This is a genomic window from Streptomyces sp. NPDC001093 (genome assembly GCF_040298985.1).
GTDB lineage: Bacteria > Actinomycetota > Actinomycetes > Streptomycetales > Streptomycetaceae > Streptomyces.
This window is the reverse complement of sequence record NZ_JBEPBF010000004.1, coordinates 110625-151942: the sequence shown is the minus strand read 5'-3', so window position 1 is coordinate 151942 and position 41318 is coordinate 110625. Positions and strand designations below refer to the sequence as shown.

The window sequence follows — 41318 nt, the reverse complement described above, 5'->3', positions numbered from 1 at the left end:
GGTACCGTCGGTGTGGGGGCGCCCCCGGGCGGCGGCCGCCCGGGGCCCGCCGGGGGGGGCGCCCCCCCCCGCCGCCGTACATATCGCCCCGTGGAGCCCAGGACATATCTGCCCGTAGTGGCCCCGGGGTGCCCCGGGACATGTCCGCCCTTGGCGCCCGGGGCACATCTGCACGTGGCGCCCGGGGTCGGGTCAGCCCTGGAGCAGCTTCTTCACCGCCGCGGCCACGCGGCCGCCCTCTGCCTGGCCGGCCACCTTGGGGTTCACGATCTTCATGACGGCGCCCATGGCCCGCGGTCCCTCGGCGCCGGCCGCCCTGGCCTCTTCCACGGCCTGGGCGACGATCGCGTTCAGTTCGTCGTCGGACAGCTGCTTGGGCAGGTACTCGGCGAGCACGTCGCCCTCCGCCTTCTCCCGCTCGGCCTGCTCGGCGCGTCCGCCCTGCGCGAACGCCTCCGCGGCCTCCCGGCGCTTCTTCGCCTCGCGGGTGATCACCTTGAGAACCTCGTCGTCGGAGAGCTCCCGCTTCTCCTTGCCCGCGACCTCCTCCTTGGTGATCGCGGCCAGCGTCAGCCGGAGCGTCGAGGAGCGGAGCTCGTCGCGCCCCTTGATCGCGGCGTTGAGGTCGTCGTGCAGCTTCGACTTGAGCGTGGTGGTCATGGGACCGATTGTCGCAGGTGTGCTGCGGTAAACGCCCGTTGATTTAAGGGGAACGCCCGTCGACCGACAGGCATCGGGTCTCGTCGGTGTCTGCGCGTCTGACACGATGGACGTATGCGCGCGCGATACGGAGTACCCCTGGGAATCATGGCGGCAGGCGCCGCCGGTCTGGCGTACGCGGCGGGCTTCGAGGCCCGCTCCTTCCGCCTGCGACGGGTGACGGTCCCCGTCCTCCCGCCGGGTATGCGTCCGCTGCGCGTACTCCAGGTCTCCGACATCCACATGGTGAGCGGCCAGCGCAAGAAGCAGCGGTGGCTGCGGTCGCTGGCGGGCCTGCGCCCGGACTTCGTGATCAACACGGGCGACAACCTGTCGGACCCGGAAGGGGTCCCCGAGGTCATGGACGCCCTGGGCCCCCTGATGGAGTTCCCGGGCGCGTACGTCTTCGGCTCCAACGACTACTACGGCCCCCGACTCCGCAACCCCGCCCGCTACTTGCTGGAGAAGACGAGCGGTCGGCACGGCCTGAACGGCAACCCGCCGGCGGTCGGCGTCGTCCACAACCCGTGGGAGGACCTGCGCGACGGCTTCGACGGGGCGGGCTGGCTGAACCTGACGAACACCCGGGGTGTCCTGAAGGTCGAGGGCGTGTCGATCGAGCTGACGGGCCTCGACGACCCGCACATCAAGCGCGACCGCTACGCACGGGTGGCCGGCGGCCCCTCGGCGACGTACGACTTCTCGATGGGCGTGGTGCACGCGCCGTACCTGCGAGTGCTGGACGCGTACGCGGCGGACGGCTACCCGCTGGTCCTGGCCGGCCACACGCACGGCGGCCAGCTGTGCATCCCCTTCTACGGCGCGCTGGTCACCAACTGCGACCTGGACACGGACCGGGTGAAGGGCCTGTCCACCCACACGGCGGACGGCCACACCTCCTACCTCCACGTCTCGGCGGGCTGCGGCACCAACCGCTACACCCCGGTCCGCTTCGCGTGCCCGCCGGAGGCGACGCTGCTGACGCTGGTGGAGCGATAGAGGAGCCGGGCCGGTCGCACACCACTCGGGCACCCGGAGATGCCTCGGTACCACTCGGGTGTACTGCACTCGGGGGTGTACCCGACCGCGGTCGTATCCCCATCGGGTCGTAACCCACCGGGCTCGTAACCCACCGGGCTCGTAACCCACCGGGCTCGTAACCCGCCTGCGGTCGTAACCCACCGCGGTCGTATCCCCATCGGGTCGTAACCCACCCGGACTACGCCACATGGCCCCGCCCCTCCCCCGCTCCTAGCGTGAGGGCATGACCGCCCCGATACCCAGGGAGATCCCGGACCTGCCCGCGGTCCCGGCCACGCCCCTGCTGCTGCCCTCCCCGGTCCCGGCCACGGCCGTGGTGGCGCCGGTCCGCCGCCCCATGGTCGCGCTCTTCCGCCTCCTGACCGCCCTGGCGGCGGCAGGGGGCGTGGCCCTGGAGCTCCTGCTCGGTACCCCGGCCCGCATCCTGAGCTACTTCGGCGTCCAGGCCGGCCTCCTGCTGGCCGTCGTCATGCTCCTGTCGGCATCACGGGCCCTGCGCGCCCGCCGCCCCCTCCCCTCCTCTGTGACAGGCGCCATACTCCTCTACGCCGTGATCTCGGCCCTCGTCTACCACCTGCTGCTGGCCCACACGACGCCCCCGTTCTCCATGACCGGCGCGACGACGGCCCCGGTGCGCTGGCACGGCCAGTGGGCGACCCTCCAGATCCTCCACACGCTGGTACCGGCGGCGGCCGTGCTGGACTGGCTGCTGCTGACGCCCTCGGCCCGCCTGCACCTCCGCCAGGCGGCCACCTGGCTCCTGTACCCCCTGGCCTACCTGGCCTTCTACCTGATCCGAGGGGCCTTCCTCGCCCCCACGAACCCCTCCCGCTACCTCTACCCCTTCCTGGACGCGGCCACCCACGGCTACCGCAGCACCCTGGCGAACGCCCTCCTGCTGGGCCTCGCGATGTACGCCCTGGCCGTCCTCCTCGTGGCCCTGGACCACACCCGCCCGACCCCGGTCCGCCGCCGCGTCTAAACCGGATTTCGTCTACAGCCACCGGTGGGCTAAAGTAAACGTCGTCGCCGCGAGAGCAGCGACATCGGGGTGTAGCGCAGCTTGGCAGCGCGCTTCGTTCGGGACGAAGAGGTCGTGGGTTCAAATCCCGCCACCCCGACGCTGGTCAGAGGCCGCATACCAAGATTGGTATGCGGCCTCTGACGTGCTCGGGGGGCCAAACAGGGGGCCAAAGACTTCCGATCAAGCCTCGTAGGCGGTCGCCTGGCGCCGCTGGGCAAAGATCACGTCCATGGCTTCCGCGCCCTCGGTGATGACCGGCCGGAGCTGCTTCCGGTAGACCGCCTCCATGGTCGCCTGACTGCTGTGCCCGACAAGCTGCGCGATGCGACCTTGGACCCACTGCTCGGAGGCGCTTACGCACGCCCGGGTACGCGGCGCGCCACCTCGAGCGAAGAACCGCACGCCTGCCCTCAGTGCGCTGGTCGGCTCGTGGGGGCGGAGGCGCAGGTGCGCGGTGCGAGCCGGGGAGCGGGCTCGGCGCTCGCCGGTGGGAGGCCGGTGAGGGCCATGTGTCCCCCGTGCGCTACGGTGACTCGTTTTTGTCGCGCACCTAGGGGGGTTCGATGCGGCGAATCACAGCAGCCGCGAGTGTCGTCACCGTACTCGCGTCACTTCTCCTGGCCGGCGCCTCGACGGCGTCGGCGGCCACCGGGTCACTCACCGTCACGACGCTGGACCGGAGCGGCAAACCGGTCTACGCCCAAGTGGAGGTCTTCAACCCGAAAACGTTCGACTTCCGCATCATCGAAAGCAACAAGGCGACGTCGCTGCCCGACGGCAGCTACGAGCTCGTCACGTCTTTCGGTGATGCCGGAGACGAGCGTGCCACCGTCGGCGGTCACAGTGTGACGGTCTCCGGGTCCACGAAGACCACGTTCGACGCCCGGCAGGGCCGCCCGGTCAATGTCTCGCTCAGCCCGAACCCGGGCACCGGATACGACCACACGGTCAGCGCGTACGTCTGCACCTCCGACAACGGCCCGGCGAACATGGGCACGTCGGCGCCGGCGGGTGACCTGTACGTCATCCCGACGAGCAGCAGGGCGTACGAGCTGTCCTACGGCACCACGTACCAGCCGCAGTCGGCGACCGGCGGGGACTTCTGGCTGGCGTCCGCCACGCACACGGGCGGCGTGCCGTCCGGGATGTCGGCGACGCTCAAGCAGTCCGGGCTGACGGCCCTGAAGGTGTCCGCCCGTTCGGGCCCCGACAGCGGACAGGCGCGGTTCTCGTTCGACTACCAGGCGACGACGAGCACCGACAGCTGCTCGATGTCCACGAACTCACTCCAGTTCCAGCGGGAGCTGCCCAACTACTTCACCGCTCACCTCCCGCCCGGCCAATGGGAGGTGGGCCAGCAGAGCCACGACTTCGTCTTCGACGGGTTCCACAACTACGTGGCCGGCAGGACGACCTCGCTGACCCTCGGCCACGCGGTCTGGGGCCCCGGCGGACGGCTGCCCAACACCTGGTACCACCAGCTGTACTTCGGGTCCATCAACCCGTTCGCAGACCCGACCCTCCCGGATGGCGGAACGCTGGGCACCGGCACCGTGACGCTGACCCACGCGGGCAGGACGCTCTACTCGCACACCTACGCCCACTCGGACGGCATCGACGCGCATCCGCGGATCCCCGAGGCGGGCTGGTACACCGTCAGTGAAGTCGGCCGACGCACCCTGCCGTCCGGTTCGCTGTCGACCACGTCCAGCCTCACCCTGCACTTCTACGCGGACCCCAGCAAGAACGACCAGATCCGGGACTACATCACCCGGTTCTGGCCCGACGCCCTGAACACCAGGAACCAGGCGGCCCCTGGGTCAATCACGACCGTCGTCCTCGGCATGCAGCGCAACGGCACCGACGACGGCACAGTGAGCCAGCTGTCGGACAGCGTGAAGTCCGTGCACGCCTGGTACACCACCGACAACGGCACCACCTGGCACGCCACCACCGCGAAGCCGTCCGGCGGCAACTGGACCATCGCCGTCCACAACCCGGCCTCCGGCCGCGTCGGCCTGCGCTCGACGGTCACCGACACCCACGGCGACAGCTCGACGACCACGGTGTACAACGCGTACGCCGTGAGCTGAAGGCCACCACCTCCCGCTGCCACACCGGCGGCCCGCCCGAGGGATTTCCCCGGACGGGCCGCCGCCCGGCGATCGGGGCAGGAGCAGGAGCAGGAGCAGGAGCAGGAGCAGGCCAGGATCGAACTCCTCGAGCGGGTGTCGAGGACCGACGTCATTCCTCGCTGTGCTGGGCGAACACCTGCTGCTGTTCGTCCCGCCAGTTCCAGTTGGCCGGCCGGGAGAAGGGCAGGCTTCGGGCAAGGCCGGAGAACTGGTCGGATGGCTCCCGGCTGGCCTTGTTCACCACGATCGCGGAGAGCATCGGTGCTCGTCCGTCCTCGTTGCGGTGGAGGCAGACATCCTTGAGCAGGTAGGTCATGACTCCGCGGTGAGGCGGGACGGAGTCGAAGCCCTGTGCCGCCAACTCGGCGCTCAGCTCCCCGTACGTGATGGTCTGCCCCTGCCGGGCCCGCTTCCGCAGGATCTCCACGGCCGCTTCGACCGCAGCCGGGTACTCCGGGTCCTTGATCTTCATTGCCCCTCCCCCATCGCCTGGACACTGCCCCGCCTGCGCAGCGTACCGGCGCGTGCCGGCCATGCTGCCCGGCGCAGCTCAGGCCGCGCCGACAGCGTCCCCGTCTGCGGACCATCGGCGCAGGTGAGCGGTACGGCGGCCCGGTCATCCGACCGGCGCGGCCTGCGCGCTTGCGGCTCGACGAGGCCGTTGCGGATCAGGGCCCGGTGGACCGTGCCGGGATAGCGTTGAGGTCATGGCCGTCGATGTCCTCACCGAGACCGTGATCGCCCGTCCCTGTGCGGAGGTCGCCGCCTACGCCGGGGATCCGACCAACGCGCCCAACTGGTACGCCAACATCGTCTCGGTTCGCTGGCGGACGTCACCGCCGCTCGCCGTGGGCTCGAAGCTCGACTTCGTCGCCCGCTTCCTGGGGCGCACCCTGACCTACACGTACGAGGTCGTCGAGCACTCCTCCGAACGACTCGTGATGCGCACCGCGCAGGGGCCGTTTCCCATGGAGACGACCTACACCTGGCAGCCGGTGGACGCTGACCACACCCGGATGACGCTGCGCAACCGCGGCGAGCCGTCCGGCCTTGCCAAAGTGAGCGCACCGATGATGGCTGCGGCTGTGCGGCGGGCCAACGTCAAGGATCTGGCCGCATTGAAAGGGCTGCTGGAAGGCGCCCACGCCTGACGACTGCAACCGACGCTCACCGGCTGGCTGCACTCCGCCCCCGAATCACTGTCGCCGGAACTCCTGATCGCCACGGTGCGGGACAGCGGGATGCGGGCCTCGTGGGCGTAGCGCCGCAGCAGACGTGCCTTGGCCGCACGGTCGACGATGTCACCGACCAGCCGCCCGGTGAACCTCCCGTCCGCGACCTCAAGGGTGTTGGCGGCGGCGAAGTCGAGGTCCAGGAGTTCCGTGAGGTGATCGGTCACCTGCGTGAAGCCGCCGGACACCACACCGACCCGGTGGCCGAGCCGCCGCAGGCTGCGCACCAGGGTGCGGGCGCCGGGCGTCAGCCGTACCTCGGAGCGCACCTGGTCCACCACCGAGGCGTCGAGACCGGCGAGGAGGGCCACTCGCGCACGCAGTGACTGGGCGAAGTCGAGCTCTCCGCGCATGGCCGCCTCGGTCACCTCCGCGACCTGCGGGCCGCATCCCGCGTGGCGGGCGAAGAGATCGACGACCTCGTCCTGGATGAGTGTCGAGTCGACGTCCAGTACGACGAGACGGCGGTCGTGGGGGGAGCGCGGACCGGCCGTCGTGTGCTCCATGCGCTCGACGGACAGACCCGTGCCCTCCTGACCGGCGAAGGGGGACAGTGCGGCGCGCAGCGTGCCCGTGTCCGTGCCGGACACGACGAACTCGACCGCGGACACGGGTGCGGTGGCGGCCCCGGTCAGCGGGGTGATGCGGTCGAGACGGCCGCCCGCGTCGGTGATCCGGCGGCAGATCGCGGCCGCGGTGCTCGCGCTGAGCCGCTGGGCCACTACGGTGGCGCGGCACCGTGACGTCCGCAGCGATGGCGGACTCCCGTGGCCGGAGGACACTTCGGCGTACAGCTCACGTGCCGCCGCCCAGTCCCGTACGGCGGTGCGCAGCAGGCCCTCGGCGTCCGTCCGTACGGTCAGGACGCGGGCGGACAGGGCGACGTGCTCGCGGGTACGCACCTTCTCGAGGTCCATGACGGTGGTCCCGAACGCGGCCAGACTGCTGAACAGGCTTGCCGCCATGTCGGCCTGGTCCCGGCCGAAGACACTCACGAGCAGGGTGGAGCCGGGCGGGGCACCGTTCGGGGACAGGGGCCCGGCGATGAGGTCTGACATGGGCTTGTCGTCCTCGCGATCGAGTCAGGCCGCCGCGGCCGGGCGCGCGGCGAGACGGCGGGCGGGGAGACGGGAGGACGGGGGACGGTGGTGGTCGGCGAAGGCGCGGCCGGCCACGTCGACGAACCGCCGCGCGAGCGGATCGGCTCCCTGCACGGGGTGGACGAGCGACAAGGGCACCGTCGGCGCGCCGTAGAGCGGGATGAACCGCACGGCGGGGTGCAGCCGGCGGCGCAGCACCAGCTCGGGGGCCACCCCGATGCCCCGGCCCGCCGCGACGAGTTCGAGCCACTCGTCGAAATTGCTGCAGGAGACCGTCGCCGACGGACGGTTGTCCTCCGGCCAGTCCTCCGTGGTGATGATGCCGCTCACCGTGTTCATCACCAGCGGCTGCTCGGCGAGTTCGGCCCAGGCCAGCCGCTTCCGCCGGGCCAGGAGCGAACCGACCGGCACCGCCGCGACCTGGCCCTCCTCCCCGAGCCGCACCACCCGCATGCCCGGCGTGCCGGCGTCGCCCCGCAGCAGTGCCACGTCGACGACACCGTGGCCGACCCCGGCCAGCCGCTCGTCGTTGCGCACCAGCGAGACGGGAACGCCGGTCTCCGACTCGAACCGCGCCATGGCCTCCTGCACCCAGCCGTCGGGCAGCAGCCAGGTGAATCCCAGCCGCAGCACGGCGTCGTCGGTGTGGCGGGACAGCGCGAGTTCGAGACGAGGGATGAGTTCGTGCAGCTCGGCGCGCAGTTCCTGGCCGGCGGGGCTGAGCCGTACCATCCTGGTCGTGCGGTCCAGCAGGCGGACGTTCATCGCCTGTTCGAGGCGGACGATGCTCCGCGTGAGACTGGGTTGAGTGGTCCCGAGCGTCGCGGCAGCCTGGGTGAAGCTGAGCGATTCGGAGACCGCGAGGAAGGCTCGCAGATGGCGGATCCCCACATCCGTCCAGGCCAACGCCAACTCCTTGTCCTTGTGGGTGCGATGAGTTCCGTGATGGCGCAGATGACCCAAGGAGACTAGGAGCCGGGCACGGACGCGGGACGGTTTCCGCTTCCAAGGATTCCCGTCGTACTTCCCTGTGGGCGTGCGCGGTGTCCACGTCCACCACCCTCGCCGCCGTCCTGCTGCTCGGCGGGCTGACCTTCGCCGCCGGCTGGACGACCGCGGGCGGCCGGACGGACGCCCTCCCCGTGATCGTCTTCGGCGGCGCGCTGACCCTGTGGATGGGGGCGGTCGGAGCCCTGGTCAAGGACCTGTCCGACGTGCGCGGAGACGCCGCGGCCGGGCGGCGCACGGCGCTGATCCGCTGGGGCGAGCGGCGGGCGAGGGTCGTCTGCGCGCTCAACCCCGTGGCGCTCGGGCTCGCCTACCTGACGACCGCCGCCGCCGTCGTACCGTCGCTGCTCGTCTCCGCCGTGATCCTGTCGGCCGGGGCGCTGGTGACGGCCCACCTGGTGCGCACCACCTCCTCGGACGCCCCCCGTAGCCGCAGCCGGCTGCCCTACCGCGCGTTCATGCTGACGCAGTACGCCACCTGCCTGGTCCAGCTCACCACCGAACTGAGCTGAACCCCGGCCGTCGTCGAGTGCGGCCGCAGGGGCGGCCGCCGCTCCGACCGCCGACCGGCTGCCAGGTGTACGTGGCCGCGCACGGCCGCGGCATCCGGAGGCGGACCGGTCGTCCCCGCCGTCCGCCGTCCCGCCTGTCCCCGGGGCAGGGGCGCATGGCACACTCGGGCGACGGCGGCATTTACACGGCCGTAGAAGTTCTGCGCGACCGCAGAAGATGAGCGGGAGAACGACAGACCGATGAGCGCCCACACACGGGGACGCGGCCCCAGGCGGGCCAACGGAGTGCGCGAGGCCGAGTTCCTCTGCCTGCTGCAGCGGGCCGAGGACGCGCTGACCCCCGGGGAGGTCGCCGAGCGGCTCGGGGGCGAGCTGACCTACAGCAGCGTGGTGACGATCCTCACCCGCATGCACGGCAAGGGCCTGCTCAGCCGCGCCCCCCGCGGCAGGGCCTACGCCTACGCCCCCGTCACCGACGACGCCGGCTTCGCCGCCCGCCGGATGCGCACCGTGCTGGAGGAGCGCCCCGACCGCGAGGCCGTCCTCGCCCGCTTCGCCGACGAACTGTCCCACACCGACGCCGAGTTGCTGCGCCAGCTGCTCGGCCCCGACCAGCACCCCGGCCAGTAGGTCCGGCAGGCACAGGAAGGGTCCGCCCGGAATGCACGTCGCCGTCTATCTGCCGCTGCTGCTCTCGCTCGTCGCCCCGTTCGGCGCCCGCCCGCTGGCCGAACGCTGCGAACCCCGGCTCGCCACCTGGCTGCTCACCGCCTCGGCCCTGGTCCTGGGCGCGGCGAGCACGATCTCCCTGGGCCTGCTGGCCGTGGCCGGCCTGATCCGCGTACCGCAACTCGCCGCCCTGGGCCACTGGTCCGCCGGCACCGCACAGCACGAAGACCCCGCCGCGCTGTCCGTCTCGCTGATCGCCGGCCTGCTGCTCGGCGGCGCCGTGCTCATGGCGGCGCGCATGCTGTGGCGGCGGGCCCGCTCACTGGCCGCCGCCGCGTGGGAGGCCGCCTGCATGCCCGCCCGGGACGGCCTGGTCGTCGTCCCCGACGACGCCCCCGACGCCTTCGCGATCCCGGGGCTGCCCGGCCGGGTCGTCGTCTCCACCGGCATGCTGCACCGCCTGGACGCGTCCGAGCACGACATCCTGCTCGCCCACGAGCGCGCGCATCTGACCGCCCACCACTACGCCTTCGTCGCCCTCGCCCAACTCGGCGCCGCCGCCAACCCCTTCCTGCGCCCCCTGGCCACCGCCGTCACCTACACCATCGAGCGCTGGGCCGACGAGACCGCGGCCGCCTCGACCGGTGACCGCAGGCGGGTCGCCCGCACGGTCGGCAAGGCTGCCCTCGCCGCGCACCGCACGCCCGCGCTCGCCCGCGTCGCCGGTGCGGCCCTCGGCATCCTCGGCCGCCGCGGCCCCCTCGCCAAGGCCGGCCCGGTCCCCCGCCGCGTCGCCGCCCTCCTGGCTCCGCCGCTGGGCCGCCACCCGGCGCTCACCGCGGCGACCGCGGCCGTCCTGACCGTGGCGACGCTCGCCACCGTGGAGGCCGCCCACGACTTCCACCTCCTGCTGAGGACGGTCGGCGTCTCCTGACGGCCGACCGAGCACCTCGATTGTGTACCCCGTGGTGGTATGCCGACGTGCCCACGGAGCCCTCTCCCACCTCCCTCCCCCGTTCGGCCCGCTCCCCGCGTTCCCGCTCCTGCGCTCCCGTAAGGTGAAGCCGTGACCCTCGCGCAGCCCGCCGCCGGCACGGCCGGGGCCCGCATCCGTCAGTCGGTGCGGGCCTCCCTTCTGGTCGCCGTCCTGCTCGGGCTGTTCCTCATGCACGGCGGCCCGGCCGCGGCCGCGGGCGGCTGCCACGGGACCATGCCGGACACGGACACCGCCGTCCCGCACATGGCACCTGCCCGGGCGGCCACGCACATGGACGCGATACGACCGGCGACCGCGATGACGGGCGCACCCCCGGACAAGGGCCGAACGGCAGCCGCGATGACGGCCGCGCACCCCGCCAGCCACGCCACGGCCGCGGTCGCCAAGGACGCTCCGCGTACGGACGAGGCCATGCGGGGCGCGTTGTGTCTGGCCACGACGCCCCGGTCCGGGATGCCGTCGCCCCCGATCGCCGCGAGCGCCCTCGCGATCCCGGCCGCCGTCCTGCTGCCGTGGGCCCGGCGGGGTTCCCACGGCACCCGTCGCCGGGGTCCACCGGCCGGCGGGCGTCCCCTTCTGCTCCAGGTCTGCATCGCGCGGACGTGAGGAGACCTCCGGGACACGGCGGCCCCCGTCGCCACGGTCCCGCACGGCTCCTCCACGTTCACCCGCGCCGGCTCACGGCGCCCACCTGGAAAGACACCCCATGTCCCAGCGTTTCCGCACGTCCCGCCGCGCCCTCGCGGCGGCCGCCGCCACCGCGGCGCTCACCCTGACCCTCGCCGCCTGCGGCTCCGGCTCCGACTCCGGAAAGGGCCACGGCTCCGCCATGGCCGGCATGGACCACAGCGCCTCCCCCTCCCCCTCGGGCTCGTCCGACGACATGGCGTCGATGCCCGGCATGGGCGCCGCGTCCACCGGCAACGGTCTGGCCGCCGCCAAGGACGGCTACAAGATGACCTCCACGACCGCCACCCTCCCCGCCGGCAAGGCGGCCGACTACCGCTTCGCCATCACCGGCCCGGACGGCAGGCCGGTCACCGGCTTCGCCGTCGACCAGACCAGGCGGATGCACTTCTACGCCATCCGCTCCGACCTCAGCGGCTTCCAGCACCTGCACCCCACCATGGCCGCGGACGGCACCTGGACCGCACCGCTGGCCGCGCTGCAGCCGGGCACCTGGCGGCTGTACGCCTCCTTCACCCCGGACCACGGCACCGGCAAGGGCAAGGGCTTCGTGCTCAGCCGCACCGTCAAGGTGCCCGGCATGGAGATGACCTCGTCCCTGCCGAAGGCGTCCGGCACCGCCACCGTCGACGGCTACACCGTCACGGTGAAGGGCGACCCGATGGCGGGCATGGCCCACCAGCTGACCGCCACCGTCACCAAGGACGGCAAGCCGGTCACCGACCTCCAGCCGTACCTCGACACCTACGCCCACCTGACCGCCTTCCACCAGGGCGACCAGGCCTTCGCCCACCTCCACCCGGAGACGAAGGCCGACGGCGACCACGGCGGGCCGTCCCTGACCTTCCACGCCGAGTTCGCCCGGTCCGGGAACTGGCGGCTGTTCCTGCAGTTCCAGACCGGCGGCAGGCTGCACACCGCGGCCCTCACCCTGCACGTCGGCTGAACCGACGGTGCGCCCTGGCCGCGACCGCGGCCAGGGCGCACCACCCCGCTGCCCGCGGGTCAGTGCCCGCTGATCGCGAGTTCGTAGTCACCGATCAGGTCGCCGAGCAGGGTTCCGGCCATCAGGTCACTGGTGACGTGAACTCGGGGGGGCGGGGCGAGGGTCACGGTCGATGTGCCGTGCTGAGGAGCGAGCGGCCCGCCCGGCACCGGCAGGGCTGCTCCCGTGCGCGGCGGCAGCGGACTACAGGCCCACATCCCGGCCCCGGATGTCCTCCAGGGACTCACGGCGGACCAGGAGGCGGGCGAAGCCGTCGCGTACGGCGACCACGGGCGGGCGGCCGACCAGGTTGTAGCCGGAGGCCATGGACAGGTGGTAGGCGCCGGCCACGGGGACGGCGAGCAGGTCACCGGGGCGGGTGTCGGCGGGCAGTTCCGCGTCGGCGGCCAGGACGTCCCCCGCCTCGCAGTGCCGGCCCACCACGGTGACCCGGGCGCGCTCCGCCGAGCCGGGCCGGCCGATCAGGCGCGGTGCGTACCGGACGCCGTACAGGGCCGGGCGCGGGTTGTCGCTCATGCCGCCGTCCACGGCCACGAAGACCTGGCCGCCCGTGTGCTTCACGGACAGCACGCGGTACAGCGCGATCCCGGCGGGGCCCGCGATCGCCCGGCCGGGCTCGATGATCAGGCGCGGCACGGGAAGTCCGGCCGTGGCGCAGGAGTCGGCGAGTTCGGTGCGGACCTTGCGGGCCAGTGCGGTGAGGTCGAGCGCCGCCTCGCCGGGGCGGTAGGCGATGCCGTGGCCGCCGCCGAGGTCGAGTTCGGGCAGCACCAGGCCGTGCTGCTCGTACAGGCGGGCCATCAGCCCGACCATGCGGCGTACGGCGACGAGGTAGGGCTTGACGCTGGTGATCTGCGAGCCCAGGTGGCAGTGCAGACCGGTGAGTTCGAGCTGTGGCTGGTCGAGTATGCGGGCGATGGCGTGCTGGGCGTGGCCGTCGGCGATGGACAGGCCGAACTTCTGGTCGTCGGTGCCGGTGCGGATCTTCTCGTGGCCGCCCGCACTGATCCCGGGCACGACCCGGACCATGACCCTCTGGTGGCCGTCCGGCCCCACGGCGGCGGCGAGCCGCGCGATCTCGGCGGGGCTGTCGATGACGATCCGGCCCACGCCGAGGCGCAGGGCGGTGTCCAGGTCGCGCGGGGACTTGGCGTTGCCGTGCAGCACGATCCGCTCGGGCGGAAAGCCGGTGGTGACGGCGAGCTCGAGTTCACCGGCGGAGCAGACGTCCAGGCCGAGGCCCTCCTCGTCCGTCCAGTGGGCCATGGCCCGGCACAGGAACGCCTTGGCCGCGTACAGGACTTCGGCGTCCGGGAAGGCGTCCCGGTAGGTACGGCAGCGGTCGCGGACCTCGGCCTCGTCCAGGACGTAGACGGGGGTGCCGAAGCGGGCGGCGACCTCGGCGAGCGCTACGCCGCCCACGGTGAGGTCGCCGTGAACCGGTTCGGCGGTGGAGGCGGGCCACACCAACAGGTCGGCGGCGGTGGCGGGTTCGTGGACCGTGGTCATCGTCGTCCTCCCCTCTCAGGCTGCGAAAGCGGGTGCCGGGGCGGACACCGGCCCGGGAGCGGGCGCGGTGAACTGGGGGTCCACCGTGAGGTGGGTGACGCCCAGCGGGGCGGTCAGGGCGCGCAGGGCCGGCTCGGCGAGGCGGATCCAGGCCTGGCCGGCGCCCAGGGTGGCGGCCAGCCGGCGCGCGGAGGTGAAGCCGACGGCCGTACGGTCGCCGAGCGGCGTGCGGAAGAGCCGGGCCGCACACCCGGCGGGCCCCGGCCGGACCGGAACGTACAGGGGTCCGGCCGGGAACGGATCGGAGGGCTCGGGGTCTTCGCCGTAGCGGAGTTCTGCCATGGGGTGCCTCCCGGAAGGCAGTGAGCGAGGTTCTGGAATGCCCCGGACGCGGGGAGGCGGACCGGGGCGCGGTGTCGACGGTATGCCCGGTTCCGGGGCTCCCGGGACGAGCCCTGACGTGACGCTGACGGCGATCCGGCGGGCCTTGACGGCACGCTGACGCCGCAGGTCACGGGCGGCGGAGGGGCCGTCAGAACGGCGTCAGGAACAGGCATGCGCCCTGTTCGGGAGCTCCGGGGCGAGGTGTGATGGAAGGGATTTCCAAGGAGGAGCCGATGTCCGAGTACCGCCCGCCTTCGGCCACCCGGGTCGTGGTGGGAGTCAGCGGCTCACTGGGCGGAGCGACCGCCCTGGGCCGGGCCGCGTACGAGGCCAGGAGCCGGGGCGCCGAGCTCTGGCCGGTGCTGGCGTGGGAGCCGCCGGAGGGGGACGCTCTCTCCCGCAGGTTCCCGTCCACGACCCCCCTGGCCGAAGAATGGGAACGGCTGGCGTGCGAGCGGCTCGTCAGGGCGCTGCGCGAGGTGTTCGGCAGCACGGACACCGGGCTGCCCGGGCAGGCGCTCGTGGTACGGGGCGCCCCCGGACCGGCGCTGGTGCGGACCGCCGACCGCCACGACGACCTGCTCGTGGTCGGCGCCGGACAGCGGGGCCGGCTGCGCCGGGCACTGTGGCCGTCGGTCAGCCGCCACTGCCTCGCCCACGCCACGTGCCCCGTCCTCGCGGTCCCGCCGTCGCCGCTGCAGGCGGAACTGACGGCGGTACACCGGCGGAACGCCTGGGGGCTGCGGCTGAACACGCGGCACCTGGAGCGGGAGTTGCACAGGGTGCCGCCGGAGTCCTGAGGCCGTCGGGGGGAACTGTGCAGCCGACGGCACCGCACCTCCCCGGGGGCGCGGGGCTGTGCCGATGTGCGGCCCCGCCGCGTGGGCGCGACCAGCCCACCACTACCGGCGGCCGTCCGACAGGACAAGCCCCCCGGACCGTCCGCGCTGCGGAGCAGTCGGCACCGCGAGCACCATGGTGAGCCCGCCCCCCGGCGTGTCCTCGGCGACCAGCGTCCCGCCGACCGCCTCCGCGAACCCCCGGGCGACGGCGAGGCCGAGCCCGACACCGACCCCCCGCGGAGCGTCCCCGTACCGCTGGAAAGGCTCGAAGATGCTCGACCAGCCCACCACTACCGGCGGCCGTCCGACAGGACAAGCCCCCCGGACCGTCCGCGCTGCGGAGCAGTCGGCACCGCGAGCACCATGGTGAGCCCGCCCCCCGGCGTGTCCTCGGCGACCAGCGTCCCGCCGACCGCCTCCGCGAACCCCCGGGCGACGGCGAGGCCGAGCCCGACACCGACCCCCCGCGGAGCGTCCCCGTACCGCTGGAAAGGCTCGAAGATGCGGTCCTTGGCCTCGTCCGGAACACCCGGCCCGCGGTCCACGACCCGCACCTCGACCCGGTCGGCGAGGGCACTCGCCGAGACCAGGACCCGCTCCCCCGGCGGGCTGTACTTGACCGCGTTCTCCACGACGTTCGCGACCGCCCGCTCCAGCAGGCCCCGGTCGACGTACACCATCGGCAGGGTCTCGGGGATGTCCAGTTCCACGCTGTCCTCGGGTACGCCGCCCAGCGCCATGGGCACGACCTCGTCCAGGTCGCTCTCGCGGATGATCGGGGTCACCGTGCCGGTCTGCAGGCGGGACATGTCCAGGAGGTTGCCGACCAGGTGGTCGAGCCTGTCCGCGCCCTCCTCGATGGCCTGCAGCAGCTCCGCCTGGTCCTGCGCGGACCACTCGACGTCGTCCGACCTGAGCGAGGTCACCGCGGCCTTGATGCCGGCCAGCGGGGTGCGCAGGTCGTGGCTGACGGCGGCCAGCAGGGCGGTGCGGATGCGGTTTCCCTCGGCCAGTTCCTTCGCCCGGTCGGCCTCGCTCTGCAGCCGCTGCCGGTCCAGGACCACGGCGGCCTGCGCGGCGAACGCGGCCAGCACCCGGCGGTCGGCGGCGGGCAGCACCCGGCCGCGCAGGGAGAGGGCCATGTGGTCGCCGACGGGGACGTCGACGTCGGCGTCCACGGGGATCTCGGCCGGCCGGGGTCCCACACTGCCGGCGCAGGTCCAGGGAGCGGTCTCGCCGCTGCGCTCCAGCAGGGCCACCGACTCCATGCCGAAGGTCTCGCGGACCCTCTCCAGCAGTGCCTCCAGAGTGGTCTCGCCGCGCAGGACGTTGCCCGCGAGGAAGGACAGGATCTCCGACTCGGCGCGCAGCCGGGCCGCCTGGTGGGTGCGCCGGGCGGCGAGGTCCACCACCGAGGCCACGGACACGGCGACCCCGACGAAGATCGCGATGGCGACGATGTTCTTCGGGTCGGCGATCGTGAGGGTGTGGACGGGCGGGGTGAAGTACCAGTTGAGCAGCAGGGAGCCGACCACCGCGGAGGCCAGCGCGGGGAAGAGCCCGCCGAGCAGGGCGGCGGCCACCGTCAGCGTCAGGTACAGCAGCATGTCGTTGGCGAGGCCGACATCCGGGGTGGCGCTGGTGAGGAGCCAGGTGAGGAGGGCCGGGCCGATGACTCCCACGGCCCAGCCCCAGATGACCCGGGAGCGGCCGAGGCGGGCGCCGCGCGCCACCGGCAGTCCGCGGCCCTTGCCCGCCTCGTCGTGCGTGATGAGGTGCACGTCGAGGTCGGGACCGGACTCGCGGGCGACCGTGGCGCCGACGCCGGGCCCGAAGACGTACTGCCAGCTGCGGCGACGGGAGACGCCCAGCACGATCTGGGTGGCGTTCACGCCCCGCGCGAAGTCGAGCAGGGCGGCCGGTATGTCGTCGCCGACGACCTGGTGGAAGGTGCCGCCCAGGTCCTCCACGAGGGTGCGCTGGTCGGCGAGTTCCTTCGGGGAGGCCGAGGACAGGCCGTCGCTGCGGGAGATGTAGACGGCCAGCACCTCGCCGCCGGCGCCCTTCTCCGCCAGCCGCGCGGCACGCCGTATCAGGGTGCGCCCCTCGGGGCCGCCGGTCAGACCGACCACGATCCGCTCCCGCGAGCCCCAGATGGTGGACACCCGGTGCTCGCGCCGGTACTCGTTGAGGTACTCGTCGACCCGGTCGGCCACCCACAGCAGCGCCAGCTCGCGCAGGGCGGTCAGGTTCCCGGGGCGGAAGTAGTTGGACAGGGCCGCGTCGACCTTGTCGGGTTTGTAGATGTTGCCGTGCGCCATCCGGCGGCGCAGGGCCTGCGGGGACATGTCGACCAGCTCGATCTGGTCCGCGCGGCGTACGACCTCGTCCGGGACGGTCTCCTGCTGCCGCACCCCGGTGATCGACTCGACCACGTCACCGAGTGACTCCAGGTGCTGGATGTTGACGGTCGAGATCACGTCGATCCCGGCGGCCAGCAGCTCCTCCACGTCCTGCCAGCGCTTGGCGTTGCGCGAGCCGGGGATGTTGGTGTGGGGCAGCTCGTCCACGAGCGCCACCTGCGGGCGGCGGGCGAGGACGGCGTCCACGTCCATCTCGGTGAAGACGCTGCCCCGGTAGGTGAGTTCCCGGCGCGGCACCTGTTCCAGCCCGTGCAGCATCACCTCGGTGCGCGGCCGGTGGTGGTGTTCCACGAAGGCGACCACGCAGTCGGTGCCCCGCTCGATACGGCGGTGTGCCTCCGACAGCATCGCGTAGGTCTTGCCGACGCCGGGTGCCGCGCCGAGGTAGATCCGGAGCCTGCCACGTGCCATGTCATCCCTCGAAGCGGTAGCCCATGCCGGGCTCGGTGATCAGATAGCGGGGCTGGGAGGGGTCCGACTCCAGCTTGCGGCGCAGCTGGGCCATGTAGACCCGCAGGTAGTTGGTCTTGTTGCGCTGCGAGACGCCCCAGACCTCCTGGAGCAGCTGTTTCTGGGTGATCAGCCGACCGGGGTTGGTGACCAGGATCTCCAGCAGGTGCCACTCGGTCGGGGTCAGCCGTACGTCCCGCCCGTCCCGTACGGCCTTCTTCGCGAGCAGGTCCAGGGTGAAGTGCTCGGTCTCGACCAGTGTCGTCTCGGGGACCAGCGGTGTGTCCTCGGTCCGGCGGACGGCGGCCCGCAGCCGGGCGAGCAGTTCGTCCATGCTGAACGGCTTGGTGACGTAGTCGTCCGCACCCGCGTCGAGGGCGGCCACCTTCTCGTCGGAGGCCTGCCGGGCGGACAGGACCAGGATCGGAACGCGGCTCCAGCCCCGCAGGCCCTTGATGATGTCGACGCCGTCCATGTCGGGCAGGCCGAGGTCCAGCAGCACCGCGTCGGGCTGACGCGAGGCGGCGAGCCGCAGGGCCGTGGCGCCGTCGGGGGCGGCGTCCACGCCGTAGTGACGTGCCTGCAAGTTGATGACGAGGGCCCGTACCAGCTGCGGGTCGTCCTCCACCACGAGCACCCTGGTCATGGGTGTGTGTCTCTCCTGTCATGCCTGCGGGAGTCGGCACCCTCGGATGCCGACTCCCGTCGCGGATCGCGTAAGGCCGTCACTTCGTGGCCACGAGGTCCTTGAGCGCGATGTTGAGCTCCAGGACGTTCACCCGCGGCTCGCCGATGAAGCCCAGGGTGCGGCCGGCCGTGTGGTCCCTGACCAGCTTTTCGACCTGGGCGACGGGCAGGCCGTTCCTCGCGGCGACCCGGTGCACCTGGAGTTCGGCGTACTCCGGGGAGATGGCCGGGTCCAGTCCGGAGCCGGAGGAGGTGACGGCGTCGGCGGGGACGTCGGCCGGCTTCACGGTGTAGCCGGGAACGGAGTTGTCCTTGACGACGGCGTCCTTGGCGGCGAGCACCTGGGCGCAGAGCGTCTTGTCCGCGGGCGTGTCCGGGCACTTGCCGTTCACCGCGCCGCTGTCGGCGGACAAGTTGGTGGCCCCGGACAGGATCAGCTGGTACCGCGTGTTGACGGAGTTGGTGCCGAGCCCGTTCTGCGGGCGGCCCTGGAACCACTTCAGGTCCGGGTCCGGGCTGGTCTGGCCCTTCTTCAGCGGCAGGTTGTACGACTGCCCGATCAGCGACGAGCCGACGACCTTGCCGTCCGCCTTGATCTCCGAGCCGTTCGCCTTGCCGCCGAACAGCCCCTGGGCGATGCCGGTGACGACCAGTGGGTAGATGACGCCCGTCACCAGGGTCAGCACGAGGAGGGCCCTGAGGCCCGCCCCGAGCAACCGGACGGTGTTGGTTACGGAGTTGTTCATGGTGATCAGCACGCCTTTGAAGAGTCACAGCCCGGGGATGAGGGAGATGAGCATGTCGATGATCTTGATGCCGATGAAGGGCGCGATCAGGCCGCCGATGCCGTAGATCCCGAGGTTGCGCCGCAGCATCTTGTCCGCGCTGACCGGCCGGTACTGCACGCCCTTCAGGGACAGCGGCACCAGCGCGATGATGATCAGCGCGTTGAAGACGACCGCGGACAGGATCGCGGAGTCGGGCGAGGACAGGTGCATGATGTTCAGCTTGTCCAGGCCCGGGTAGACCGCCGCGAACAGCGCCGGGATGATCGCGAAGTACTTCGCGACGTCGTTGGCGATGGAGAACGTCGTCAGCGCACCGCGCGTGATCAGCAGCTGCTTGCCGATCTCCACGATCTCGATCAGCTTGGTCGGGTTGGAGTCGAGGTCGACCATGTTGCCGGCCTCCTTGGCGGCCGACGTACCGGTGTTCATCGCCACGCCGACGTCCGCCTGCGCGAGCGCCGGGGCGTCGTTGGTGCCGTCGCCGGTCATCGCGACCAGCTTGCCGCCGGCCTGCTCCCGCTTGATGAGGGCCATCTTGTCCTCGGGGGTGGCCTCCGCGAGGAAGTCGTCGACGCCCGCCTCCTCGGCGATCGCCTTCGCGGTCAGCGGGTTGTCACCCGTGATCATGACGGTCTTGATGCCCATGCGGCGCAGCTCCTCGAACCGCTCCCGCATGCCCTCCTTCACGACGTCCTTCAGGTGGATGACACCCAGGACGCGGGCGCCCCTGTCGTCGTGGACGGCGACGAGCAGCGGGGTGCCGCCGGCCTCGGAGATCCGGTTGGCCATGCCGTCCGCGTCCTCGGCGACCGTGCCGCCCTGCTCCTCGACCCAGGCGATCACCGAGGCGGTCGCGCCCTTGCGGATCTTCCGGCCGTCGACGTCCACACCCGACATACGGGTCTGGGCGGTGAACTCGATCCACTCGGCGCCGACCAGCTCGCCCTGGTGCCGCTCGCGCAGCCCGTACTTCTCCTTGGCCAGGACGACGATCGAGCGGCCCTCTGGCGTCTCGTCCGCGAGGGACGACAGCTGGGCCGCGTCCGCGACCTCCGCCTCGGTGGTGCCCTTCACCGGCACGAACTCCGCCGCCTGACGGTTGCCGAGGGTGATGGTGCCGGTCTTGTCCAGCAGCAGTGTGGAGACGTCACCGGCGGCCTCGACCGCACGACCGGACATGGCCAGCACATTGCGCTGCACCAGCCGGTCCATGCCCGCGATACCGATCGCGGACAGCAGGGCGCCGATCGTGGTCGGGATCAGGCAGACCAGCAGGGCCACCAGCACCACCATCGTCAGGTGCGTGTGGGCGAAGTCCGCGAACGGCGGGAGGGTGGCCACCGCCAGCAGGAAGACGATGGTCAGCGAGGCGAGCAGGATGTTCAGCGCGATCTCGTTGGGCGTCTTCTGCCGGGCGGCGCCCTCGACCAGGTTGATCATCCGGTCGATGAACGTCTCGCCGGGCTTCGTCGTGATCTTGATGACGATCCGGTCGGACAGCACCTTCGTACCGCCGGTCACCGCGGACCGGTCGCCACCGGACTCACGGATCACCGGAGCCGACTCACCCGTGATCGCCGACTCGTCCACCGAGGCGACACCCTCGACGACGTCACCGTCACCGGGGATGACATCACCGGCCTCGCAGACCACCAGGTCACCGATGGTCAGCGCGGTACCCGGCACCTGCTCCTCGGAGCCGTCCGCGAGCAGCCGGCGGGCCACGGTGTCGGTCTTGGCCTTGCGTAGGGTGTCGGCCTGCGCCTTGCCCCGGCCCTCGGCCACGGCCTCCGCCAGGTTGGCGAAGATCACCGTCAGCCACAGCCAGGCGCTGATGGTCCAGCCGAACCAGTCGCCCGGGTGCTGGAAGGAGAAGATCGTGGTCAGCACGGAGCCGATCCACACCACGAACATCACGGGGGACTTGACCATCACCCGCGGGTCGAGCTTGCGGCAGGCTTCCGGCAGGGACTTCAGCAGCTGCCTGGGTTCGAAGAGGCCCGCTCCGACACGGCCCTCGGCGGGCTTGTGCCCGGTCGGCGCGTCCGTGTGGGGCGCAAGGGTGGGAGTGGACATGGAGTCCTCTTGCTTCTTGATGTCGGTCGTCATGACGCCAGCCCCTCGGCCAGCGGACCCAGCGCGAGGGCCGGGAAGTAGGTCAGACCGGTGATGATCAGGATCGCGCCCACCAGCAGACCGGTGAACAGCGGCTTCTCGGTGCGCAGGGTGCCCGCGGTCACCGGTACCGGCTTCTGCTCGGCGAGGGAGCCGGCCAGCGCCAGCACGAACACCATCGGCAGGAAGCGGCCGAGCAGCATCGCGAGTCCGGTCGTGGTGTTGTACCAGTCGGTGTTCGCGTTCAGCCCGGCGAAGGCCGAACCGTTGTTGTTCGACGCGGACGTGAACGCGTACAGCACCTCGGAGAACCCGTGCGCACCGGAGTTGAGCATCGAGTGCGGCGGCGTCGGCAGCGCCATGGAGGCCGCCGTGAACACCAGCACCAGGGCGGGGGTGATGAGGATGTAGCAGGCGGCGAGCTTCATCTCGCGGCCGCCGATCTTCTTGCCCAGGTACTCGGGCGTACGGCCGACCATCAGACCGGCGATGAACACCGCGATGACCGCCATGATCAGGATGCCGTACAGGCCGGAGCCGGTACCGCCGGGCGTGATCTCGCCCAGCATCATGCTCAGCATCGTGATGCCGCCGCCGAGGCCCGTGAAGGAGGAGTGGAAGGAGTCCACCGCACCGGTCGAGGTGAGCGTGGTCGCCACCGCGAAGATCGACGAGCCGCCGACGCCGAAGCGGACCTCCTTGCCCTCCATCGCCCCGCCGGCCGCCTGCAGCGCCGGGCCGTGGTGGGCGAACTCGGTCCACATCATCAGCGCGGTGAAGCCCAGCCAGATGGTGAACATCGTGGCGAGGATCGCGTAGCCCTGCTTCACGTTGCCGACCATCACGCCGAAGGTGCGGGTCAGCGAGAAGGGGATGACGAGGATCAGGAAGATCTCGAAGAGGTTCGTGAACGGGGTCGGGTTCTCGAAGGGGTGGGCGGAGTTGGCGTTGAAGTAGCCGCCGCCGTTGGTGCCGATCTCCTTGATGGCCTCCTGCGAGGCGACCGCGCCGCCGTTCCACTGCTGCGAGCCGCCCATGAACTGACCGACCTCGTGGATGCCGGAGAAGTTCTGGATGGCGCCGCAGGCGACCAGGATCACCGCGGCGACGACCGACATCGGCACCAGGATGCGCAGCGTGCCGCGCACCAAGTCCGACCAGAAGTTGCCCAGTTCACCGGTGCGCGAGCGCGCGAACCCCCGAACGAGAGCCACCGCAACGGCGATACCGACGGCCGCCGAGAGGAAGTTCTGCACGGCCAGACCGGCGGTCTGCACGACGTGACCCATGGTCTGCTCGCCGTAGTACGACTGCCAGTTGGTGTTGGTCACGAAGGACACGGCCGTGTTGAACGACTGCGCCGGGTTGACCGAGGAGAAGTGCAGCGAGCCGGGCAGCACGCCCTGCAGCCGCTGCAGCAGGTAGAGGAAGAGGACGCTGACGGCGGAGAAGGCCAGCACACCGCGCAGGTACGCGGGCCAGGTCATCTCGGTGTCAGGGTTGGCACCGATGGCCTTGTAGATCCACTTCTCGACGCGCAGGTGCCCCCGCGAGGAGTAGACCTTGGCCATGTAGGTGCCGAGCGGGATGTAGGCGAGGGCCAGCGCGCCTATCAGGGCGGTCAGCTGGAGTACGCCTGCAAGTACGGGACCCATGTCGTGTCTCAGAACCTCTCCGGGAAGATCAGGGCGAGGACGAGATAGCCCAGCAGGGCGACGGCCACGACCAGTCCGACGACGTTTTCGACGGTCACAGCTTCGTCACCCCCTTGGCGACGAGAGCCACCAGCGCGAAACCCGCGAGCACGGTGACGACGAAGGCCAGATCGGCCATCGCGAACTCCTGGAGTGAGGTTCGGTTGAAACGGACGTGTACGAGGAAAGCGCCTGTCTGGCCGGATCCGGTCACCCGTTGACGACCCTCTTACGGCCACGCTCACGGCTTTGACGGGTCCCTTACGACCGCTGATCCGTACCGGTCGGTAAGCAGGTGTGACAGCCGGTGACCCGTCTCACAGGCGGAAGCGCAGCCGGCAGATCACCGCGTCCGTCTCCCGCCGCACGGCGTGCGCGACGACCGCGCCCCGCTGGTTCTGCAGCATCCGCTGCCACAGCCGCTCCGGCTCCGCCTCCGGGATCAGCACGGTGACCCGGGTGCCGGGCTCGGCGGCGGCCACCTCACGGACGTACTCGGCGATGGGGCGGCCCAGGCTGCGCCGCGCGCAGGACAGCCGCACGAGGGGCACACCGGGGTCCCATTCCGCCCAGGACCGCTCCAGCGCGTGCAACTGGGTCCGGTCCTCGGGGTCCGGGTAGCACACGGTCACCGCACGGACCTCGTCACCGAGCGAGGCCGCCGCCGACAGGGCCTCCGAGGTCAGCCGGGACAGGGACGACACGGGAACGACCACCAGCGAGCGCTCGCGGTACGGGGCCTGCGGGATACGGCCGAGTCCGAGCCGCTCACCGATCCGGCCGTAGGCGCGGTGCACGGTGGTGAAGCCCAGCACCAGCAACGGCAGAGCGACGACGATCAGCCACGCCCCCTCGGTGAACTTGCTCGCCGTGACGACGACGGCCGCGACCCCGGTCAGCACCGCACCGAAGCCGTTGAGCAGCGCCTTCCCGCGCCGGCCGGAGCCCCGCTCCAGGCGCCAGTGCCGCACCATCCCCACCTGGGCGATCGTGAAGCCGACGAACACACCGATGGCGAACATCGGCACCAGGGTGTTGGTGTCGCCGCCGGAGAAGACCAGCAGCGCGGCGGAGACGACGGCGAGCGCGAGGACGCCGTGCCGGTGCACCTGGCGGTCGGCCTTCAGGGCGAAGACGTGCGGCGCGTAGTTGTCACGGGCGAGCAGCTTCAGCAGCACCGGCAGCCCGCCGAAGGAGGTGTTCGCCGAGAGCGCCAGCAGAATCATCGTCGCGAACTGGATGACGTAGAAAGCCCAGTTGTGGCCGAGCGAGGCGTCCGCGAGCTGGGCGAGGACCGTCACGCCCTCGACCGGCTGGAGGTGGAAGCGCCCGATCAGCACCGACAGGCCGATCAGCATCAGCCCGAGCACGGCGCCGAGGGCGACCTCCGCGCGCTGGGAACGGCGGACCCGCGGGACGCGGAAGGAGGGGACGGCGTTGGCGATGGCCTCGACGCCGGTCAGCGCGGAACACCCCGAAGCGAAAGCTTTCAGCAGGAGCAGGACACCGACGCTCGTGGCGTTGTCCGCGACGACCGAGGCATGCCCGGCCGCGGTGACCGTACTCACCGGAGCCGACCGCAACAGGCCCGCGACGATGAGTACGAAGATCGCGCCCACGAAGACGACCGTGGGCACGATGAACGCCTTCGCCGACTCCACGATCCCCCGCAGGTTGACGCCGGTGATCAGCGCGAGCACGGCCAGGCACAGCCACAGCCGGTCGCCGTAGAGGGCGGGGAAGGCGGAGGTCAGGGCGGCCACACCCGCCGTGACCGCGACGGCGACGTTGAGTACGTAGTCCAGCACCAGCGAGGCGGCGGCCACCAGGCTGGTCCGCGCCCCCAGATGCGTCTTCGCCACGGCGTAGGAGCCGCCGCCGTCCGGGAAGGCCGCGATCACCTGCCGGTAGGAGGCCAACAGCACCGCCAGCAGGGCCGCGATGGCGAGCGTGACCGGCAGCGTGAAGCCGAGCCCGTGCGCGCCCGCGGCGGCGAGCACGAGGACGATCGCCTCCGGCCCGTAGGCCACCGACGCCATCGCGTCCAGGGAGAGTGCCGCGAGCCCCGTGACGGCGGTCAGCCGGTGGCGCTCGCCGGTATCAGGCGGCTCCTCGCCGGCGGGGACGGCATCCGGCTCGGTGGTCAGGACGGACATGGGCGCGTGCTCCTATCGTGCTGCGACCGCGCACGAGGACTGAAGTGTGCGCGGGTGCACCCAGGTTCCGACCGTTTCCCACCGCGTCCGACCGGTCCTTGCGGCATCTTCGCGCTCAACCGGCCCGCCTTGACGCGATCTTGACGGGTCGCGTCGTCAGAGCCGCATCAAGGTCCGCCGTTGTGCTTCCCCGGGTCACTACCGTCGGCGCCATGGGACGCCCTGACGCACCGGGTGAGGCGGCGACCGACCTGGACTGGACGCGGGAGCGGTGGAGCGCCGTCCGCTGCGCCGGCGCACTGCTCACCCTGCTGTTCCTGATCGACTGGGGCTCCGGCCGGACCGTCCTGTGGCGCGCCGCGCTCTGGTTCGCCCTCTCCGGGCTGCTCTTCGTCGTGCTGTGTCCCGCCCGGGTGTCCGCCGGCGGCGGCTGGCTCGCCTCACGCCGGCTGCTGCGCGAGCACCGGGTGCGGACGGACCTGCTGGTGTCGGTCCGCTGCCTGGACGGGGTCTCCCCACGGCTGCTGCTGCGCGACGCCCTCGGCGGCCGCGTCGAGATCGACCCCCAAGTCCTGGTGCGCAACCCCCGGTTGTGGCTCCGCCTGGACGAGGGCGCGCGGAAGTCGGCGGCCGACGGCCTGCTGCTGTGCGGCACGACCGCCCTGGGGAGCCTCGCCCGGCGTGTGGACCGCGAGACCGCCCGTGCCGTGTTCCGGGCCTCCGGCCTGGAGTGAGTCACGCTCCTCCCACGTTCTGCTCGGCCGGTTCGGCGCCGGCCGGCTGTGCCGCGAACGGCAGCGACACGACCATGGTCAGGCCGCCGCCGGGGGTGTCCTCGGGGCTCAGGGTGCCGTTCATCGCCTCGGTCAGGCCGCGCGCGAGGGCGAGGCCGAGGCCGAGGCCCGTGGTGTTGTCGGTGTCGCCGAGCCGCTGGAAGGGCTCGAAGAGGCGGTCGCGGCCGTCGGCCGGGAGCCCGGGCCCCCGGTCCACCACCCGCAGCTCCACCCGCCCGGCCAGGGCACTCGCGGTGACCAGCACCTTCTTCCCGGGCGGGGTGTGCCGGGCGGCGTTGCCGACGAGGTTGGCGATCACCCGTTCCAGCAGCGGCGGGTCGGCCAGCACCGCCGGGATGTCCTCCACGTCCGCCACCTCGACCTCCGGCACGTCCGCCAGCGCCATGGGCAGCACCTCCTCCAGGGAGGTCGCGCGCAGGTTCAGGGTGAGCGCGCCGGCCTCCAGGCGGCTGAGGTCGAGCAGGTTCTCCACCAGGCGGTTGAGCTTGGCCATGGACTCGTCGGCGGTGGCGAGGAGTTCGTCGCGGTCCTCCTCGGAGAAGGCGACGTCCCGGCTGCGCAGGGACGTGACGGCGGCCCACCCGGCGGCCAGCGGGGTGCGCAGGTCGTGGCCGACGGCCCGCAGCAGCGCCGTACGCAGCCGGTCGGCGGCCTTCACCGGCTCCACCTCGGCCGCCGCCTCGGCCAGCCGGGCCCGCTCCACCGCGGAGCCGACGTGCGCGGCGAACGCGGCCAGCACCCGCCGCTCGGAGGAGGAGAGGGTACGTCCGCGCAGCGCGAGGAAGGCACCGGCGCCCGCCGGAACGGCCGTCACCGCGGGCGTGTCGGGCGGCTCGTCCACCAGGTCCGCCGACTCCATGCCGAAGGTCTCCCGGGTCCGCTCCAGCAGCGCCGGGATGGTCGCCTCGCCGCGCACGATGCTGCCGGCCAGCGACGACATGGTCTCCGCCTCGGCCGTCGCGCGGGCCGAGCGGCGCGACAGGCGCAGGGACCGGTCGACGACGGCGGCGACGGTGGCCGCGACGACCGCGAACACCGCGAGGGCGAGCAGCGCGTTGGGGTCGTCCAGGGTGAAGGCGCCGATGGGCGGGATGAACCAGTAGTTGAGCAGCAGGGACGCCGTCACCGACGCGATCACCGCGGAGGCGACCCCGCCTATGCAGGCCACGCCCACCACGGCGAGCAGGAACAGCAGGGCCTCACTGGTCAGGTTCAGCGTGCCGCGCAGCTGGGCGAGGACGGCGGTGAGCAGGACCGGCAGCACCAGTCCGGCCACCGGGCCCGCGATCAGCCGGGCCGTCGACAGCGTGCGGCGCCGGGACGGCAGCAGGGTGCCGCGCCCTGCCCGCTCGTGGGTGACCCGGTGCACGTCGATGTCGCCGGACAGCTCGGTCACCGTCTCCCCGGTGCCGGGCCCGGTCAGGAACCGGGCCAGCCGCCCCCGCCTGCTGGTTCCCAGCACCAGCTGGGTGGCGTTCTCGGCGCGGGCGAACTCCACCAGGGCGGTCGCCACGTCGTCGCCGACGACCGAGTGGTAGCTGCCGCCGAGGTCCTCCACCAGCCGGCGCTGCCGGGCCAGTGAGGCGTGCGAGACCCCGGCCGCGAGACCGTCGCTGCGGGCCACGTGCACCGCGAGCAGATCGCCGCCGGCGGACCGGTCGGCGATGCGGGCGGCCCGCCGTACCAGCGTGTCGCCCTCCGGCCCGCCGGTCAGGGCCACGACGACCCGCTCCCGGGTCTCCCACACTCCGCCGATGCCGTGCGCCGAGCGGTACTCCTGCAGCGCCTCGTCCACCCGGTCGGCCGTCCACAGCAGCGCCAGCTGCCGCAGGGCCGTCAGATTGCCGGGCCGGAAGTAGTTGGCCAGCGCGGCGTCGATCTTCTCCGGGGCGTAGATGTTCCCGTGCGCCATGCGCCGGCGCAGCCCCTCGGGCGGCATGTCCACCAGCTCGACCTGCCCGGCCCGCCGTACGACCTCGTCCGGCACCGTCTCGTGCTGCGGCACCCCGGTGATCTTCTCGACCACGTCGTTGAGGGACTCCAGGTGCTGGACGTTGAGCGCCGTGATCACGTCGATACCCGCGTCCAGCAGCACCTCGATGTCCTGCCAGCGCTTGGCGTTGCGGCCGTCGCCGGGGACGTTGCTGTGGGCGAACTCGTCCACGATCGCCACCTGCGGACGGCGCGCCAGCACCGCGGCCACGTCCATCTCCTCGAAGCCCCCGCCGCGGTAGGTGCAGGCGAGGCGCGGGACGGTCTCCAGGCCGTCGAGCATCGCCTCGGTGCGCGGGCGCCCGTGGCACTCCGCGAACCCCACCACCACGTCCGCGCCGCGGGTGGCGCGGCGGCGCCCCTCGTCGAGCATCCGGTAGGTCTTGCCGACCCCCGGGGCCGCCCCGAGGTAGACCTTCAGTCGTCCGGGCCGTACGTCACTCATCGCCGCCGACGCGCTCCGCTCACCATCCAACTCCCCTTCACGGGAGGGTTCCTGCTCCCAAGGAAGCCGCTTCGAAGGGCGGCCGGTGCGCGTGTTAGCGGTTCCTTGGCGCCGGTCCGGTGGACCTTGACACTGTCTTGACGTGACCTGGCCCGATAGGGTGAGGGCAGGTGTGCCGGGAAGTCTGGTCGGCCGGGAGCCGGAGCGGCTTCCGCAACTCCAGGGGGACGGCATGCGCAGCGTCGGTACGGTTCTCGCCCTCGTGGTCCTCGCCACGGTGGTCGCCACCTTCGCGCGCCGCTGGCGCATCCCCGCCCCCTCCCTCCTCGTGGTCGCCGGCCTCGCCGTGGCGCTGCTGCCGGGCACCCCACAGATCCAGATCAGCCCGCAGATCATCGGCCTCGTCGTGCTGCCCCCGCTGCTGTACGCGAGCGCCGAGGACATGCCCTGGCGGGAGCTGCGGGCGGTGTGGAAGCCGGTCGGGATCCTCGCCATCGGCCTGGTGCTCGCCTCCGCGGCGGCCGTCGCCGCGGTGGCGGTGCTGGTCACCCCCCTGTCCTGGCAGATGGCGTTCGTGCTGGGCGCGGTGCTGGCCAGCACCGACCCGGTGGCGGTGACCGCGCTCGGCCGCCGGCTCGCCCTGCCGCCCCGGGTCCAGGTCCTCGTCCAGGCGGAGAGCCTGTTCAACGACGCGACCTCCCTGGTGCTGGTCCGGGTGGCGGCGGGCATCGCCGTCGCCGCGGCCGCCGCCGACTGGGGCGCGGCGAGCGGCGAGTTCTTCCTGCTCGCGGGCGGCGGCACGGTGATCGGGGCGGCCGTGGCCGCCGTGGTCACCCTGATCCGGCGCCGCACCGAGGACCCGGTGCTGGAGACGGTGATCGCCCTGGTCACCCCGTACGCCGCCTACCTGCTGGCCGAGGTGGCGCACACCTCCGGGGTGACCTCCTGCGTGGTGGCCGGGGTGGTGCTGGGCGGCCGGGGCGACCGGCTCACCAACGCACGCATACGGCTCCAGCTGCACGCGGTGTACGGCACGGTGGTGTTCCTCCTGGAGAGCGTCGTCTTCAGCCTGATAGGGCTGGCCCTGCCCTCCCAGGTACGGGCCCTGGCGGACGGCGACCGGGCCTGGCCGCTGTACGCCCTGGCCGTCGCCGCCACCCTCGTCGCCGTACGCCTGCTGTGGCTGGCGCCCCTGTCGGCCGTGGTGCAGCGCAAGGGCGGGGCCGGCCGGCTGAACTGGCGGGTGCCGGTGGTGCTGACCTGGGCGGGCACCCGCGGGGTGATGCCGCTGGCCGCCGCGCTGTCCATACCCGAGGTCATGAGGAACGGCGGTCCGCTCACCGACCGGCCGCTGGTCCTGGTCCTGACCACCTCGGTCGTCGTGGTCACCCTCGTCGTCCAGGGTTTCACCCTCGCCCCGGTCGTCCGCGCCTCCGGCATCGCCCTGGAGCCCGCCCACACCGCGCGCGAGGAGGCCGAGGCCCGCTCCCACCTCGCCCACGCCGGCCTCGCCCGCCTGGAGGAGCTCGCCGAGCTGGAGGTCGTACCGGACGTCGTCCTGGACCGGCTGCGCCGCGGCCTGAACGCCCGCCTCGACGACGCCCGCGACGGCCTCGCCCGGACCAACGGCACCGGGGGCGTGGCCACCGAGTCCGCCGACCGGGTCTACCGGCAGCTGCGGCGCGACCTGATCGCCGTGGAGACCGGTGAACTGCAGCGGCTGTACGACGCGCATGCGATCAGTGACACCACGCGGCGGCGGCTGCAGCGGGCGCTGGACCTCGAGGAGGCCCGGCTGTCCGATGTGTGAGCGGCTCACCTGAACTCCGCCGGCCTTGGGCGCAGGCGGCCGGTTGCGTGTCGTACGTCGACGGGGTCGCGCCGGGGGCCTGAAGCTGCCGGGACCGCGCCTGCCGCTGCTCCGTGCGGTCCGGCGCCCGGGCAAGCCCCGCGCCCTCGGGGAACCCGCGGTGCCCTCGGCAGCCCGGTGGGCAGCCGCCGCCTCGGTGCCTGACGGGCGCCGGATCCCCCGTACGGCGCAATCGCTCCCCGCGCGAAGGCGGAGCCTCGAACCCCGATGTCCGGCCAGCGCTCGCCGCCGGTCCCCGCACAGGCTCGACAGCCCGGCGGCATGACCCATGGGCCCGCGCGGCACCGTCTGCTTACGCTGGTGCCGCCGTCGCGTGATGGCCGGAACCTCACGCTGAGCCGCACGTCGGGAGCACGCCGATGGCCACCTCCGAACACGCTCCTCATACCGGTCGGCTGCGCGCCTGGATGCTGCAGGGCCTGTCCGACATGGGCAGGGCCGGGGGCCACACCGGCCCGCACGCCGAGCCGGAGCCCCCGCACCGGGGCCAGCACTGGTACCGGGTGATGTGCCTGACCGGTGTCGACTACTTCTCCACCCTCGGCTACCAGCCCGGCATCGCGGCCCTGGCGGCCGGCCTGCTCTCCCCCGTCGCCACCCTGGTCCTCGTCGCCGTCACCCTCGCCGGCGCCCTTCCCGTCTACCGCAGGGTGGCCGAGGAGAGCCCGCACGGCGAGGGCTCCATCGCCATGCTGGAGCGGCTGCTGTCCTTCTGGAAGGGCAAGCTGTTCGTCCTGACGCTGCTGGGCTTCGCCGCCACCGACTTCCTGATCACCATCACCCTGTCGGCCGCCGACGCCTCCACCCACCTCATCGAGAACCCGCACCTGACGAGCACCCTGCACGGCCTGCAGATGCTGATCACGCTGCTGCTGGTGGCCCTGCTGGGCGCGGTGTTCCTCAAGGGCTTCCTGGAGGCGATCGGCGTCGCGTTCGCCCTGGTGGTGGTCTACCTCGCCCTGAACGCGGTGGTCGTGGCGGCCGGCCTGTGGCACGTGCTCACCGCCGGGCACGTGGTCACCGACTGGACCAGCGCCCTGACCGCCGCGCACGGCAACGTCTTCGCCATGATCGGCGTGTCCCTGCTGGTCTTCCCCAAGCTCGCCCTCGGCCTGTCCGGCTTCGAGACCGGCGTCGCGGTCATGCCCCACGTCCAGGGCGATCCGGGGGACACGGAGGAGAAGCCGAGCGGCCGGATCCGCGACACCAAGAAGCTGCTCACCACGGCCGCGCTGATCATGAGCGTCTTCCTGATCACCACCAGTTTCATCACCACGGTGCTCATCCCGGCCGCCGAGTTCAAGCCCGGCGGCAAGGCCAACGGCCGCGCGCTCGCCTACCTCGCCCACGAGTACCTCGGTGGCGCCTTCGGCACGGTCTACGACCTGTCGACCATCGCCATCCTCTGGTTCGCCGGCGCCTCCGCCATGGCCGGCCTGCTCAACCTGATGCCGCGCTATCTGCCCCGCTACGGCATGGCCCCGCAATGGGCCCGCGCGGTGCGCCCGATGGTCATCGTCTTCACCCTGGTCGCCTTCCTGGTCACCTGGCTCTTCGACGCCAACGTCGACAAGCAGGGCGGCGCCTACGCCACCGGCGTGCTGGTCCTGATGTCGTCCGCGGCGATCGCCGTGACCATCGCCTCCCACCGGGCGGCCCAGCGCGGCTGGACCGTCGCCTTCGCCACCGTGTCCGCGGTCCTGCTCTACGTCACCGTGGCCAACGTCATCGAGCGCCCGGACGGCGTGAAGATCGGTGCCTGCTTCATCGTCGGCATCATGCTCGTCTCCTTCCTCTCCCGGCTGGCCCGCGCCTTCGAGCTGCGCGTCACCCATATCGAGCTGGACGACATGGCGGAACGGTTCATCCGGGACATGTCGCACCGCCGCATCCGCTTCATCGCGAACAAGCCCGGCCGGCGGGACAAGACCGAGTACCGCGACAAGGTCGAGCAGATCAGGGCCGACAACGACATCCCGGCCTCGGAGGACTTCGTCTTCGTCGAGGTCACGGTCACCGACCCCTCCGAGTTCGAGGCGGGCCTGAACGTGCGCGGCGAGGTCCTGCACAACCGCTACCGCGTGCTGACCCTGGAGTCCTCCTCCATCCCCAACGCCCTCGCCGCGCTCCTCCTGCACGCCCGCGACGCCACCGGCTGCACCCCGCACATCTACTTCGAGTGGACCGAGGGCAACCCCTTCGCCAACTTCCTGCGTTTCTTCCTCTTCGGCCAGGGCGAGGTCGCCCCGGTCACCCGCGAGGTCCTGCGCGAGGCGGAACCGAACCGGCCCCTGCGCCCCCGCGTGCACACCGGCTGAGGACCGACTGCGCCGACCGGCGTCAGGATTCCGTCAAGATGCACCCGTACGGCGCTAGGACCCCGTATGCAGCGGCCGCCGCAGCCCGCACGGCCGCCTAGCGTCGGCCTCATGCGACGGAGCGGACCGCCAGGCTCGGCCGGCGACCGCCACTGGCGCGGCAGCGCCCGGCTGGCGCTCACCTGCGCCCTGACCTTCTGCGCCCTGTGCCTCCTGGTCGACTGGGACGCGGGCAGCCTGACCCCCCTGCGCGCCCTGCTCTGGGTCACCCTGTCGGCCGCGGTGTGCGCCGTCCTGCTCCCCCAGCGGGTCAGCGCGGGCCCCGGCTGGCTCGCGGTCCGCACGCCCTGGCGCCGGCACGTGGTCCGTACGGACGCGCTGGTCTCCGTACGGCAGTACGACGGCGTCTCCTCCCACCTGGTCCTGCGGGACGTCCACGGCCACCGCCTGGAACTCGACCCCCGCATCCTCGCGGCCAACCCCCTGCTCTGGCACGAACTCGACACCGGTGTCCACCGCTCCCTGGAACGCGGGACGCTGCGCCGGGGTGCGGAAGTCCTGTACCGCCTGGGCCGGCGCATCGACGACGAGACGGTGCAGGCGGTGCTCCGGGCCTCGGGGCTCTCCTGACTGACCGGCCGGGGCCCCCGCCCGGCGGGGATTTAGGCTTCCTTCTGTACAAGATTCGCTTCGGCTGTGAGGGACGCCGCGTTGAACTTCTGGTCGATCTATCAGCATGGCTTCGCCCGAGTCGCCGCGTGTACGGGCCACACCGTCATCGCCGACCCGCCCGCCAACGCCGAGGCGGTCCTGCGCCACGCGCGCCGGTGCGCCGAGGAGGGCGTCGCCGTCGCCGTGTTCCCCGAGCTGTGCCTGTCCGGGTACGCGATCGACGACCTGCTGCTGCAGGACGCGCTGCTCGACGACGTCGAGACGGCGCTCGCCACGATCGTCGCCGAGTCGGCGGACCTGCTGCCGGTGCTGGTCGTCGGCGCCCCGCTGCGCCACCGCGACCGGATCTTCAACTGCGCGGTGCTCGTGCACCGCGGCCGGGTCCTCGGCGTCGTACCGAAGTCGTACCCGCCGAACTACCGGGAGTTCTACGAGCGCCGGCAGATCGCCGGGGGCGACGACGAGCGTGGCGGAACGATCCGGCTCGGCGGCGCGGACGCGCCGTTCGGCGTGGACCTGCTCTTCGCGGCGGCGGACGTGCCCGGGCTCGTGCTGCACGCGGAGATCTGCGAGGACATGTGGGTGCCGGTGCCGCCGAGCGCGGAGGCGGCGCTGGCCGGGGCGACCGTCCTCGTCAACCTCTCGGGCAGCCCGATCACCGTCGGCCGGGCCGAGGACCGCAAGCTGCTGTGCCGCTCGGCGTCCTCCCGCTGCGTCGCCGCGTACGTCTACGCGGCGGCCGGCCTCGGCGAGTCGACCACCGACCTGTCCTGGGACGGCCAGACTCTGATCTACGAGAACGGCGCGCTGCTGGCCGAGACCGAACGCTTCCCGCTGGGCGAGCAGTACGCGGTGGCCGACGTGGACCTGGACCTGCTGCGGCAGGAGCGGCAGCGGATGGGCACGTTCGGCGAGAACCGGCGCACCCACGCCGCGCGCACCGGCGACTTCCGGACGGTGTCCTTCGAACTCACCCCGCCGGCCGCCGCCGACCTGGGCCTGCGCCGCCGCGTGGAGCGCTTCCCGTTCGTCCCGGCCGACGCCGAGCGCCTCGCCCTCGACTGCTACGAGGCGTACAACATCCAGGTCGCGGGGTTGCAGCAGCGGCTCGCGTCGATCGGCGGCCCGAAGGTCGTCATCGGTGTCTCCGGCGGCCTGGACTCCACGCACGCGCTGATCGTCGCCGCCCGCGCGATGGACCGCGCCGGGCGCCCGCGCAGCGACATCCTGGCCTTCACCCTGCCCGGCTTCGCCACCAGCGACCACACCAAGGACAACGCCCACCGGCTGATGCGCTCCCTCGGCGTCACCGCGGCCGAGCTGGACATCACGCCGACCGCACGGCTGATGCTGAAGGAGATCGGCCACCCCTTCGCCTCCGGCGAGCCGGTGTACGACGTCACCTTCGAGAACGTCCAGGCGGGCCTGCGCACCGACTACCTGTTCCGGCTGGCCAACCAGCGCGGCGGCATCGTGCTCGGCACCGGCGACCTCTCCGAGCTGGCGCTCGGCTGGTCGACGTACGGCGTCGGCGACCAGATGAGCCACTACAACGTCAACTCCGGCGTGCCCAAGACGCTGATCCAGCACCTCATCCGCTGGGTCGTCGGCAGCGAGCAGTTCGACGAGGAGACCGGCAAGATCCTCACCGCGATCCTCGACACGGAGATCAGCCCCGAGCTGGTGCCCGGCGAGGAGATGCAGTCCACGGAGTCGAAGATCGGCCCGTACGCGCTGCACGACTTCACCCTCTTCCACGTGCTGCGCTACGGCTTCCGCCCCTCGAAGATCGCCTTCCTCGCCTGGCACGCCTGGCACGACAAGGAGTCCGGCGCCTGGCCCCCCGGCTTCCCGGAGGCCGAGCGCGGCACCTACGACCTGGCGCAGATCCGGCACTGGCTGGAGGTCTTCATCCGCCGCTTCTTCGCCTTCTCCCAGTTCAAACGCTCGGCCATGCCGAACGGCCCGAAGGTCTCGGCGGGCGGCTCCCTCTCCCCGCGCGGCGACTGGCGTGCCCCGTCGGACGGCACGGCGCAGGCGTGGCTGCGGGACCTGGAGCGCTTCGACTCGAAGGAGACGAAGGCTTAGGCGCCCGGCGTCAGTTGTTCCAGGTCTCGTCGTACGGGTCGTGCGGCACCGGCACCGGTGTCGCCGAGGTGACCTTCAGATAGGGGATGGGGCCGTTGTTGACGGGGTCGCGGGCCAGGCGGGGACTGTAGGTGCCGGTGACCTCCAGCCAGGCGTCCGGCCGCAGGACCGGCGGCAGGGTGCCGGTCAGCGCGACCTTCACCGGCTGGGCGTCCGCCGCACAGCAGTTGAGGGCCATGCGGACCAGATACGGCGCGCCCGAGTGGTCCAGGGCGAGGAAGCCGGTGACGCGGACCTGGCGGCCGTGCAGGGAACGGCCGTGGTCGTAGGCCGCGCGGGAGGCGTAGTCGACCACGGAGAGCGGGGCGGGGTCGGCGGCGGGCAGCTTGCCGTAGGTGTACGGCTTCTGCAGGGCCGTGCCGGAGCGCAGGGCGCTGTAGGAGCCGAGGGCGGGCGGGGCGACGAGGATGAGGGCGAGCAGGGGGAGCAACAGCAGCCAGGAGACGCGGGGTTCGGGGTGGCTGTGGCCGTGCTCCCCGGTGGCGGCCCTGGCCCGCCGGCGCTCGTACCAGACCGTCGCCAGCGCAGCCAGGACGAGGACCGCGCCGGAGGCCAGCAGCAGCGGTTGCAGGGCCGCCTTGACGTAGCGGAGGTAGAGGTCGGTGCTGCCCGCGTGCAGCAGGGCGGCGCCGAGCAGGAACATGACGGCGGCCTGGGAATGGCGGTTCACAGGAGCACCGCCGAGGTCACCACGGCGCCCGCGACGGCCAGCACGAAGGTGGCGGGCGCGAAGCGGAGGGCGAAGGTACGGCCGAAGGTGCCGGCCTGCATCGCGAACAGTTTGAGGTCGATCATCGGGCCCACCACCAGGAACACCAGCTTGGCCGTCAGGGAGAACTGGGTGAGGGAGGCCGCGACGAACGCGTCCGCCTCCGAGCAGATGGACAGCAGTACGGCGAGCACGGCGAGGGCGAGCACGGAGAAGACGGGGTTTCCGGCCGCCGCGCGCAGCCAGTCCGCGGGGGTCGCCGCCTTCAGCGTGGCCGCGGCCATCGCCCCGAGCACCAGGAAGCCGCCCGCGTGCATGGTGTCGTGCCGTACCGAGCCCCAGAACGCCTCCCCCTTGGTCGCGCCCTCGTGCGCGCCGTGGGCCGGGGGGCGCAGCCAGTCGGTGCGGCCCAGGCGCTGCCACAGCCAGCCCATCGCGCACGCCACCAGCAGGCTCGCCAGGAACCGGGCGAGGACCATCGCCGGATCGCGGGGGAAAGCGACGGCGGTGGCGGTGAGGACGATCGGGTTGATCGCGGGGGCGGAGAGGAGGAAGGCGAGGGCCGCGGCCGGGGTGACGCCCCTGCGGACGAGGGCGCCCGCCACCGGGACCGACGCGCACTCGCAGCCCGGCAGGATCGCCCCCGCGACCCCGGCGACCGGCACGGCGAGGGCGGGGCGGCGCGGCAGGGCCCGCGCGAAGAAGGACGGCGGCACGAACACCGCGATCGCCGCCGACAGCAGCACACCGAGGACGAGGAAGGGCAGTGCCTGGACCGTCACCGCGACGAACACCGTCATCCAGCTCTGCATCAGCGGGGTGCCGAGGAGCCCGCGGATCGGGGACTGGGCGAGCACCGCGAGGAGCAGGGTCAGCGTCAGCACGAGCGGGGAGCTGAGCCTGCGGCTCTCCCCGCCGCCCGGATCGCCGGCGGGGCCGGTCTCCGCGCCGGGCGGGGCGTCTTCCGTGATGGCCACGTGCGATTACCTCCGGCTGGCTGTCCTGGTTCGCTCCCTCCCCTTCGGTACGCGAGTCGTCCCCAGGGTGTTCACACCGTTGCTGGAACCACTCCTCTCCTTGGGGCAGTCTTTTCCCTCGTGGGGAGCGTTCCGTATCAAGGTGGGCCCAGGGCCCCGCACATGGTGGTGTGCGGTGACGACGGGCTCGCGCACCGGCTGGCCGCCGAGTTGCGCGGAGTCTACGGCGAGCAGGTCACCCTCGTGGTACCGCCGAACGGGCGCACCGCCAGACCTCCGGTGGTCGGACGAGCCCGGTCCGCTTCGGCCGCGCTGTTCGACCGCGTGGTGAACGCCGCGGTCGGCCGCGGCGGCAACGGACCCGGCTCGGGGCCCGGCTCCGGCTCCGGCTCCGGCTCCGGCTCGACCGCGACGGCCACGAGCACCGGCGGAGCCGGAAGCACCGCCGGCGGCGGCAACGGCGGTGAGGCCGAAGGGGTGCTGGAGGCCGCCGAGATCACCGAGTCCGTGCTCGCCCGGGCCGGAGTGGAACGGGCCGCCGCGCTCGCCCTCGTCTTCGACGACGACGAGACCAACATCCGGGCCGCGCTGACCGCCCGTCGGCTCAACCCGCGGCTGCGGCTCGTCCTCCGGCTCTACAACCGGCGGTTGGGCCAGCACATCGAGGAACTCCTCGACCAGGCGGCCGCGTTGGCCACCGGTGACGGCGAGGGCGGCACCGACGCGTCCACCACCGTGCTGTCCGACGCCGACACCGCCGCGCCCGCGCTGGCCGCCACCGCGGTCGCCGGCACCAGCAAGGTCGTCCAGACCGAGGGGCTGCTGCTGCGGGCCGTCGAACGGCCGTCGGCGGGCACCGGACTGTGCACGCTCGCCCTGCTCTCCCCGCCGGGCGCGGATCCCGAGGGCGGCGCGGACCAGGAACCCCGGCTGTTGCCGGACGACGACGAGGTGGGGCAGGCCGCCGGGCGGGCGGCCGTGGTGCTGGAGCAGGTGTCCTCGGCGGGCGGCCGGGAGTCGGCCGCGCCGGGACGCGGCGGGGTGCCGCCGCTCGCCTCGCTGTTCTCCCGGCGGCTGCGGTGGTCGCTGGCGGGCATGGTGGCGTGCGTGCTCGCGCTCGCCGTCGCGCTGTGGGTGGTCACGCCGGGGATCCACCCGCTGCGGGCCTTCTACTACACCCTCCTCGACCTGTTCGCGATCGACAACCCCGCCCTCGGGGCGCCGCTCGCCCGGCAGATCCTCCAACTCCTGTCCGGACTGGTCGGGTTGCTGCTGCTCCCGGTGCTGCTGGCAGCCGTGCTGGAGGCGCTGGGCACCTTCCGCACCGCCTCCGCCCTGCGGAAGCCGCCGCGCGGTCTCGGCGGGCATGTGGTGCTGCTCGGGCTCGGGAAGATCGGCACCCGGGTGCTGATCCGGCTGCGCGAGCTGAACATCCCCGTCGTGTGCGTCGAGTCCGACCCGGACGCGCGGGGCCTTGCGACCGCGCGGCGGCTGCGGGTGCCGGTGGTGCTCGGGGACGTCACCCAGGAAGGGGTGCTGGAGTCCGCGAAGATCCACCGGGCGTACGCCCTGCTCGCGGTGACCAGCGCGGACACCACCAACCTGGAGGCCGTGCTGTACGCGCGGAGCGTACGGCCCGATCTGCGGGTGGTGCTCCGGCTGTACGACGACGACTTCGCCACCGCCGTGTACCGCACCCTGCGGGCCGCCTACCCGCACGCCCTCACCCGGAGCCGGAGCGTCACGCATCTGGCCGCGCCCGCGTTCGCCGGGGCGATGCTGGGCCGGCAGGTGCTGGGCGCCATCGCGGTGGAGCGGCGGGTGCTGCTGTTCGCCGCGGTCGATGTCGCCGGGCACCCCCAGCTGGAGGGACGGACGGTACGGGACGCCTTCCGGGCCGGGTCCTGGCGGGTGCTGGCTCTCGAGGGGCGGACGGACACGGCACCGGGCCATGTGCTGGACAAGGGGGACCGGGTCGTCGTCGCCGCCACCCGCAGAGGCCTCGCGGAACTGCGCTGACCCTCGGTCAGAAAGCCCCCAGGTGCCGGGCCGCGAAGTCCGTCTCCAGTCTCACCTGCTTGATCCGCTCGTCCACCACCAGGGAGCCGTGCCCGGCGTCGTAGCGGTACACCTCGTGGATCGCGCCTCTCGTCTCCAGCCGCTTGACGTAGTTGTCGATCTGGCGGATCGGGCAGCGGGGGTCGTTGACACCCGCCGAGATGTAGACCGGGGCCTTGACCGCGTCGACGTAGGTGAGCGGGGAGGAGGCCTCGAAACGCTCGGGGACCTCCTCGGGGGTGCCGCCCAGCAGGGTGCGGTCCATGGCCTTCAGCGCCTCCATCTCGTCGTGGTACGCGGTGACGTAGTCCGCGACGGGTACGACCGCGATGCCCACCGTCCACGCGTCGGGCTGGGTGCCGAGGCCGAGCAGGGTGAGGTAGCCGCCCCAGGAGGCGCCGGTGAGGACCAGTCGGGCGGGGTCGGCGAGGCCGGAGGAGACGGCCCAGTCGCGGACCGCGGCCACGTCCTCCAGCTCGATCAGGCCGACCCGGTGCCTCAGGGCGTCGGTCCAGGCGCGGCCGTAGCCGGTGGAGCCGCGGTAGTTGATGCGGATCACCGCATACCCCTGGTCGACCCAGGAGGCCGGGCCGGCGGCGAAGGAGTCGCTGTCGTGCCAGGTCGGGCCGCCGTGCAGGTCGAAGACCGTGGGCAGCGGGCCGGTGGCGCCCGCCGGCTTCTGGATCAGGGCGTGGATGCGGCCGCCGGGGCCCTCCACCCACACGTCCTCCACCGGCACCGACGGCGGGCAGGCCATGCCGGGCGGGTCCAGGACGATGCCGCCGGACGTCGAGCGGACCGCGGGCGGCTCGGCGGCCGAGGACCACAGGTACTCCACGCTGCCGTCGGGGCGGGCGGTGGCGCCGGAGACCGTGCCGGGCGGGGTCGGGATGCGGGTCAGCTCGCGGCTCGCCAGGTCGTAGCGGAACAGCTCGCTGCGGGCCTCGAAGCCGTGGGCAACGAGGAGGGCCGAGCCGTCCGGGTACCACTCGGCGCTGACGTCGCCCGGCAGGTCCAGGGCGAGGTCGGTCTCCTCGCCCGTCGCCACGTCCCACACCAGCGGCTCCCAGCGGCCCCGGCGCTGATGTCCGATGAGCAGCCGGGTGTCACCGTCGACCGGCGCGAAGCCCAGCACCTCCAGGCCCAGCTCCTCGGTGCCGCCCTTGGTGTCGTCCAGCTCGGCGACCGGCGTGCCGTCGGAGAGGAGCACGCGCAGCGCCGCGTGCATGGCGTCGCCGTGCTCGGTGTGCTCGACGGCGATCAGGGAGCCGTCGTGCGAGAGGCCGCCGACGCCCGCCGACTCGCGGTGCCGGTAGATCTCGACCGGGTCCTCGCCCTCGCGCGCGAGATGGATCGTCGTGCCCTCGTCGTCCGTGGAGCGGCCGACGACCGCCGTGCGCCCGTCCCGGGACAGGGCGAGCCCCGCCGGGTAGGACGGATCGAGGCCCGGGACGGCGGGCTCGTCCTGCCCTCCCTCGAAGGGCTGGCGGCGCCAGATGCCGAACTCGTCGCCGTCCTTGTCGTCGAACCACCAGATCCAGGCGCCGTCCGGAGAGAGCTCGCCGTCCGTCGTGCCGTTCGGCCGGTGCGTCGCCTGCCGCTGCCCGCCCGTCGCGCGGTCCCAGGCATACAGCTCGTACGTGCCCGTCGCGTTCGACACGAACAGGGAGCGGTCCGGTGCGTCCTCCGCCCAGTCGGGCAGCGACACCCGCGGCGCCCGGAAGCGCTTCTCCCAGTCCGGCATGCCGGCCGTGTCCCGCTCGCCCGGCCCGTTGCTCTCACTCATAGCCCCAGTCATGCGCCCATACTGCCTGGCCGCGCCGACAATTGGGTGGCGGGTGTGCGCAGCCTGTGGATAACTTTCCGATCATGAGCACGCAGATCGACCACCACTCCGCTCCCGACGGCTGGCGCGAGGACAACCGGGCCCTGTGGGACGAGCGCGTCCCCGTGCATGTGGCCGGTGAGTACTACGACCTCGACGGCTTCCGCGCCCACCCGGACGTCCTGCGGGACTTCGAGACGGCCGAGGTCGGCGACGTCACCGGCAGGACACTCCTCCACCTGCAGTGCCACATCGGGACCGACACCCTCTCCTGGGCCCACCGGGGCGCCGCCCGCGTCGTCGGCCTGGACTTCTCCGCCCCGGCCGTCGAGGCCGCCCGCTCCCTCGCCGC

35 protein-coding genes, 1 tRNA gene and 2 pseudogenes (1 of these 38 only partly in view) are annotated in these 41318 nt (G+C 72.4%); 18 read left to right on the top strand and 20 right to left on the bottom strand.

The window, feature by feature from the left end; all coding sequences use genetic code 11:
• Window positions 1–192: 192 nt before the first annotated feature.
• Window positions 193–660 carry a GatB/YqeY domain-containing protein gene (locus ABT288_RS04325; protein WP_351602601.1) on the bottom strand — a complete coding sequence of 156 codons (468 nt, stop codon included), beginning with the start codon at window positions 658–660 and terminating at the stop codon, window positions 193–195.
• A gap of 114 nt (window positions 661–774) precedes the next feature.
• On the opposite strand from ABT288_RS04325, the gene ABT288_RS04320 reads away from it, so the two are divergent.
• The 4 genes from ABT288_RS04320 to ABT288_RS04300 all read left to right on the top strand — a co-directional run bounded on the left by ABT288_RS04320 (window position 775) and on the right by ABT288_RS04300 (window position 4857).
• Complete coding sequence (locus tag ABT288_RS04320) at window positions 775–1698, top strand: metallophosphoesterase (protein ID WP_351602600.1); 924 nt, start codon at window positions 775–777, stop codon at window positions 1696–1698.
• A 265-nt stretch (window positions 1699–1963) separates the two neighbouring features.
• Window positions 1964–2722: a Pr6Pr family membrane protein gene (locus ABT288_RS04315; RefSeq protein ID WP_351602598.1), complete on the top strand. Its 759-nt coding sequence runs from the start codon at window positions 1964–1966 to the stop codon at window positions 2720–2722.
• Window positions 2723–2787: 65 nt separating this feature from the next.
• Window positions 2788–2861 (top strand) — tRNA-Pro (locus ABT288_RS04310).
• Between the two features lie 466 nt (window positions 2862–3327).
• Window positions 3328–4857, top strand: a complete 1530-nt coding sequence (locus ABT288_RS04300; RefSeq protein ID WP_351602597.1) for a hypothetical protein — start codon at window positions 3328–3330, stop codon at window positions 4855–4857.
• A 151-nt stretch (window positions 4858–5008) separates the two neighbouring features.
• On the opposite strand, the gene ABT288_RS04295 is transcribed toward ABT288_RS04300, so the two are convergent.
• Complete coding sequence (locus ABT288_RS04295; RefSeq protein ID WP_351602596.1) at window positions 5009–5371, bottom strand: hypothetical protein; 363 nt, start codon at window positions 5369–5371, stop codon at window positions 5009–5011.
• A 235-nt stretch (window positions 5372–5606) separates the two neighbouring features.
• Here ABT288_RS04295 and ABT288_RS04290 point away from each other — a divergent pair.
• A pseudogene (locus ABT288_RS04290) lies at window positions 5607–5975 on the top strand (SRPBCC family protein); the annotation flags it as partial.
• Here the strand turns inward: ABT288_RS04290 and serB are convergent.
• Entirely contained in the window at window positions 5879–7189 is a 1311-nt protein-coding gene (gene serB, locus ABT288_RS04285; protein WP_351602595.1) for a phosphoserine phosphatase SerB, read from the bottom strand. The pseudogene ABT288_RS04290 and the gene serB overlap by 97 nt on opposite strands.
• A gap of 24 nt (window positions 7190–7213) precedes the next feature.
• On the bottom strand, window positions 7214–8137 hold the full coding sequence (locus ABT288_RS04280) for a LysR family transcriptional regulator (RefSeq protein WP_351602594.1): 924 nt from the start codon (window positions 8135–8137) through the stop codon (window positions 7214–7216).
• Window positions 8138–8274: 137 nt separating this feature from the next.
• Here ABT288_RS04280 and ABT288_RS04275 point away from each other — a divergent pair, with 137 nt between their 5' ends.
• The 5 genes from ABT288_RS04275 (at window position 8275) to ABT288_RS04255 (ending at window position 12050) form a co-directional block, all read left to right on the top strand.
• Window positions 8275–8751, top strand: a complete 477-nt coding sequence (locus ABT288_RS04275; protein WP_351602592.1) for a UbiA family prenyltransferase — start codon at window positions 8275–8277, stop codon at window positions 8749–8751.
• 240 nt (window positions 8752–8991) lie between these two features.
• On the top strand, window positions 8992–9381 hold the full coding sequence (locus ABT288_RS04270) for a BlaI/MecI/CopY family transcriptional regulator (protein ID WP_351602591.1): 390 nt from the start codon (window positions 8992–8994) through the stop codon (window positions 9379–9381).
• Between the two features lie 31 nt (window positions 9382–9412).
• Window positions 9413–10354 (top strand): M56 family metallopeptidase, encoded by a 942-nt coding sequence (locus ABT288_RS04265; protein ID WP_351602589.1) that lies wholly within the window; start codon window positions 9413–9415, stop codon window positions 10352–10354.
• Window positions 10355–10486: 132 nt separating this feature from the next.
• On the top strand, window positions 10487–11023 hold the full coding sequence (locus tag ABT288_RS04260; RefSeq protein WP_351602587.1) for a hypothetical protein: 537 nt from the start codon (window positions 10487–10489) through the stop codon (window positions 11021–11023).
• Window positions 11024–11123: 100 nt separating this feature from the next.
• On the top strand, window positions 11124–12050 hold the full coding sequence (locus ABT288_RS04255; protein WP_351602585.1) for a DUF8832 domain-containing protein: 927 nt from the start codon (window positions 11124–11126) through the stop codon (window positions 12048–12050).
• 59 nt (window positions 12051–12109) lie between these two features.
• Here ABT288_RS04255 and ABT288_RS04250 read toward each other — a convergent pair whose 3' ends face one another.
• The 3 genes from ABT288_RS04250 to ABT288_RS04240 are packed head-to-tail and all read right to left on the bottom strand — an operon-like array spanning window position 12110 to window position 13961.
• Window positions 12110–12307, bottom strand: a complete 198-nt coding sequence (locus tag ABT288_RS04250) for a hypothetical protein (protein ID WP_351602583.1) — start codon at window positions 12305–12307, stop codon at window positions 12110–12112.
• Complete coding sequence (gene lysA, locus ABT288_RS04245) at window positions 12294–13619, bottom strand: diaminopimelate decarboxylase (protein WP_351602581.1); 1326 nt, start codon at window positions 13617–13619, stop codon at window positions 12294–12296. The genes ABT288_RS04250 and lysA overlap by 14 nt, the downstream gene beginning before the upstream one ends.
• 15 nt (window positions 13620–13634) lie before the next feature.
• Entirely contained in the window at window positions 13635–13961 is a 327-nt protein-coding gene (locus tag ABT288_RS04240; RefSeq protein ID WP_351602579.1) for an SAV_915 family protein, read from the bottom strand.
• 275 nt (window positions 13962–14236) lie between these two features.
• Here ABT288_RS04240 and ABT288_RS04235 point away from each other — a divergent pair, with 275 nt between their 5' ends.
• The gene (locus tag ABT288_RS04235) at window positions 14237–14803 is read left to right on the top strand and encodes a universal stress protein (RefSeq protein WP_351602577.1); all 567 of its coding nucleotides are present in this window, start codon (window positions 14237–14239) and stop codon (window positions 14801–14803) included.
• A gap of 102 nt (window positions 14804–14905) precedes the next feature.
• On the opposite strand, the pseudogene ABT288_RS04230 reads toward ABT288_RS04235, so the two are convergent.
• From ABT288_RS04230 to ABT288_RS04190, 9 genes and pseudogenes are all read right to left on the bottom strand, one after another.
• A pseudogene (locus tag ABT288_RS04230) lies at window positions 14906–15118 on the bottom strand (ATP-binding protein); the annotation flags it as partial.
• A 17-nt stretch (window positions 15119–15135) separates the two neighbouring features.
• A complete protein-coding gene (locus ABT288_RS04225; RefSeq protein ID WP_351602573.1) occupies window positions 15136–17679 on the bottom strand; it encodes a DUF4118 domain-containing protein in 2544 nt (847 codons plus the stop codon).
• Window position 17680: 1 nt separating this feature from the next.
• Entirely contained in the window at window positions 17681–18364 is a 684-nt protein-coding gene (locus ABT288_RS04220) for a response regulator (RefSeq protein ID WP_351602571.1), read from the bottom strand.
• A gap of 79 nt (window positions 18365–18443) precedes the next feature.
• Entirely contained in the window at window positions 18444–19151 is a 708-nt protein-coding gene (locus ABT288_RS04215; protein WP_351602569.1) for a potassium-transporting ATPase subunit C, read from the bottom strand.
• 24 nt (window positions 19152–19175) lie between these two features.
• Complete coding sequence (gene kdpB, locus ABT288_RS04210) at window positions 19176–21302, bottom strand: potassium-transporting ATPase subunit KdpB (RefSeq protein WP_351602567.1); 2127 nt, start codon at window positions 21300–21302, stop codon at window positions 19176–19178.
• Window positions 21299–22963 (bottom strand): potassium-transporting ATPase subunit KdpA, encoded by a 1665-nt coding sequence (kdpA, locus tag ABT288_RS04205; RefSeq protein WP_351602565.1) that lies wholly within the window; start codon window positions 22961–22963, stop codon window positions 21299–21301. Before kdpA ends, kdpB begins: the two co-directional genes overlap by 4 nt.
• Before the next feature lie 8 nt (window positions 22964–22971).
• Complete coding sequence (gene kdpF / locus ABT288_RS04200; RefSeq protein WP_037770757.1) at window positions 22972–23061, bottom strand: K(+)-transporting ATPase subunit F; 90 nt, start codon at window positions 23059–23061, stop codon at window positions 22972–22974.
• Window positions 23058–23216 carry a hypothetical protein gene (locus tag ABT288_RS04195; protein ID WP_351602563.1) on the bottom strand — a complete coding sequence of 53 codons (159 nt, stop codon included), beginning with the start codon at window positions 23214–23216 and terminating at the stop codon, window positions 23058–23060. Before ABT288_RS04195 ends, kdpF begins: the two co-directional genes overlap by 4 nt.
• Window positions 23217–23319: 103 nt before the next feature.
• The gene (locus ABT288_RS04190) at window positions 23320–25158 is read right to left on the bottom strand and encodes an APC family permease (RefSeq protein WP_351602561.1); all 1839 of its coding nucleotides are present in this window, start codon (window positions 25156–25158) and stop codon (window positions 23320–23322) included.
• 212 nt (window positions 25159–25370) lie between these two features.
• Here ABT288_RS04190 and ABT288_RS04185 point away from each other — a divergent pair, with 212 nt between their 5' ends.
• The gene (locus ABT288_RS04185) at window positions 25371–25892 is read left to right on the top strand and encodes a hypothetical protein (protein ID WP_351602559.1); all 522 of its coding nucleotides are present in this window, start codon (window positions 25371–25373) and stop codon (window positions 25890–25892) included.
• Between the two features lies 1 nt (window position 25893).
• Here ABT288_RS04185 and ABT288_RS04180 read toward each other — a convergent pair whose 3' ends face one another.
• Window positions 25894–28389: an ATP-binding protein gene (locus ABT288_RS04180; protein WP_351602557.1), complete on the bottom strand. Its 2496-nt coding sequence runs from the start codon at window positions 28387–28389 to the stop codon at window positions 25894–25896.
• Between the two features lie 232 nt (window positions 28390–28621).
• On the opposite strand from ABT288_RS04180, the gene ABT288_RS04175 reads away from it, so the two are divergent.
• The 4 genes from ABT288_RS04175 to ABT288_RS04160 all read left to right on the top strand — a co-directional run bounded on the left by ABT288_RS04175 (window position 28622) and on the right by ABT288_RS04160 (window position 35337).
• Window positions 28622–30199: a Na+/H+ antiporter gene (locus tag ABT288_RS04175; protein WP_351602615.1), complete on the top strand. Its 1578-nt coding sequence runs from the start codon at window positions 28622–28624 to the stop codon at window positions 30197–30199.
• A gap of 419 nt (window positions 30200–30618) precedes the next feature.
• Window positions 30619–32577: an APC family permease gene (locus tag ABT288_RS04170; protein ID WP_351602555.1), complete on the top strand. Its 1959-nt coding sequence runs from the start codon at window positions 30619–30621 to the stop codon at window positions 32575–32577.
• A 111-nt stretch (window positions 32578–32688) separates the two neighbouring features.
• Window positions 32689–33207 carry a hypothetical protein gene (locus ABT288_RS04165; RefSeq protein WP_351602553.1) on the top strand — a complete coding sequence of 173 codons (519 nt, stop codon included), beginning with the start codon at window positions 32689–32691 and terminating at the stop codon, window positions 33205–33207.
• Between the two features lie 81 nt (window positions 33208–33288).
• Window positions 33289–35337, top strand: coding sequence for an NAD(+) synthase (locus ABT288_RS04160; protein ID WP_351602551.1), 2049 nt, complete (start codon window positions 33289–33291; stop codon window positions 35335–35337).
• Window positions 35338–35347: 10 nt separating this feature from the next.
• On the opposite strand, the gene ABT288_RS04155 is transcribed toward ABT288_RS04160, so the two are convergent.
• Together ABT288_RS04155 and ABT288_RS04150 are read right to left on the bottom strand one after the other, a co-directional pair.
• A complete protein-coding gene (locus tag ABT288_RS04155) occupies window positions 35348–36067 on the bottom strand; it encodes a TIGR03943 family putative permease subunit (RefSeq protein ID WP_351602549.1) in 720 nt (239 codons plus the stop codon).
• Window positions 36064–37083 (bottom strand): permease, encoded by a 1020-nt coding sequence (locus tag ABT288_RS04150; RefSeq protein ID WP_351602547.1) that lies wholly within the window; start codon window positions 37081–37083, stop codon window positions 36064–36066. Before ABT288_RS04150 ends, ABT288_RS04155 begins: the two co-directional genes overlap by 4 nt.
• A 162-nt stretch (window positions 37084–37245) precedes the next feature.
• Between ABT288_RS04150 and ABT288_RS04145 the strand changes: the two genes are divergently transcribed.
• The gene (locus tag ABT288_RS04145; protein WP_351602545.1) at window positions 37246–39102 is read left to right on the top strand and encodes an NAD-binding protein; all 1857 of its coding nucleotides are present in this window, start codon (window positions 37246–37248) and stop codon (window positions 39100–39102) included.
• A gap of 7 nt (window positions 39103–39109) precedes the next feature.
• Here the strand turns inward: ABT288_RS04145 and ABT288_RS04140 are convergent, their stop codons facing one another.
• Complete coding sequence (locus tag ABT288_RS04140) at window positions 39110–40927, bottom strand: S9 family peptidase (protein WP_351602543.1); 1818 nt, start codon at window positions 40925–40927, stop codon at window positions 39110–39112.
• A gap of 83 nt (window positions 40928–41010) precedes the next feature.
• Here ABT288_RS04140 and ABT288_RS04135 point away from each other — a divergent pair, with 83 nt between their 5' ends.
• Window positions 41011–41318, top strand: the beginning of a protein-coding gene (locus ABT288_RS04135) for a class I SAM-dependent methyltransferase (RefSeq protein WP_351602541.1). The gene runs 535 nt beyond the window's last position; the window shows 308 of its 843 coding nt (coding positions 1–308); the start codon lies at window positions 41011–41013; its stop codon lies beyond the right edge, outside the window.

What these genes read in the sequence shown, in the direction of transcription:
- ABT288_RS04140 (WP_351602543.1), bottom strand. Translation starts at nt 40,927, where the DNA reads ATGAGTGAGAGCAACGGGCCGGGCGAGCGGGACACGGCCGGCATGCCG.
- serB (WP_351602595.1), bottom strand. Translation starts at nt 7,189, where the DNA reads ATGTCAGACCTCATCGCCGGGCCCCTGTCCCCGAACGGTGCCCCGCCC.
- kdpB (WP_351602567.1), bottom strand. Translation starts at nt 21,302, where the DNA reads ATGACGACCGACATCAAGAAGCAAGAGGACTCCATGTCCACTCCCACC.
- ABT288_RS04225 (WP_351602573.1), bottom strand. Translation starts at nt 17,679, where the DNA reads ATGGCACGTGGCAGGCTCCGGATCTACCTCGGCGCGGCACCCGGCGTC.
- ABT288_RS04315 (WP_351602598.1), top strand. Translation starts at nt 1,964, where the DNA reads ATGACCGCCCCGATACCCAGGGAGATCCCGGACCTGCCCGCGGTCCCG.
- ABT288_RS04300 (WP_351602597.1), top strand. Translation starts at nt 3,328, where the DNA reads ATGCGGCGAATCACAGCAGCCGCGAGTGTCGTCACCGTACTCGCGTCA.
- ABT288_RS04320 (WP_351602600.1), top strand. Translation starts at nt 775, where the DNA reads ATGCGCGCGCGATACGGAGTACCCCTGGGAATCATGGCGGCAGGCGCC.
- kdpA (WP_351602565.1), bottom strand. Translation starts at nt 22,963, where the DNA reads ATGGGTCCCGTACTTGCAGGCGTACTCCAGCTGACCGCCCTGATAGGC.
- ABT288_RS04170 (WP_351602555.1), top strand. Translation starts at nt 30,619, where the DNA reads ATGGCCACCTCCGAACACGCTCCTCATACCGGTCGGCTGCGCGCCTGG.
- ABT288_RS04185 (WP_351602559.1), top strand. Translation starts at nt 25,371, where the DNA reads ATGGGACGCCCTGACGCACCGGGTGAGGCGGCGACCGACCTGGACTGG.
- ABT288_RS04190 (WP_351602561.1), bottom strand. Translation starts at nt 25,158, where the DNA reads ATGTCCGTCCTGACCACCGAGCCGGATGCCGTCCCCGCCGGCGAGGAG.
- ABT288_RS04240 (WP_351602579.1), bottom strand. Translation starts at nt 13,961, where the DNA reads ATGGCAGAACTCCGCTACGGCGAAGACCCCGAGCCCTCCGATCCGTTC.
- ABT288_RS04145 (WP_351602545.1), top strand. Translation starts at nt 37,246, where the DNA reads ATGGTGGTGTGCGGTGACGACGGGCTCGCGCACCGGCTGGCCGCCGAG.
- ABT288_RS04235 (WP_351602577.1), top strand. Translation starts at nt 14,237, where the DNA reads ATGTCCGAGTACCGCCCGCCTTCGGCCACCCGGGTCGTGGTGGGAGTC.
- ABT288_RS04270 (WP_351602591.1), top strand. Translation starts at nt 8,992, where the DNA reads ATGAGCGCCCACACACGGGGACGCGGCCCCAGGCGGGCCAACGGAGTG.
- lysA (WP_351602581.1), bottom strand. Translation starts at nt 13,619, where the DNA reads ATGACCACGGTCCACGAACCCGCCACCGCCGCCGACCTGTTGGTGTGG.
- ABT288_RS04250 (WP_351602583.1), bottom strand. Translation starts at nt 12,307, where the DNA reads ATGTGGGCCTGTAGTCCGCTGCCGCCGCGCACGGGAGCAGCCCTGCCG.
- ABT288_RS04175 (WP_351602615.1), top strand. Translation starts at nt 28,622, where the DNA reads ATGCGCAGCGTCGGTACGGTTCTCGCCCTCGTGGTCCTCGCCACGGTG.
- ABT288_RS04180 (WP_351602557.1), bottom strand. Translation starts at nt 28,389, where the DNA reads ATGAGTGACGTACGGCCCGGACGACTGAAGGTCTACCTCGGGGCGGCC.
- ABT288_RS04325 (WP_351602601.1), bottom strand. Translation starts at nt 660, where the DNA reads ATGACCACCACGCTCAAGTCGAAGCTGCACGACGACCTCAACGCCGCG.
- ABT288_RS04255 (WP_351602585.1), top strand. Translation starts at nt 11,124, where the DNA reads ATGTCCCAGCGTTTCCGCACGTCCCGCCGCGCCCTCGCGGCGGCCGCC.
- ABT288_RS04295 (WP_351602596.1), bottom strand. Translation starts at nt 5,371, where the DNA reads ATGAAGATCAAGGACCCGGAGTACCCGGCTGCGGTCGAAGCGGCCGTG.
- ABT288_RS04215 (WP_351602569.1), bottom strand. Translation starts at nt 19,151, where the DNA reads ATGAACAACTCCGTAACCAACACCGTCCGGTTGCTCGGGGCGGGCCTC.
- ABT288_RS04220 (WP_351602571.1), bottom strand. Translation starts at nt 18,364, where the DNA reads ATGACCAGGGTGCTCGTGGTGGAGGACGACCCGCAGCTGGTACGGGCC.
- ABT288_RS04165 (WP_351602553.1), top strand. Translation starts at nt 32,689, where the DNA reads ATGCGACGGAGCGGACCGCCAGGCTCGGCCGGCGACCGCCACTGGCGC.
- ABT288_RS04265 (WP_351602589.1), top strand. Translation starts at nt 9,413, where the DNA reads ATGCACGTCGCCGTCTATCTGCCGCTGCTGCTCTCGCTCGTCGCCCCG.